Source organism: Antrihabitans cavernicola (assembly GCF_008297975.1).
Classification (GTDB): Bacteria; Actinomycetota; Actinomycetes; order Mycobacteriales; family Mycobacteriaceae; genus Antrihabitans; species Antrihabitans cavernicola.
This window is the reverse complement of record NZ_VLNY01000009.1, coordinates 1-57671: the sequence shown is the minus strand read 5'-3', so window position 1 is coordinate 57671 and position 57671 is coordinate 1. Positions and strand designations below refer to the sequence as shown.

The 57671-nt window shown below is 64.9% G+C and carries 50 protein-coding genes and 3 pseudogenes (1 of these 53 running past the window's edge); 31 read left to right on the top strand and 22 right to left on the bottom strand.

Features of this window, described 5'->3' with window-relative positions; genetic code table 11:
• The 7 genes in view from FOY51_RS18360 to FOY51_RS18330 are tightly spaced (at most 60 nt apart) and all read left to right on the top strand, a layout consistent with a single transcriptional unit that may run on beyond the window.
• Window positions 1-2178, top strand: partial view of a GcvT family protein gene (locus FOY51_RS18360; RefSeq protein ID WP_371830466.1) — the 3' portion only. Its footprint begins 276 nt before the window's first position; 2178 of the gene's 2454 nt are visible here — the last part of the coding sequence; its start codon lies off the left edge, out of view; it ends in the stop codon at window positions 2176-2178.
• A gap of 2 nt (window positions 2179-2180) precedes the next feature.
• Window positions 2181-3320 carry an aromatic ring-hydroxylating oxygenase subunit alpha gene (locus tag FOY51_RS18355; RefSeq protein ID WP_149431715.1) on the top strand — a complete coding sequence of 380 codons (1140 nt, stop codon included), beginning with the start codon at window positions 2181-2183 and terminating at the stop codon, window positions 3318-3320.
• Between the two features lie 5 nt (window positions 3321-3325).
• Entirely contained in the window at window positions 3326-4819 is a 1494-nt protein-coding gene (locus FOY51_RS18350; protein WP_149431714.1) for an aldehyde dehydrogenase family protein, read from the top strand.
• A 60-nt stretch (window positions 4820-4879) separates the two neighbouring features.
• The gene (locus FOY51_RS18345) at window positions 4880-6415 is read left to right on the top strand and encodes an APC family permease (protein WP_149431713.1); all 1536 of its coding nucleotides are present in this window, start codon (window positions 4880-4882) and stop codon (window positions 6413-6415) included.
• A 5-nt stretch (window positions 6416-6420) separates the two neighbouring features.
• Entirely contained in the window at window positions 6421-7974 is a 1554-nt protein-coding gene (locus tag FOY51_RS18340) for a GMC family oxidoreductase (protein WP_149431712.1), read from the top strand.
• Window positions 7971-9800, top strand: coding sequence for a putative nucleotidyltransferase substrate binding domain-containing protein (locus tag FOY51_RS18335; RefSeq protein WP_149431711.1), 1830 nt, complete (start codon window positions 7971-7973; stop codon window positions 9798-9800). Before FOY51_RS18340 ends, FOY51_RS18335 begins: the two co-directional genes overlap by 4 nt.
• A 34-nt stretch (window positions 9801-9834) precedes the next feature.
• Complete coding sequence (locus FOY51_RS18330) at window positions 9835-10626, top strand: IclR family transcriptional regulator (RefSeq protein WP_149431710.1); 792 nt, start codon at window positions 9835-9837, stop codon at window positions 10624-10626.
• 12 nt (window positions 10627-10638) lie between these two features.
• Here the strand turns inward: FOY51_RS18330 and FOY51_RS18325 are convergent, their stop codons facing one another.
• Genes FOY51_RS18325 through FOY51_RS18315 form a run of 3 tightly spaced genes read right to left on the bottom strand, consistent with a single transcriptional unit; the run spans window position 10639 to window position 13721 of the window.
• Window positions 10639-11667 carry a sensor histidine kinase gene (locus FOY51_RS18325; protein WP_149431709.1) on the bottom strand — a complete coding sequence of 343 codons (1029 nt, stop codon included), beginning with the start codon at window positions 11665-11667 and terminating at the stop codon, window positions 10639-10641.
• Window positions 11657-12361: a response regulator transcription factor gene (locus FOY51_RS18320; protein ID WP_149431708.1), complete on the bottom strand. Its 705-nt coding sequence runs from the start codon at window positions 12359-12361 to the stop codon at window positions 11657-11659. Before FOY51_RS18320 ends, FOY51_RS18325 begins: the two co-directional genes overlap by 11 nt.
• A 4-nt stretch (window positions 12362-12365) precedes the next feature.
• A complete protein-coding gene (locus FOY51_RS18315) occupies window positions 12366-13721 on the bottom strand; it encodes a hypothetical protein (RefSeq protein WP_371830465.1) in 1356 nt (451 codons plus the stop codon).
• Window positions 13722-13844: 123 nt separating this feature from the next.
• Here FOY51_RS18315 and FOY51_RS18310 point away from each other — a divergent pair, with 123 nt between their 5' ends.
• Genes FOY51_RS18310 through FOY51_RS18300 form a run of 3 tightly spaced genes read left to right on the top strand, consistent with a single transcriptional unit; the run spans window position 13845 to window position 15834 of the window.
• The gene (locus FOY51_RS18310) at window positions 13845-14498 is read left to right on the top strand and encodes a glycosyltransferase family 2 protein (protein WP_149431707.1); all 654 of its coding nucleotides are present in this window, start codon (window positions 13845-13847) and stop codon (window positions 14496-14498) included.
• A complete protein-coding gene (locus FOY51_RS18305; RefSeq protein WP_149431706.1) occupies window positions 14495-15184 on the top strand; it encodes a TIGR04282 family arsenosugar biosynthesis glycosyltransferase in 690 nt (229 codons plus the stop codon). The genes FOY51_RS18310 and FOY51_RS18305 overlap by 4 nt, the downstream gene beginning before the upstream one ends.
• Window positions 15181-15834: a class I SAM-dependent methyltransferase gene (locus FOY51_RS18300; RefSeq protein ID WP_149431705.1), complete on the top strand. Its 654-nt coding sequence runs from the start codon at window positions 15181-15183 to the stop codon at window positions 15832-15834. Before FOY51_RS18305 ends, FOY51_RS18300 begins: the two co-directional genes overlap by 4 nt.
• Window positions 15835-16078: 244 nt before the next feature.
• On the opposite strand, the gene FOY51_RS18295 is transcribed toward FOY51_RS18300, so the two are convergent.
• On the bottom strand, window positions 16079-17101 hold the full coding sequence (locus FOY51_RS18295; protein WP_149431704.1) for a GAF domain-containing protein: 1023 nt from the start codon (window positions 17099-17101) through the stop codon (window positions 16079-16081).
• A gap of 96 nt (window positions 17102-17197) precedes the next feature.
• Between FOY51_RS18295 and FOY51_RS18290 the strand changes: the two genes are divergently transcribed.
• Window positions 17198-17749 (top strand): NADPH-dependent FMN reductase, encoded by a 552-nt coding sequence (locus FOY51_RS18290; protein WP_214633117.1) that lies wholly within the window; start codon window positions 17198-17200, stop codon window positions 17747-17749.
• Window positions 17750-17784: 35 nt separating this feature from the next.
• Here the strand turns inward: FOY51_RS18290 and FOY51_RS18285 are convergent, their stop codons facing one another.
• The 3 genes from FOY51_RS18285 to FOY51_RS18275 all read right to left on the bottom strand — a co-directional run bounded on the left by FOY51_RS18285 (window position 17785) and on the right by FOY51_RS18275 (window position 20485).
• On the bottom strand, window positions 17785-18612 hold the full coding sequence (locus FOY51_RS18285; protein WP_149431703.1) for an ABC transporter permease: 828 nt from the start codon (window positions 18610-18612) through the stop codon (window positions 17785-17787).
• Window positions 18609-19631 carry an ABC transporter ATP-binding protein gene (locus tag FOY51_RS18280; RefSeq protein WP_149431702.1) on the bottom strand — a complete coding sequence of 341 codons (1023 nt, stop codon included), beginning with the start codon at window positions 19629-19631 and terminating at the stop codon, window positions 18609-18611. The genes FOY51_RS18285 and FOY51_RS18280 overlap by 4 nt, the downstream gene beginning before the upstream one ends.
• Before the next feature lie 161 nt (window positions 19632-19792).
• The gene (locus FOY51_RS18275) at window positions 19793-20485 is read right to left on the bottom strand and encodes a PadR family transcriptional regulator (RefSeq protein ID WP_149431701.1); all 693 of its coding nucleotides are present in this window, start codon (window positions 20483-20485) and stop codon (window positions 19793-19795) included.
• A gap of 90 nt (window positions 20486-20575) precedes the next feature.
• Here FOY51_RS18275 and FOY51_RS18270 point away from each other — a divergent pair, with 90 nt between their 5' ends.
• Window positions 20576-21130, top strand: coding sequence for an NADPH-dependent FMN reductase (locus tag FOY51_RS18270; protein WP_149431700.1), 555 nt, complete (start codon window positions 20576-20578; stop codon window positions 21128-21130).
• 6 nt (window positions 21131-21136) lie between these two features.
• Here FOY51_RS18270 and eccE read toward each other — a convergent pair whose 3' ends face one another.
• Window positions 21137-22777, bottom strand: coding sequence for a type VII secretion protein EccE (gene eccE / locus FOY51_RS18265; protein WP_149431699.1), 1641 nt, complete (start codon window positions 22775-22777; stop codon window positions 21137-21139).
• Between the two features lie 115 nt (window positions 22778-22892).
• Between eccE and eccB the strand changes: the two genes are divergently transcribed.
• Window positions 22893-24374: a type VII secretion protein EccB gene (gene eccB, locus FOY51_RS18260; protein WP_149431698.1), complete on the top strand. Its 1482-nt coding sequence runs from the start codon at window positions 22893-22895 to the stop codon at window positions 24372-24374.
• On the opposite strand, the gene mycP is transcribed toward eccB, so the two are convergent.
• Window positions 24308-25747: a type VII secretion-associated serine protease mycosin gene (gene mycP / locus FOY51_RS18255; RefSeq protein WP_235916475.1), complete on the bottom strand. Its 1440-nt coding sequence runs from the start codon at window positions 25745-25747 to the stop codon at window positions 24308-24310. The two genes, eccB and mycP, sit on opposite strands and share 67 nt — an antisense overlap.
• Entirely contained in the window at window positions 25744-27138 is a 1395-nt protein-coding gene (gene eccD, locus FOY51_RS18250) for a type VII secretion integral membrane protein EccD (RefSeq protein ID WP_353961377.1), read from the bottom strand. The genes mycP and eccD overlap by 4 nt, the downstream gene beginning before the upstream one ends.
• A 300-nt stretch (window positions 27139-27438) precedes the next feature.
• Between eccD and eccCa the strand changes: the two genes are divergently transcribed.
• The 4 genes from eccCa (at window position 27439) to FOY51_RS18230 (ending at window position 33647) form a co-directional block, all read left to right on the top strand.
• On the top strand, window positions 27439-31449 hold the full coding sequence (gene eccCa / locus FOY51_RS18245; RefSeq protein WP_149431695.1) for a type VII secretion protein EccCa: 4011 nt from the start codon (window positions 27439-27441) through the stop codon (window positions 31447-31449).
• A complete protein-coding gene (locus tag FOY51_RS18240) occupies window positions 31431-32858 on the top strand; it encodes a type VII secretion-associated protein (RefSeq protein WP_149431694.1) in 1428 nt (475 codons plus the stop codon). The genes eccCa and FOY51_RS18240 overlap by 19 nt, the downstream gene beginning before the upstream one ends.
• A gap of 141 nt (window positions 32859-32999) precedes the next feature.
• Complete coding sequence (locus FOY51_RS18235; protein ID WP_149431693.1) at window positions 33000-33332, top strand: WXG100 family type VII secretion target; 333 nt, start codon at window positions 33000-33002, stop codon at window positions 33330-33332.
• Window positions 33333-33365: 33 nt separating this feature from the next.
• Window positions 33366-33647: a WXG100 family type VII secretion target gene (locus FOY51_RS18230; RefSeq protein WP_149431692.1), complete on the top strand. Its 282-nt coding sequence runs from the start codon at window positions 33366-33368 to the stop codon at window positions 33645-33647.
• Between the two features lie 83 nt (window positions 33648-33730).
• On the opposite strand, the pseudogene FOY51_RS27655 reads toward FOY51_RS18230, so the two are convergent.
• Window positions 33731-34277: pseudogene (locus FOY51_RS27655) on the bottom strand (IS30 family transposase); the annotation flags it as partial.
• Window positions 34278-34708: 431 nt separating this feature from the next.
• Here FOY51_RS27655 and FOY51_RS18220 point away from each other — a divergent pair.
• Together FOY51_RS18220 and FOY51_RS18215 are read left to right on the top strand one after the other, a co-directional pair.
• Window positions 34709-35545 carry an alpha/beta fold hydrolase gene (locus FOY51_RS18220; protein WP_149431691.1) on the top strand — a complete coding sequence of 279 codons (837 nt, stop codon included), beginning with the start codon at window positions 34709-34711 and terminating at the stop codon, window positions 35543-35545.
• The gene (locus FOY51_RS18215) at window positions 35538-36131 is read left to right on the top strand and encodes a TetR/AcrR family transcriptional regulator (RefSeq protein ID WP_149431690.1); all 594 of its coding nucleotides are present in this window, start codon (window positions 35538-35540) and stop codon (window positions 36129-36131) included. The genes FOY51_RS18220 and FOY51_RS18215 overlap by 8 nt, the downstream gene beginning before the upstream one ends.
• On the opposite strand, the gene FOY51_RS18210 is transcribed toward FOY51_RS18215, so the two are convergent.
• From FOY51_RS18210 to FOY51_RS28190, 4 genes and pseudogenes are all read right to left on the bottom strand, one after another.
• Entirely contained in the window at window positions 36124-37668 is a 1545-nt protein-coding gene (locus FOY51_RS18210; protein ID WP_149431689.1) for a serine/threonine-protein kinase, read from the bottom strand. The two genes, FOY51_RS18215 and FOY51_RS18210, sit on opposite strands and share 8 nt — an antisense overlap.
• 54 nt (window positions 37669-37722) lie before the next feature.
• A complete protein-coding gene (locus tag FOY51_RS18205; RefSeq protein ID WP_149431688.1) occupies window positions 37723-38991 on the bottom strand; it encodes a DUF7373 family lipoprotein in 1269 nt (422 codons plus the stop codon).
• 28 nt (window positions 38992-39019) lie between these two features.
• The gene (locus tag FOY51_RS28195) at window positions 39020-39493 is read right to left on the bottom strand and encodes a DUF7373 family lipoprotein (protein ID WP_442862203.1); all 474 of its coding nucleotides are present in this window, start codon (window positions 39491-39493) and stop codon (window positions 39020-39022) included.
• Between the two features lie 48 nt (window positions 39494-39541).
• A pseudogene (locus tag FOY51_RS28190) lies at window positions 39542-40023 on the bottom strand (DUF7373 family lipoprotein); the annotation flags it as partial.
• 291 nt (window positions 40024-40314) lie between these two features.
• On the opposite strand from FOY51_RS28190, the gene FOY51_RS18190 reads away from it, so the two are divergent.
• Window positions 40315-41358, top strand: coding sequence for an FHA domain-containing protein (locus tag FOY51_RS18190; protein WP_149431685.1), 1044 nt, complete (start codon window positions 40315-40317; stop codon window positions 41356-41358).
• A 54-nt stretch (window positions 41359-41412) separates the two neighbouring features.
• The gene (locus FOY51_RS18185) at window positions 41413-43746 is read left to right on the top strand and encodes an FHA domain-containing protein (RefSeq protein WP_149431684.1); all 2334 of its coding nucleotides are present in this window, start codon (window positions 41413-41415) and stop codon (window positions 43744-43746) included.
• Window positions 43747-43749: 3 nt separating this feature from the next.
• Here the strand turns inward: FOY51_RS18185 and FOY51_RS18180 are convergent, their stop codons facing one another.
• Window positions 43750-44427 (bottom strand): hypothetical protein, encoded by a 678-nt coding sequence (locus FOY51_RS18180; protein WP_149431683.1) that lies wholly within the window; start codon window positions 44425-44427, stop codon window positions 43750-43752.
• A 117-nt stretch (window positions 44428-44544) separates the two neighbouring features.
• Here FOY51_RS18180 and FOY51_RS18175 point away from each other — a divergent pair, with 117 nt between their 5' ends.
• Window positions 44545-46518 carry a hypothetical protein gene (locus FOY51_RS18175; RefSeq protein WP_149431682.1) on the top strand — a complete coding sequence of 658 codons (1974 nt, stop codon included), beginning with the start codon at window positions 44545-44547 and terminating at the stop codon, window positions 46516-46518.
• A 3-nt stretch (window positions 46519-46521) separates the two neighbouring features.
• On the opposite strand, the gene FOY51_RS18170 is transcribed toward FOY51_RS18175, so the two are convergent.
• Window positions 46522-46971: an Lrp/AsnC family transcriptional regulator gene (locus FOY51_RS18170; protein WP_149431681.1), complete on the bottom strand. Its 450-nt coding sequence runs from the start codon at window positions 46969-46971 to the stop codon at window positions 46522-46524.
• Between the two features lie 78 nt (window positions 46972-47049).
• On the opposite strand from FOY51_RS18170, the gene ddaH reads away from it, so the two are divergent.
• The 8 genes from ddaH to FOY51_RS18130 all read left to right on the top strand — a co-directional run bounded on the left by ddaH (window position 47050) and on the right by FOY51_RS18130 (window position 53607).
• Entirely contained in the window at window positions 47050-47919 is an 870-nt protein-coding gene (ddaH, locus tag FOY51_RS18165; protein WP_371830464.1) for a dimethylargininase, read from the top strand.
• Window positions 47920-47921: 2 nt separating this feature from the next.
• Window positions 47922-49136, top strand: a complete 1215-nt coding sequence (rocD, locus tag FOY51_RS18160; protein WP_149431791.1) for an ornithine--oxo-acid transaminase — start codon at window positions 47922-47924, stop codon at window positions 49134-49136.
• Between the two features lie 111 nt (window positions 49137-49247).
• Complete coding sequence (locus tag FOY51_RS18155; protein ID WP_149431680.1) at window positions 49248-50276, top strand: type IV toxin-antitoxin system AbiEi family antitoxin domain-containing protein; 1029 nt, start codon at window positions 49248-49250, stop codon at window positions 50274-50276.
• Window positions 50277-50492: 216 nt separating this feature from the next.
• A complete protein-coding gene (rplM, locus tag FOY51_RS18150; protein ID WP_149431679.1) occupies window positions 50493-50936 on the top strand; it encodes a 50S ribosomal protein L13 in 444 nt (147 codons plus the stop codon).
• Window positions 50933-51475: a 30S ribosomal protein S9 gene (gene rpsI / locus FOY51_RS18145; RefSeq protein ID WP_149431678.1), complete on the top strand. Its 543-nt coding sequence runs from the start codon at window positions 50933-50935 to the stop codon at window positions 51473-51475. Before rplM ends, rpsI begins: the two co-directional genes overlap by 4 nt.
• A 128-nt stretch (window positions 51476-51603) precedes the next feature.
• The gene (gene glmM / locus FOY51_RS18140; RefSeq protein ID WP_149431677.1) at window positions 51604-52941 is read left to right on the top strand and encodes a phosphoglucosamine mutase; all 1338 of its coding nucleotides are present in this window, start codon (window positions 51604-51606) and stop codon (window positions 52939-52941) included.
• A gap of 40 nt (window positions 52942-52981) precedes the next feature.
• Window positions 52982-53230: a type II toxin-antitoxin system Phd/YefM family antitoxin gene (locus FOY51_RS18135; RefSeq protein WP_149431676.1), complete on the top strand. Its 249-nt coding sequence runs from the start codon at window positions 52982-52984 to the stop codon at window positions 53228-53230.
• Window positions 53215-53607, top strand: a complete 393-nt coding sequence (locus tag FOY51_RS18130) for a type II toxin-antitoxin system VapC family toxin (protein ID WP_235916472.1) — start codon at window positions 53215-53217, stop codon at window positions 53605-53607. Before FOY51_RS18135 ends, FOY51_RS18130 begins: the two co-directional genes overlap by 16 nt.
• Here the strand turns inward: FOY51_RS18130 and FOY51_RS18125 are convergent.
• From FOY51_RS18125 to FOY51_RS18115, 3 genes are read right to left on the bottom strand one after another with little or no spacing between them, the layout of a single operon-like run.
• On the bottom strand, window positions 53604-55235 hold the full coding sequence (locus tag FOY51_RS18125; protein WP_149431675.1) for an ABC-F family ATP-binding cassette domain-containing protein: 1632 nt from the start codon (window positions 55233-55235) through the stop codon (window positions 53604-53606). The two genes, FOY51_RS18130 and FOY51_RS18125, sit on opposite strands and share 4 nt — an antisense overlap.
• The gene (locus FOY51_RS18120) at window positions 55232-55657 is read right to left on the bottom strand and encodes a hypothetical protein (RefSeq protein WP_149431674.1); all 426 of its coding nucleotides are present in this window, start codon (window positions 55655-55657) and stop codon (window positions 55232-55234) included. The genes FOY51_RS18125 and FOY51_RS18120 overlap by 4 nt, the downstream gene beginning before the upstream one ends.
• A 9-nt stretch (window positions 55658-55666) precedes the next feature.
• Complete coding sequence (locus FOY51_RS18115; RefSeq protein ID WP_149431673.1) at window positions 55667-56680, bottom strand: LLM class flavin-dependent oxidoreductase; 1014 nt, start codon at window positions 56678-56680, stop codon at window positions 55667-55669.
• A gap of 252 nt (window positions 56681-56932) precedes the next feature.
• On the opposite strand from FOY51_RS18115, the gene FOY51_RS18110 reads away from it, so the two are divergent.
• Window positions 56933-57130: a PspC domain-containing protein gene (locus FOY51_RS18110; RefSeq protein WP_149431672.1), complete on the top strand. Its 198-nt coding sequence runs from the start codon at window positions 56933-56935 to the stop codon at window positions 57128-57130.
• Between the two features lie 2 nt (window positions 57131-57132).
• Here the strand turns inward: FOY51_RS18110 and FOY51_RS18105 are convergent, their stop codons facing one another.
• Window positions 57133-57567 carry a DUF6194 family protein gene (locus FOY51_RS18105; RefSeq protein WP_149431789.1) on the bottom strand — a complete coding sequence of 145 codons (435 nt, stop codon included), beginning with the start codon at window positions 57565-57567 and terminating at the stop codon, window positions 57133-57135.
• Window positions 57549-57671, bottom strand: a pseudogene (locus tag FOY51_RS18100) (IS5 family transposase); the annotation flags it as partial. The pseudogene FOY51_RS18100 and the gene FOY51_RS18105, both read right to left, overlap by 19 nt.

The window sequence follows — 57671 nt, the reverse complement described above, 5'->3', positions numbered from 1 at the left end:
ACGACACCGGAGCGGTGGACCGACCTGCATCGCAAGGCGGGGTGGGCGCAGTCGTGGGGGATCGGCGGGCGACTGCTCGATCCTGCCGAGTGTGCGCACCTGCATCCGCTGCTCGATTCGGATCGCATTCTCGGCGGCTTCCACACCCCGACCGACGGTTTGGCGAAGGCTGTGCGGGCAGCCGAAATCCAGGCGCAGCGCGCCAGCGCACGCGGCGCCACCTTTCGTCCGCACCAGGACGTGATCGAGATCGTGCACAGCGGCGGGAAGGTCACCGGAGTGCGCACCGCGACCGATGTGTTCGACGCCGACGTCGTTGTGTGTGCCGCCGGATTCTGGGGCGCTCAACTGGGAAAGCAAGTGGGGCTGACTATTCCGCTGGTCCCGATGGCCCATCAGTACGCAAAGACAGGGCAGGTGCACACGCTGGTCGGCCGCAATTCCGATCTTGCCGAGGTAGGCCTGCCGATCCTGCGGCACCAGGATCAGGATCTCTATTTCCGCGAACACGGCGACCGCATCGGCATCGGCTACTACGGGCACAAGCCGATGCCGGTGGACATGACGACGCTGCTGGCGGATACGGCCGACGAGGCGATGCCGTCGATGCTGCCGTTCACCGACGACGACTTCGCTCCGGCCTGGCGGGAAAGTCGAAAGCTGTTGCCGGTGCTCGGCGAATCGAAACTGGACGAAGGATTCAACGGGATCTTCTCGTTCACCCCCGACGGCATGTCGATCATGGGAGAGCATCGCGAGCTGTCCGGATTCTGGGTGGCGGAAGCAGTCTGGGTCACGCATTCGGCGGGTGTCGCGAAGGCGATGGCCGAGTGGATAGTCGAAGGCGCACCGCACACCGACGTTCACGAATGCGACCTGTACCGATTCGAAAAGCCCGCGCTGAGTGACGATTTCATTCTCGAGACCAGCTCGCAAGCTTTCGTCGAGGTCTACGACATCATCCATCCGCATCAGTTCCGTGAGAAGCTCCGTGGCTTGCGTACCAGCCCCTTCTATTCGCGGGAGCAGGAGCTGGGCGCCTTCTTCTTCGAGGGCGGCTGCTGGGAGCGGCCGGCGTGGTATGAGTCGAATGCGATACTGGTGCAACAACTCCGCGATCGAGACGTGCGGTTCCAACAGCGAGACGGCTGGTCGGCGCGGTTCTATTCGCCCATCTCGATCGCGGAGTCGGTGTGGACACGCGAGCACGTTGCGATGTTCGACATGACGCCGCTGACTCGATACGAGGTCGCCGGTCCGGGCGCGCTCGCATTTCTGCAGCACCTGACGACCAACAACCTCGACAAATCCGTCGGTTCCGTGACCTACACGCTGATGCTCGACGAAAGCGGTGGCATCCGAAGCGATCTGACGGTGGCGCGCCTGGACGAGACCACGTTCCAGGTCGGCGCCAACGGACCACTCGACTTCGACTGGTTCGCGCGACATCTGCCCGACGACGCCACTGTGACCTTGCGAGACATCACCGGTGGCACCTGCTGCATCGGATTGTGGGGACCCGCAGCGCGCGACGTCGTCGCACCGCTGTGCACGGGGGACATCTCGCACGAGTCGTTCAAATATTTCCGCGCGCTGCAGACGTACATCGGCGCCATTCCGGTCACGATGATGCGGGTGTCCTACGTCGGCGAACTCGGCTGGGAGATCTACACGACGTCGGAATACGGTGCCGCGCTGTGGGATCTACTCTGGGCGGCCGGCCGTGAGCGCAACATCATCGCCGCCGGACGCATCGCGTTCAACAGTCTTCGGATCGAAAAAGCTTACCGATCCTGGGGTGCGGACATGACAGTCGAGCACACGCCTGCCGCCGCCGGCGTCGATTTCGCCGTACGGATGAACAAGGCCGATTTCGTCGGCAAGGCAGCGCTGGAGAGTGCGGGCGAGCCCGCGAAGCGGCTGCGCAGCATAGTGTTCGACGATCCCGACGCCGTCGTGCTCGGAAAGGAGCCCGTTCGGATCGACGGATCGACGGCAGGCTATGTGACCAGCGCAGGCTACTCGGCGACCATCGGCCGCACCATCGCCTACGCGTGGTTGCCGGCGGACGTGGCCGTCGGTGCCGCGGTGTCGGTCGACTTCCTCGGCGAAGGCCACACCGCAACCGTGCACACCGAACCGGTTGTCGATCCGGAGATGTCGCGGATTCGGAGGTAGGCGTGACGACGAGCGAGACCGCGCTGGTCTCTACCCTCGCGGGCAGGTATTACTACGACGATACGGTGTTCGCAGCGGAGCAGGAACGCATCTTCGAGGCGATGTGGTTCTGCGCTGTCCGCAGCAGCGATCTGGCGAATGCGGGTGCCTTCAAGGCTGTGCAGGTCGGACGCGAGAGCGTGCTGGTGGTACGTGGCCGCGACGGCGCCGTTCGCGCGTTTCTCAACGTCTGCCGCCACCGCGGCGCTCGTATCTGCACCGATGAGTCTGGTCAGGTTCGACGAAACCTGCAGTGCCCCTATCACGCCTGGACGTACGGACTCGACGGCAAGCTGATCGCGGCACCCAACATGTCAGCGCTCACCGATGCCGACGGCGCCGAGATCGATCGCGTCGCATACGGCCTGATACCTGTCGCCTTGCGAGAGTGGTTGGGCTACGCCTGGGTGTGCTTGGCGGACGATCCGCCGTCGTTCGTGGACACCGTGATCGGTTCCGTCACCACACGTTTAGGCGATCCCGCGGCCGTCGACCGCTATGACATCGACAGTCTGCATGTGGGCAAACGCGTCGTCTACGACGTCGCCGCCAACTGGAAGTTGATAGTCGAGAACTTCATGGAGTGCTATCACTGCGCCACCATTCACCCCGAGCTCACCGAGGTGTTGCCCGAGTTCGCGGACGGCCTCGCCGCGCAGTACTTCGTCGGACACGGCGCCGAGTTCGGTTCCGACATAGCCGGTTTCACGATCGACGGCTCCGCCGGATTCGATGTACTACCGGGTATCTCGCTGGATCAGGACCGCCGCTACTACGCGATCACCGTGCGACCGACCGTGTTCGTCAACCTGGTACCCGATCACATCATCTTCCACCGAATGTTCCCCATGGCACCGGACCGCACGGTCGTCGAATGCGACTGGCTCTACGCCCCCGACATCGTTTCCGAAGGCCGAGACGTGTCCAAGTCCGCCGAGCTGTTCCATCGTGTCAACGAGCAGGACTTCGCTGCCTGTGAGCGCACCCAGCCTGCGATGTCGTCGCGGGCCTACCGCGACGGCGGCGTTCTGGTGCCTGCCGAGCACCACATCGCCGAGTTCCACAGTTGGCTGGTCGGGATGATCGAAACAGGCATAGCGTGAGCGGGGTGAGCAGCGACGAGAGCTCGACACCGGACCTGTACATCGGCGGCACGTGGGTACACGCGTCGGACGGCGGCACGCGCGAACTGATCAACCCGGCCGACGGCAGCGTGGTCGCTGTGGTGGACGAGGCAACACCCGACGACGCTGCCGCTGCTGTGGCAGCGGCCCGCGCCGCCTTCGACGACGGTGCTTGGCCCGCGACGCCGGTTGGGGAGCGCTCGGCGTTGCTGTCCCGTATCGCGGACCTGCTGGAACGCGACAAGGAGAAGCTGTCCCGCATCGAGACCGCCGACACCGGAAAGACTCTGGTGGAGAGCAGAATCGACATCGAGGACGTGGTCTCGGTGTTCCGGTTCTATGCGCAGCTGGTGCAGGTGGAATCGGATCGGCTGGTCGACGTCGGCAACCCTGCCGTGATCAGCCGAGTGGTGCGCGAGCCGATCGGTGTGTGCGTGCTGATCGCGCCGTGGAACTATCCGCTGCTGCAGATCTCCTGGAAGATCGCCCCCGCACTGGCGGCCGGCTGCACGATGGTGGCCAAGCCCAGCGAGGTGACTCCGTTGAGCACCATCGCCTTCGTACGCCTCGCCGAGGAGGCGGGTGTTCCGCCGGGGGTGCTGAACCTGGTGCAGGGGAGTGGCGCTGTGCTGGGCAACGCCTTGACCGACACCCCCGATGTCGACCTGATCTCGTTCACCGGCGGACTCGCCACCGGCACCACCATCAGTAAGGTTGCCGCCCAACATGTCACGAAGGTGGCCGTGGAACTCGGCGGCAAGAACCCGCACATCGTTTTCGCCGACGCCGACTGGGAAAGCTCCGTCGATCAAGTGCTCACCGGTGTATTCCTGCATTCCGGCCAGGTGTGCTCGGCCGGCACCAGGTTGATAGTCGAAGAATCGATCGCCGACCGCTTCGTCGCCGAGCTCGCCGAGCGCGCGAAGAAGATTCGGATGGGTGACGGTCTGGATCCGGCAAGCGAAACCGGGCCGCTGGTGTCGCAGCAGCAGCGCGACAAGATCGAAGCTTTTGTGGCGATGGGTATCTCGGAGGGTGCCGAGCTGGTGGTCGGTGGCGCGCGGCCGTCGGAGCCCGAGCTGCAGAAGGGCAGCTTCTACCTGCCCACCATCTTCGACAAGTGCGATCGGACCATGCGGATCGTGCAGGAAGAGACGTTCGGGCCGATCCTCACCGTCGAGCGATTCACCACCGAGGCCGACGCGATCCGGCTCGGCAACGACACCCAGTTCGGTCTCGCCGCTGGCGTTCGCACCGCTGATGCGGCGCGGGGCGAACGAGTGGTTCGTGCGTTGCGCCACGGCACCATCTGGCTCAACGACTTCGGCTATTACACGGCCGCCGCGGAATGGGGCGGCTTCAAGAAGTCCGGAAACGGCCGTGAGCTCGGTCCTGCCGGACTGGCGGAATATCAAGAGCTCAAACACATCTGGCACAACACGGCACCCGTGCCTGCCGGATGGTTCAAGGGAGAGTGATCCAACTGCGCGACCGGGACACCCAGTTCCGGCGGCAGCGCCAGAGAGGTACAAAAGATCATGGCAGTTCAAGCAGAGGACATGCCGAACGAAAGCGGGATGGAGGATTTCGGCTACAAGGAATCCCTTGACCGAAGCATCGGTAAGTTCGCCAGCTTCGCGGCGGGCGTCAGCTACATCTCCATTCTCACCGGAACTTTCCAACTCTTCTACTTCGGCTTCGGCACCGCGGGCCCGGCCTATCTGTGGTCGTGGCCGCTGGTTTTCGTCGGTCAGATGGCCGTCGCCCTCTGCTTCATGGAACTAGCGGCGAAGTATCCCGTCGCTGGCTCGGTCTACAACTGGTCCAAGACCCTCGGCAGCAAGGTTGTCGGCTGGAGTTCGGGCTGGCTGATGTTGACCGCATCGATCGTCACCCTCTCGGCCGTCGTCCTGGCGCTGCAGCTGAATCTGCCGCGACTCTGGAGCGGCTTCCAGATCATCGGTGACGGCACAGGCGCTCACGACTTCGCGGCCAATGCCGTTGTACTCGGCACGATCTGGATCGTCTTCACCACCGCGGTCAATGCGTGGAGCGTGAAGCTGATGGCACTGATCAACAGTTCGGGTGTGTTCGTCGAACTGATCGCTGCCGTGCTGATCGCAATCATTCTGGCCGCGAACATGACCCGTGGCCCCGGCGTCTTCTTCTCCACACACGGCTACGGCGCAGGCGAAACGGGCGGCTACCTCAGCGCATTCTTGATCGCGTCGTTGGCATCCGGGTACGTGATGTACGGCTTCGACACCGCCAGTTCGCTCGGCGAAGAAACGGTGGAGCCGCGGCGCACCGCACCGAAGGCAATCCTGCGAGCGATTCTGGCGTCGTTCGTGATCGGCGGTGCCATCCTGGTCTTCGCGATCATGGCCGCACCCGATCTGAACGACCCGAAGATCGGCAGTTCCGACGGCAGCCTGCAATACATCGTCGAGCAAGTGATGTGGGGCCCGCTCGGCACGATCTTCCTGGTCTGCATCGTGATCGCGGTGACCGTGTGCTCGCTTGCGGTGCACACAGCCGCGATCCGCCTGATGTTCGCCATGGCACGCGACAATGCGCTGCCCTTCGGCGAGCATCTCGCGAAGGTGCATCCCAAGCATCAGACACCGGTGGTGCCCGCAGTGGTGATCGGTGTGCTCGCCGCACTGATTCTGGTGGTGAACATCGGTCAGCCGCATATCTTTACGGTGCTGACGTCCATCGCGATCATCATGATCTACCTGGCCTACCTGATGGTGACGGGACCGCTGCTCAAGAAGCGGTTCCAAGGCAAATGGCCGCCGCCCGACCTGAAGGCAGGCGGCTACTTCACGATGGGTAAGTGGGGCATGTTGGTGAACATCGTCGCCGTTGGGTGGGGCATCGGCATGGCGATCAACCTGGCGTGGCCGCGTGAAGCCGTCTACGGAACGCCTTGGTACAACACGTGGGGCGCGTTCGTCTACATCGGCGCCATCCTCGGTCTCGGGCTGCTCTGGTACGGGCTCAAGGGCCGCCACCATCTCGGCACCCTGGCCTCGCACGCAGCTGTCGCCAAGTCCGACCTCCGGGAGTGATCGGTATGTCCGACAACACCTTCGACTATGTCATCGCAGGCGGCGGCACCGCAGGGTGCGTCCTCGCCGCGCGGCTGAGCGAAGATCCGTCCGTCACCGTGTGCCTGCTGGAGGCCGGGCCGTCCGACGTCGGCGACGCCAACATCCTGGTGCTGTCCGAATGGATGCATCTCCTCGATTCCGGCTACGACTGGGACTATCCGATCGAGCCGCAGGAGCGCGGCAACAGCTTCATGCGGCACGCGCGGGCAAAGGTGTTGGGCGGCTGCTCGTCGCACAACTCGTGCATCGCGTTCTGGCCACCGGCCGAAGGTCTGGACGAGTGGGAGGCGATGGGCGCGACTGGTTGGGGTGCGGACACGCTGAGATACACAGCGCGCGTGGAGAACAACGACGCGCCGGGCGAACAGCACGGTCACACGGGTCCGGTGCGGATTCGTGACGTTCCGCCCGACGACCCGTGCGGGCAGGCGGTGATCGACGCGGCGGCGAAGGTGGGCCTGCCGACCGTGCAGTTCAACCGTGGCGAGACGGTGCGCAACGGTGCAGGCTGGTTTCAGATCAACTGTGCCGAGGACGGATCGAGACAGTCGACGTCGCACGCTTACCTCCACCCGATCCTCGACACGCGTGCCAATCTCGAGGTGCGCACCGGCTGCTGGGTGAGCGAGATCCTGATCGACGACTCGCTGACCGCCACCGGCGTCCGGTACCAGCGCCCCGATCTCACCGGGTACGACGAGGTGACCGCGCGGCGCGAGGTGGTGGTGACCGCCGGTGCCATCGATACCCCGAAGTTGTTGATGCTCTCCGGAATCGGGCCCGCCGACCACCTGCGTGAGAACGGGATCAGCGTCCGAGTGGACGCGCCCGGTGTGGGCGAGAACCTCGACGACCATGTGGAAGGTTTGGTGTTCTTCGAAGCGTCGAAGCCGATGGTGACCACATCGACGCAATGGTGGGAGATCGGGCTGTTCGCCACCACGGAAGAGGGTCTGGCGCTGCCGGATCTGATGATGCACTACGGCAGCGTGCCGTTCGACATGAATACCTTGCGGTGGGGCTATCCGACCACCGACAACGGTTTCTGTCTGACACCGAACGTCACGCAGGGGCGTTCACGTGGCACCGTCCGGCTTCGCTCGCGGGACTTCCGGGATCGCGCCAAGGTGGATCCGCGGTACTTCACCGATGCCGAGGGCCATGACGAACGGGTGATGATCGCGGGAATTCGATTGGCCCGCAAGATCGCCGAGCAGGAGCCGCTCCGAAGTTGGATCGCGCGCGAGCTTGCGCCCGGTCCGGACGCCACCACCGACGAGCAATTGCTCGACTACATCCACAAGACACACAACACCGTGTACCACCCTGCCGGGACCGCGCGTATGGGTGCGGTGGACGATCCGATGGCGGTGCTCGATCCGGAACTCAGAGTCAAGGGAGTGACCAAACTGCGGGTCGTCGATGCGTCGGCCATGCCGAAGCTGCCTGCCATCAATCCCAACATCACCGTGATGACCATGGCGGAGAAGTGCGCGGATCTGATTCGCGGAGCATGATTCTCGAGTTCCTCGCCGCCCATCCACCGTTTCACTCGATCACGCCGGGTGAGTTGGCGGACCTGGCCGGATCGGCTACGACGCATACGTTCGCGGCAGGAGAGGTGATAGTCGACTACTCGTCGCACGTCCCCGACGAGGTCTGGATGGTGCGGGCTGGCCAGGTGAACCTGTTGCCCACCAACGACAACGGTGTCGGTGACATTCCCGTCGACACCGTGAACGTCGGAGGGATCTTCGGATTCTTCCCGCTCCTTGCGGCAGGTAGCGTGCAGTTCGTTGCCAGGGCTGTCGAGGCGACCATCCTCATCCGTCTCTCCGGCGACCTGATGCGACCGGTGTTCGCGAAACCCGCCGGCCTCGCCTACCTGGCGGCGCGGGCCTGGGATACGTTGTCGGACAGAACCACTGGACTCGATCGGTCGGCATCGCGCGGGCCGGTCGGTGATCTGGTGCGCGGCGATCCGGTCTTCACGGCGCGCGACACCACGGTGCGGGATGCGGTGTGCGTGATGACCGATCGGCGCACGTCGTACATCCTGATCCCGCTCGAGCACGGTGAATACGGCATCTTCACCGATCGCGATCTGCGCACGCGAGTGGTTGCCGCCGGTGTGAGCGTCGACGCGCCGATTCACACGGTGATGAGTGCGCCCGCCTATTGCGTCACCGCGGACCGGCTTGCAGCCACGGTGCTGATGGACATGTTGGAGCGCGGTAAACGTCATATTCCGGTACTCAGCCAGAACGGTGCGGTGATGGGCGTGCTCGAGGATGTCGATCTGATCGCCGCGTCGACTCGACAGAGCTTCGTCCTGCGTCGCTCGATAGGGCTCGCAGCAGATGTCGACGAATTGCAGTCGGTGGCAACCGGAATCACCGAGCTGGCGGTGGATCTCTTTCGCGGTGGCACCGACGCGTCCGCCACCAGCGGCATCGTGTCCGTCGTGATCGACAGCGTCGTCCGGCGCGCACTGGAACTCGCGCTCACCGATTCCGCCGTTCCTCGAGACGCGTTCGCGTGGATGACTCTGGGAAGCGTCGCCCGGCGAGAAGCGATGCCGAGCTCGGACGTGGACAGTGCCGTGTCCTGGTCCGACGATGCCGTCGATCGTGGTCCCGATTTTCGACGACTGGCGGGTCGGGTCCACACGATTTTGGATGGCTGCGGACTGCCCGCGGACACCAACGGTGCGATCGCCAGCCGCCCTGACTTCGCGCGATCGGCCCGCGACTGGACCATCGCGACATCCGGGTGGCTCGACGATCCCCTGGCAAATCGGGGAATCGTCATGTCGTCGCTGCTGGTCGACGGGCGCGTCGTGTGGGGTCGGCAGGCATTGCACACGGTGCCTGCCGTATACCGCAGCATGGCCCGGGATCATCCCAATGCCCTGCGATTGCAATTGCTCAATGCGTTGTCGGACAAGGTCCGGCTGCGGTCGATGCGCGATGTCCTGTCCCGTCGCGCAGGCACGTTCGATCTCAAAGCGCATGCGCTGACGCCGATCGTCAACCTCGCCCGGTGGAGTGGGCTGACCGTCGGTATCGGCTCGGCGTCCACGGTCGCGCGATTGCGTGCAGGCGCGGGCAACGGGCTGCTGTCAGCACGCGATGCCGACATTCTCGCCGAGGTCTTCGCCCATTTGCAGCAGCTGCGGATGTCACACCAGATCGATCAGATCGAGGCAGGCCACCGACCGGGTGACATCGTGTCGCTGGCCGAGCTCAGCCCGTTGGGGCGCAGCCTCCTGGGCGACGGAGTCCGGGAGATCGCGGCAGTGCAGCGGCGGGTCAGCCACCTGGCAGCTACTCTCGCCGGCTGAGGAGAAAGTCCTACTGCTTAGACTGGGTCGAACCATGAAACAGCCAGCAGAGGACGACAAAGGCGGCCGCGGCGCTGCGGCGGTGCAGTCTGTCGATCGTGCACTGCTGGTACTGGAGATTCTCGCCAAGCTGGGTACCGCAGGCGTCACCGAGTTGGCAGGCGAACTGGGTGTGCACAAGTCGACGGTCTCGCGGCTGGTCGCGGTCCTCGAAGCCCGCGGCTACGTGGAGCAACTCACCGATCGCGGAAAGTATCGGCTGGGCTTTTCCATCGTGCGACTCGCCGGCTCCACCACTGCGCAGATCGATCTGGCAAAGCAGGGACAAGCCACCTGCGATCGGCTCGCGAACTCGATCGGCGAGACCGTCAACCTGGCCATCCTCGACGGCGGTCGGGCTGTGAACATCGTCGAAGCGGCGGGCCCCGCAGGGGTTGCCCTGCGAACGTGGGTCGGGCAGAGCAGCCCGCTGCACGCGACGTCGAGCGGCAAGGTGTTGCTGTCGGAGTTGTCGCCCACCGAGTTGCGTCGGAATGCGGGCGAGCAGCTGGAATCGTTCACGCCCAACACCGTCGTCGACTTCGGAGTGCTGGAGTCTCAGCTGTCGGCCGTGCGCGCGGTCGGATGGGCAAGCGTCAGTGAGGAACTCGAGATCGGGCTGAACGCGGTTGCCGCGCCGGTGCGTGATCATTCGTCCAACGTCGTTGCTGCCCTGAGTGTTTCGGGGCCGACCTACCGACTGGAAGCCGGCCGGTTCGAGGACGTCGCGCAACGGGCGATCGACGCCGCGGGAGGCATCAGCAGGCGCCTCGGCTACGTGGGTTGACTGCGGTTCAGGTCACGCGTCGACGGCGAGCGGTAACCGGACTTCGAACCTGCAGCCCTGCTCCTTGTTGAGCGCGACGATGCCGCCGTGATGTGCCTCGACGAGCCCGGCCGCGATCGCCAAACCCAGCCCACTGCCGGACGGCAAGCCGTCGGACGCCACCGGCGAGCGCGCGGCGGTTCCGCGGTAGGCAACTTCGAAGATGCGCGGCAAGTCGTGTTCGGCGATGCCCGGCCCGGTGTCGTCGACTCGAGTCCAGGCATGCGTGCCGTCGGTTCCGGCCGATACCTCCACGGCGCCGCCGGGCGGGGTGTGCGCGATGGCGTTGGACACCAGGTTGGTGAGCACGCGTCCCAGTGCGCGGTCGCTTCCCGAGACCACCACTCGCGCCAGTGGTGGTTCGGCGTGCAGTCGCACCGATGCGCGTTCGGCGGCAAGCCGATTGGCTGCCAGCACTTCGTCGATGATTTCGTGGAGGTCGACGGGCTCCATGGTGAGTCGTAGCGCGCCTGCATTGATCTTCGACATCTCGAACAGGTCGTCGACCATCGAATTCAATCGTTCGGCGTCCCGCACGATCTGATCGGAGTAGCGCGCCACGTCGGCATGGTCGGTGACCACCCCGTCTTTCAGCGCCTCGGCCATCGCGCGGATCCCCGCGAGCGGGGTGCGCAGATCGTGGCTCACCCAGGCGACGAGTTCGCGACGTGATTGTTCGGCCGCGCGTTCCTGATCGCGGATCTGCTTCTCCCACACGGTGCGTCGAGCTTGATACCTGCCGAGGACCAGGGCGGCAGGAACGGTGACGGCGGCAACCACGACCAGGACGACGGCCGTTCGTTCGAGCTCGTCGGTGAACATCAGGCCACTGACGCCGATCACGCCCGCCAATGTGGACAGCGTGGGTATCAGTACCAGAACTGCCATGCTCGTGATCAGCGACAGGTGGCGAGTACCGCGAAGAATCACCGCTCCCAGAACCACGACGGGCAGCGAGAACAGCACTGCATACAAGACGATTCCGCCCAGATCAGTCGGCATGGGTACCTTCCTCTTCCGCGATATCCGCTCGCGCCCAGGCGTATCCACGGCCCCAGACGGTGTCGATGCGGTGCTGGGTTCCGAGTTTCGCTCGGAGTCGCTTGACGTGCACGGTCACTGTCGATTGGTCGCCGAACGACCAGCCCCACACCTGGGCGAGCAGTTCTTCCCTGCTGTACACCCGCTGCGGATTGGCGAGAAAGTGTGCGAGCAAGTCGAATTCGCGCGCGGTCAGGTCCAGGGGCACGTGATCGACGTACACGGCTCTGGAGTCCGGTCGAAGATCGATAGAGCCGTCGCGCAATGCCGCAGCACCCGTGGTTGCGGCGGGCGCGGTGCGGCGCAATACCGATCCGACGCGCAGGGCCAATTCGCGTGGGCTGAACGGTTTGGTGACGTAGTCGTCCGCGCCTGCCTCCAGTCCGAGCACGCGATCGTCCTCGTCGCCCAGCGCCGTCAGCAGGATGATCGGGATGTCGTGGTGGGGTCCACGGCGCAGGGCGCGGCAGATCGCGATGCCGTCCGGCGCGGGCATCATGACGTCGAGGACGGCCAGGTCGATTCCGCCGCGTGCGAGCACGTGCGTTGCCTCCGGACCGTCGCCGGCCTGGACGACGGTGAATCCGGCCAGATCGAGGTAGCGCGCCACTACTTCTCGCACCATCGGATCGTCATCTGCCACAAGAATGTTCATATCGTCACCAGTTGGTCAGGATGAGATGGACGAGGACCAGCGCACCGGTTGCCTGCACTGCCAGCCAGGCGCGCTTGTGGCGCTCGGGTAGGAGCGCGGTGGCCGAGATCAGCCAGATGGTGAAGGGCAGCCAAATGCGTTCGGTCTCGGCCTTGCTCAGCGCGCTCAGATCTGCCGCGATCATGGCGAGCCCGGCGGCTGTGACCAGGTATGTCAGGCCGTTGCGCGTACGCAACCCGCCCAGCGAGATGGGTCGATGCAACGCTGCGGGCACAGCAAGGCCGGTAGCGCAGGTCGCGGCGGCGAGATTTGCCCACACCCAGTAGTTGTACGGCCGTTCCGACGCTATGCCCTGGTAATACCGCTGCACCACAAGGTGATAGCCGTCCAACCACCAGAAGCCACTTGCTGTGAAAGCGGCCGCGACGATGAGGGCGCCGACGAGAGCGGGAAACAGCGGGCGCACAGTGCGAGCGGCCACCAGCACCGCGACCGCGGGAATGCCCATCAACACCAGGCCGTAGTTGACGTAGATGCCGAATCCGAACAGCACGCCGGCCCCGAGCGCAGCGACCACCGGTGCGCGGGTGGTTCGGGTGGCAGCGATGGCCAGCAGGGCCACCGCCCAGGCGGTGATGGCGGCGAAGATCGCGTCGGCCGATACCGCGATCCAGATCGCTGCGGGCGCCATCGCGAGAAACGGTGCCGCCGACCGTGCCAGGTCCTCCGATGCCAGCGCTCTCACGGCTATCAGCACGGCCAGCGCGGCGGTCAATCCGACCAGGACGCAGACGATTCCGGCCCAGGTGGGCCCTCGCAGCCCGATTCGGTCGAGCCAGACGAAGATCAGCAGGGCGCCCGGCGGGTGGCCGGACACATGCGTGGTCCACGAGTCGGGCTGAAAATCCAGGATTCGATCGGAGAATCCGCGCAGGGTCGCGGGAATGTCGGTCACGCCGCCGACCTCGTGCAGATATTCGTTGGGGTCCTGGAAGACATGGACGAATCCCCGTTGCCAGCCGTCCACCATGACCAGTGCGAACGACCACGCGAGCCCGGTCAGCCAGGTCACGACGAGCAGCGATCGCCAGCGGATGCGCCGCGCCAGTGCCGGGCCGTAAAGGACAACGGCGATCGCGACGAGAATGGCGGGCACCGTGCCCCACCCCATGTGCACGTTCCACTTGCCGAAAATCGGTGCGGCTTCGGCGTTCATCTTCTTGCGCCATTTTTCGTCCATCAGGCGCGGTACCAGGAAGGCGATACCGATCAGGACGGCGCCCACCGTCGCCCCGACGACATCCCAGCGCGTCGAGTTCGTCCGGGGTGCCGTCGCAGTTTCCGATGTCGGTGCCGTCACACCATCACGATAGGTTCCGCCGCACTCAACCCGGTCGGATCTTCGTCCGATCGGTCACGACGTCATTGTTTTGTCACCGCTATCTCGACCACGGCAAGCGGTGCGGGCGTTAGCGTCGGGTTCATGACACAACAGGTGACGGTGGTGATTCCGTGTCTGAACGAAGAGGGGGCAATACCTGGTGTGCTTGCGAAAATGCCGTTTGGGTACCAGGTGATCGTGGTGGACAACGGATCGGACGACGCAACGGCAGCTGTCGCCGCTGACGGTGGTGCTCGGGTGGTCCACGAGTCCGCCAAGGGCTACGGCGCTGCCGTGCAAGCCGGAATCGACGCGGCGGTCACCGAGGTGGTCGCGGTACTCGACGGTGACGGATCGATGGACCCGGGCGAATTGCCCGCTCTCGTCTTCGATGTCGTCGACGGCGGTGCCGATCTGGCAGTCGGTCGACGTAGGCCGGTTCGCTCACGGGACTGGCCGATTCATGCCCGTGCCGGAAATGGGTTGCTGGCCTACCGATTGCGGCATCACTACGGACTGCCGGTACACGACATCGGCGCAATGCGGGTTGCACGTAGGCAATCGCTGTTGGATCTGGGGCCCCTGCACCCACGCTTCGGGTATCCGCTCGAGTTGCTGGTGCGCGCCTCTCGGTCCGGTTGGTCCGTGTCCGAGCGCGATATCACATATTCACCGAGAACACATGGTGCATCGAAGGTTTCGGGGTCGCTGATCGGAACGCTGCGCGTCGTACGAGACTTCTGGGCGGTGCGATGAGAATCCAGGTTGCGATACTCGTCGTGGCGAAGGCCCCTGTTGCGGGGCAGGCGAAGACACGGCTGCAGGCTGCGATGTCCGGAGCCGATGCGGCTCGACTTGCGGCCGCCGCCCTGCTCGACACCCTCGACGCCGTTGCGCGTACACCGGTTGCCAAGCGGGTGGTGGCGCTCACCGGCGATCTCGGGCACGCCGAGTGCGGCGCCGAAATCCGAAGTGCGTTGGCCGAATTCGACGTGATTGCGCAGCGTGGATCCGATTTTGCTCACCGCCTTGCCAATGCGCACGCCGACTGCGGAGCACTGACCGGTCTTCCGACACTGCAGATCGGCATGGACACACCGCAGGTTGACGCCGAATTGCTCTCCGCCGGAGCGCAACTGCTGTGTGAGTCCGATGCGGTGCTCGGCATGGCAACCGACGGCGGCTGGTGGGCATTGGGCGTGCGGGATCCGCTATCGGCACAGGCACTGATCGGCGTGCCGATGTCGACGGACACAACGGGAGCGGAAACCCTTGCAGCGCTGCGATCGTCGGGTGCGCGAGTGGTTGCGCTGCCCGAGCTGGCCGACGTGGATGTTCCGGATGATGTAAGTCGCGTGTGCGCGGTTGCCCGGGCGGACGGACACTTTCGCCGCGTAGTCGCCGAGGTGGCGCCCACGCTGATCATGGAGGTCGGGAATTGACAACGGCGACTGTTCGAACGGATCTCTACGATTTGGCGCTGGCCGGCGAGAGGTGCTGGGTGCGCCGCAGCGACGGATCCAAGCGTGCGATGCCGACCAATCGGTGGCTGGGATTCGCCGGTCTGACCGACGCGGACCGAGCCCTCGATTTCGCGCTGATCGATCGCTGCGACGGGCCGACCGTCGATCTGGGCTGTGGGCCGGGTCGGCTGGTAGGGGAGTTGGTGCGCCGCGGGGTTGCGGCGCTCGGCGTCGACGTCTCGGCGATGGCGGTCGCGGTGACCCGGCAACGCGGCGCGCCCGCCTTGCAGCGCGACATCTTCGGGCGGCTGCCAGGAACCGGGCGGTGGAGTTTCGCGCTGCTGGCGGACGGAAACGTCGGAATCGGCGGAGATCCGGTACGCACCCTGCAGCGAGCCCGTCAACTGTTGTGTCGCGACGGCGTCGCTGTTGTGGAATTCGGGCGTCGTGGATCGGGCTTGGCGTCGTTTCCGGTGCGGCTCGAGACCGACGGCGACGTCGGCCCGTGGTTTCCCTGGGCGCACGTGGGTGTGGAGTTGGCGGACGAGCTCGCCACGGCAGCCGGACTCCGGGTGGTGGACGCGGTGGAGGTGTCGGGTCGCCATGTCGTGCGGATGGCGATCGGATAGGTCGGAATCGACGGCGCCGACGGGATTGCCTGCAACCCCTCGATGCAGACAACCCCGCGGAAACTCGTCCCGAACTCGGCGGACGCGGCAAATTGCGATGTTCGCGCAATTCGGCATGCCGAATTCAGATGAGATGATCGCTGCATCTGTATGCCGGGTGAACAGGCTCCAGGTAACTCCCGAGAACGAGAGCGCACTCACAGTGTAAATGGCATTTGCGCCAAGCCCGAAACGTGCAGGTGAGCTAGCTGTGCGGCGGCACAGGGTCCGGTTCGTCCGAAGAGCCGACCACCGTGTACTCGACCAACACCAGCATGGCCTTCCCCGTGTGAGGAAGCAGCGAACCCGTGGCGTCGACGACGGTCCAGCCGCCGCCTTTCCGGCGCAGCCGAAGGCCGGTCACCCGTGCGGTGGTGTTCCCGGAAGCCAAGGCATCCCGGGTGGTGGCTCGCACACGTGCGACATCGTCGGGGTGCGCCGATTCACGCTCGTCGGCGATTCCCTTCCACAAGATGCCGGGAACAGGATCGGTCACCCACCGGATCAACCGTGTGTGCGCGATGTCGACGAGCGCGATGTACGTCGACGGGTTCCGCGCGCTCAGCGCGGCAAGAGCAGCGGTCTCGACCGTCACCGAGTCGGGTGGCGTCGTTTCGGACACGTCGATCGCCAGGCAGCGCCACGCCACATCGTTCGGGGTGTCGCCGTTGCGAAAAGCCAACGTCAACCTGCGCGTACCGGTTTCTGCTCGCAGCGAGAGCTGGCCGAGCCAGCGATCGTTCGGCGTGGGATCGATGGTCATGCTGATCAATTCCAGCGCCGAGTCGAATCGCTCCACCCGCCGAAATGCTTCCGGACCGGTCCATCGGGAGCGATTCGCCACCTTAGGGAGGTCCAACTGTGCGTAGAGGTCGTCGCTGAGCTCCAGCGTCCGACTTGTGCTGGAGTAGGAGAATCCCGCAACGGCAGGTGGCGCCGCTGTTGGAAAGTCGTCACCGACCCAGATCAGTACCGCATGGACGACACCGTCGGGACCCGGGATGGGAATCGCGCGGACGCAATTGCCGTCTTTGAGTTGGCGTGATGGGGGTAATCGTCGTTCCACAGTTTCGCCGCGTTCGTGAACGACGGCCACAAGGGGGAGTGCGGACGTGGGTAGCGAGCGGGCGATCGACTTCCATTCGGTCGGCCTGCCGTCGATCGCCAGGACGGACCAGGTGTTCTGCGCGCCCAACGTCTCGACGACCGTCCACCGTCCCCCAGCCATTACCGATCCTCTCGCCCTCCGACCCGCATTATCGCAGTACCGACCAGTCGGGATAAGCGAACCGTCGAAATATGCGCATCCGGCACAATAGACGGCATGGTCGGAGGGGCGAAGGGGAGGCGCATGCGGATCGTGTTGATATCGGGTAGTACGCGATCGGGCTCGACCAACACCGCGACGCTACGGACGGTCGCCGCCTCGGTGCCTGATGGGGTGGTGACCGAACTCTACGACGGACTCGCCGACCTGCCTGCCTTCAACCCCGACGACGATCAGGAACCGCTCCCGGCGACCGTTGCGGCGCTGCGCAATTCGGTGGCAGCGGCGGATGCTGTGCTGTTCTGTACGCCGGAATACGCCGGCACGCTGCCCGGCAGCTTCAAGAACCTGCTCGACTGGCTGGTGGGCTCGATCGTGATGAGCGACAAGCCGACCGGCTGGATCAACGTGGCATCGGTGGCGGCGCCCAACGGCGGTTCGGGTGCGCACGACGCAATGCGAACCGTTCTCGGCTACATCCAAGCGAAGATCGTCGACGATGCGTGCATCCGGATGCCGCTGTCGCGCAACGATGTCGGCGCCGATGGGTTGCTGGTGGGGTACAGCGATCAGCTCGAAGCCGTAGTCGCTGCGCTCGGCCGTGCGTGAAGTCGGGTGCTGGGGCACCCGACTTCACGCACCGCTCACAACGAGCGCTGGTAGTTGCGGAAAGCCGCGATTGCCCACCAGAAGGTCACGGCGGTGAGTGCCGCGAGAAATCCGAAGTGCCACGCGATGAACGGCCAATCGGGTGTCCCGTTCAGACCCGACCTGCCGATATCGACGGCCCACGACACCGGGTTGTACTTCGAGATGCTCTGCACCCAACCCGGCATCAGATCGGACGCCATCATCGCCGACGACAGGAATGTCGCAGGTAGAACCACCATTTGCGACACCCCGATCAGTGCGATCTGACTACGCGCGGTCAGCGCGATCGCGTTGGAGCACGAGCAGAAGATAGCGGCAAGCATGGTTGCCGCCGCCAGCGCGAGGACGATTCCGAGCACGCCGCCGGGATAGCGGGCACCGCCCGCGAACCCGATCCCCAGCACGATCGCCGACTGCACCAGCCCCGTGATCAGCAGCTGCCCGAGATGACCCGCAACCAGTGCGCTCTTGTGCACCGGCGCCGTGAGGGTGTGATTCATGACGCCGTTGTCGATGTCCTCGATGTAGCCGGTGCCCGCCCACGCGCCGGAGAACAGCACCGTCATCATCAGCACACCGGGTACCAAGAAGGTGATGTAGTTGTCCGATCCGAAGCCGGGAATGTTGCCGATCGACTTGAATACTTGCCCGAACAACAGGATCCAGACGATCGGCTGCAGCAGGCTGATACCGACGCCCCAAGACTCGCGAAGGGTATTGAGGCCCCACCGATGAAAGACCTGACCCGCGGCCGTGAACCAGCCTGCTTGGTGGAGGGTGGATTCCATTGCGGTGCGCGGTGATACGAGCGTGGTAGTCATGCCGACACCTTGTCCGTGTTGTCTACTGTGCCCGCATCGATTTGATACGCGCGGCCTGCGTAGTGGAGATAGACGTCGTCCAGAGACGGTCGAGAAACCGAGACGGCGCCGAATTCGATACCGGCAGAATCGAATGCGGAGATGACCCGCCCGATGATCGCGGCCGGATCGTCGGCACGGGCGAACAGACGCCCGCTGGTGCCGCGAGCTTCGACGACCACATGGCGCAGTGCCGGAATGGATTCCGCGGCGCGGCGGACCGCGGCGACGTCCGGTTCCAGCAGTTCGACGCTGAGCGTGTCGCCGTCGAGGGTGGCCTTGAGTTCCGACGGCGTCCCTTCGATCACCGATCGGCCGTGGTCGATGATCACCAGCCGATCGGCCAGCTCGTCGGCTTCCTCCAGATAGTGCGTTGTCAGCACTACGGTGAGAGCCTTTTCTGCTGCGAGCCTGCGGATCTCCGCCCACATCTCCGCGCGAGCTTCCGGATCCAAACCTGTGGTCGGCTCGTCGAGAAACAACACGGAGGGTGAGTGGACCAGACCGAGCGCCACATCCAACTTGCGACGCATACCGCCCGACAACTTGCTGACTTTGCGGTCGGCGGCCTCGGACAGATCGAACTGTGCCAGTAGCGCTTTCGATCGATCGGTGGCATCGGGGCGCGAGATGCCGCGAAGTCTGGCCGACATCATCAGGTTCTCCATCGGAGTCTGTCGTGGATCGGCGGCGGTGCCCTGGGATACGTAGCCGATGTGCTGTCGCACTGCGTCGGCGTCACCTCGAACGTCGAACCCGGACACCCGCGCCGATCCCGACGTCGCCGCCGACAGCGTGGTGCAGATCTTGGTCGTGGTCGACTTCCCGGCACCGTTGGGCCCGAGGAGTCCGTAGACGGTGCCTGCCGGGATCGCGAAGCTGAGATCGTCGAGAGCCCTTACGTCAGGCTGCTTTCGGCCGCCGGAATAGGTTTTGACGAGGTGGTCCACCTCGACAGCGGGCATGGCTGAACTGGACATGTGAGTTCCTTCGGTTCGTGGATCGAACCGACCGGACACAGACGTATATGCTCGAGTTGCAGACGAAACGCATCGACGCTGTGCTTCTTCGGAAGCGGTATCGGTCGGTTCGGATCCGGTAGCGGCTCGGGTGTTGGCGCACTCGGGCCGTTGCTGTAGGTCTAGCCGTTGTTCCCTCGGGGGAGTGGCACCTCCATTTCTACGAATATCTTGTCGATCTCGGACGATGGTGGCCGAGTCACGCCGAGTGCCGCCATCCGGTCGTGCAGCTTCTGCCACAGGCCGGACCCACGCAAGGTGCCGGACTCGATCTTTCCGGCCAACGACTCCACGAAAGCCAATTCAGCTCGTGCAACGGCGATTTCGTATTGCGACTCGATGACGAACAGTTCCGGTAGCACGGCGTCCACCTCGTCGATCTCGTGTTGCATGTCGGCAATTCGGTCGCGCACGGCCTGTGCGCGTTCGTGCAGCAACGTGCCCGCCTCGGTAGGCGACAGGATCGGCAGGAACGACAGCGCAGCCATGAACTGCGGGTACTCCTTGACCGGTTCGCGAACCAGGTCGCGCATCCAGGCGAGCACTTCGTCGGTGCCCGCGTCGGTGAGGTCGTAGATGGTGCGTGCCGGGCGATTTCCGTCCTGTTCCGTTGCGACCGGTTTCACGAAACCTTGGCGCACCAGCGATTCCACCACCGAATACAACGAACCGAAGTTCAGCCGCACCGAATCTTGCTTGCCGCGATCCTTCAAGGTCTGCGACATCTGATACGGGTGCATCTGGCGTTCGTAGAGCAGTGAAAGCACTGCGAGCGCAAGCGGATTGGCTCGGCTGAACTTCTTGCGTGCGCCCATAGCCGGACCTCCTCTGCTATTACTCTGAATAGATTATCCGATTCAGAGTACGCAGACAATACCCCGGCGGTCGGGGATAGGGTTGCGGCCATGCAACTGCGCCTCGAGGTGATCGTCGGGAGTGTGCGGGAAGGGCGATTCGGGCCCACCGTCGCGGAGTGGTTCGTTCGCCGGGCGCAGGCCCACACCGAATTCGATGTCGGCGTCATCGACTTGGCCGACACGCCGCTCCCCGCCGACCTGACGGTGACGACGGGTGTGGAAGCCTTCCGTGCTCGACTCGCCACCGCCGATGCCTTCGTGGTGGTCACTCCCGAGTACAACCATGGCTACCCGGGCGCGCTGAAGACAGCCTTCGACAACGCCAAGTTCGAGTGGCGTGCCAAGCCGATCGGCTTCGTGTCGTACGGCGGACTGTCGGGCGGATTGCGGGCGACGGAGCAGTTACGCCAGGTGGTCGCGGAGATTCACATGGTGTCGATTCGCGAAACGGTCAGCTTTCACCAGGCGAAGAAGAAGTTCGACGCGAACGGTGAGACGCAGGACGGCGCGGCGATCGATGCCGCCGATCGGCTGCTCACCCAGCTTGCCTGGTGGGCGGATGCGCTACGGCAAGCGCGCGCGGAGATCCCGTACCCCGGTTAGCGAGCGTCACTGATGCTGGTACGCCCGTGCTCCCCGTGGCTGACCGATGAAGGCGGCTTCCCGGGGAATGCTCACCACAGTCAAATTGACCGTCGCGGTGCCGGTTTTCAATACGACGTGGTTGCCCATGCCGCCGGGCTGATGAATCGACACGTCGGGTTCGGCAGGCGGCCACGAACTCGGATCGCTGGTCAGATAGATCGTGGTGACGCCTGCGTGCGGCGGCGGTGCGATCACACCGTCGACGATGATCGCGTTGTACCCGGAATCCGAATGATGCTGCTCGCCGGCAAGAAACAGCCGCTCCGGCAGAGCGATCGAGGACACCAGGTTCTCCCAGGCATGCGGGCGATCGGTCCTGATCAGGACCTTCGCGCCGACAGCGAGCGCGCGGAAGACGATCTGCTGCGCCAGGTACAGCTCACCCGCCAGGTACACGCTGGAGATGCCCGACCCGACGATCCTGGTCGCGATGCCCTGATCCTGTTCGTCCGATCCGATCAGCTGGCCGCAGCCCGACGACGGTAGATGCAGCCGATCGACGTCGACGATCGGAAACTCTCGGATCGGGATGTCGTCTTCGAGGTCGCCGACGGCAATCGGGAGATGTGCGAGCACGCCGTTGCGCTGGCGGCCGTTCATCGACACCATGCCGCTCATTCGCGTCCGTTTCGGAACGGTGTGCGACGCCAAGCGCCACGCAGCACCGACCTTCACGGAATCGGGATTCGCTCCCGGACGCAACCGGACGGCGACGCTGGTGCCGCGCGACTGCGCGACCCACAGCTTCGCGAGCAGGGCCGAACCCAGGCTGTTGGGATCGATCGCGGAACCGATGCTGACGTTCTCGCCGACGTCGGCGTGCCGCCACCGTTGCGTCAGCGCGGTCGGATCGGCGCCACCGGTGACTTGCAGGACGGCCTCGCGGATCTCGGGGGCGGTGAGGATGCGGGAACGGCAGCCCGCGTCGTCGAGCGCACGCACGATTCGCTGAGTGGCGACGGTGACCGCACGCGATGCGCCCTCGGTCTCACCACCGCGTCGTGCGACCGCCTCTTCGCTGGTTGCGGCGTCGAGGCTGATCGCGATCCACACGGTGCGTACCGCGGTTGCGGGAAGGGGCCCGATCAGCTGCTCGTACACGCCGCCCGCAGGCGTGCCCGCTCTGGTGCGATAGCCGTGACTGATGATGTCGATGCCACTGAGTTTGATGTCGTGCTGGGTGAGGCATTGCGCCAGCTCCACCATCGGCAGCCGATGCGAGGAATCGAAGGCTTCGCGGGTGATTCGGGTGAGTCCGCCCCGCGGCGCCAGCACCTCGACGACGGCGACCACCCTGCTCTGCTCCCAGTACAGGCCGAGCGAGCGACCCGAAGGGGAGCGGTAGTCGACCGTCTGACCGAGGTCGTAGTCCTTCCTGGTCAGGTAGTGCCAGGCGGTGGTGATCCAGTCGAGCAGGGATCGCTTGGCGATTCGGATCAGCCCGATCAACGCTGCGACGACGGCAATCCCCAGCGCGGGGAGCACGTCGAGCCCGGAGATCAACGCGATCGCTCCGGCGATTCCGCCGATCAGCTGTGCCACCACCAGGTTGGCTATCGAGATTCGGCCGACCAACGGCCCAGGTCCCGCCCCAGATCGATCCACTGCTGCTCCCCCGAGTCACTTCACTTTCATCGCGGGCTCGCAACACCCGCCGAACCTGCGTTTCGGGGAACTGTACTGTGTCACGCGAATATGAGCATTGCTCGGGGGAGGAAAAATGCCGTCTCAGCCGACTACACGGTGGCAAGTCAGCGGATACAGATTTCTGGTTCGCAGGATGGAACATGCCCTGGTCCGCCGGGATGTCCGGATGTTGCACGATCCGATGCGGTCGCAGTCCAGGGCTCTCGCGGTGGGGGCGGTTCTGGCGTCGCTCGGGCTCGCAGCGTGTGCCGTGCTGGCGCTGATCAGGCCGCAGGACAAGATGGCGGACAACAAGATCGTGATCGGCAAGGATTCCGGTGCCATGTTCGTGGTGCTCGACAACGTGGTGCATCCGGTCATGAACCTGGCGTCGGCACGGTTGGCGGCAGGTAGCGCGGACAAGCCCGCCATCGTCAAAGAATCCGAACTCGACAAGAAGCCGCGCGGTGCCCTCGTCGGAATCCCCGGCGCGCCGTCGGCTCTGCCGTTCGATGCCAACGGCACCGGGCGTGCGTGGTCGGTGTGCGACGCCATCGGATCCGACGGCAGCAATTCGATCACCAATTCCGTGGTCGTCGGCAATCCTGAACTGGGCGAGGGTATTTCAGCGCTCGGCAAGGGAGAAGCGTTGTTGCTGAAGAGTAAGACCGACACCTACCTGGTCTACGACGGCAAGCGCGCCAAGATCGATCTGAACAACCGTGCGGTCACCAATGCTCTTGCACTGGAAGGCGCCGTGCCGCGACCGGTCAGCTCGGGATTGCTCAACGCGATTCCCGAGGTGCCCGCGATTGCGCCGCCGAAGATCGACGGTGCCGGGTCGCCGCCGCTGTATTCGATGCCGGGGGAGAAGGTCGGCGCCATCGTTCAGGTCCCGCGCGGTGATGTGAAACAGAACTACGTGGTGCTGCGCGACGGTATCCAGCCGATCAGTTCCGCCACGGCCGAGCTGATTCGATTCAGCGATTCCCAGGGCATGACGGACATTGCCAAGTTGACGCCGGATGCTCTCACGCAAGCGCCGACCGTCGATCAGCTCGACGTCTCGACGTTTCCGGATTCAGCTCCCTCCGTGGTGAATTCGAGTGACAAGCCGGTGAGCTGCCTCAGCTGGAAGCCGGTGTCGGGCGGTGCGGAACAGGGCGCGACCGGCGCCGAGATGACGCTCCTGACCGGCCGTTCGCTGCCGATCCCCGGCAACGCGAAGATGGTCACCCTTGCCCAAGCGGACGGCGCGGGCGACAAGACCGACACCGTGTACGTGCATCCTGGTGACGGCGCCTTCGTGCAGACCACCGGCATCGAGCCCGGCAGCCGGCGCAAGGACAGCTTGTTCTTCGTCTCGGACACCGGAGTTCGCTACGGCGTCACCGACGCCGAGGCGGCGAAAGACCTCGGCTTCACCGCGAATCCGGAGCCCGCTCCGTGGTCGATCGTGTCGCTGCTCGCGCCCGGTCCCGCGCTAGGCCGTGAGGAAGCGCTGGTCGCTCACGACGGCGTCGCGCCGGACGATTCGCCTGCAGCCCTGCCGTCGTCGGGCACGGCGGGGAACTGAAACCGACGTCGCAGCGGGAAGGACGCGAGCACGCCGAGCAGGAGCAGTACGCCGATGATGCTCGACCCGATCAGGGCTGCATTGCGCGGTCCGTGATTCGGCGGGGCGGGCACGGCCGGAGCTGCCAGTTGCTCGGAATGCGGTGCATCCGTGGGTGATCCGGTGAGCGGAACCTCGTCGGTGACCGCTGCGTACGGATCGATCACACCGTGCCCGACGGACGGATTCCATCCCTCGGCGGGCGCATGCGCGGTGGCCTCGATACGGCTGATCACCTGCTGCGCGGTCAGCTGTGGGAAGCGGGCGCGGACCAGTGCGACGGTGCCCGAGACGAACGGTGCGGCGAAGCTGGTGCCGGTGAAGGATGCGGGACCGCCCTGGTCGCCCACCTTCTGTGTCGCCAGCCCGGTTCCGCGTGCGTCGAGCGACGTCACGGACTCGCCCGGTGCTGCGACATCGACCCACGGGCCCGCGACGGTGAACTTGGACGGTGCGCCCTGGTTGTCGACCGAACCGACGGCCAGCACGTAGTCGTCGTACCACGCGGGCGTGACGATCGTGGCGACCCGATCCCACCGATCGCCGTTGGGGTGCAACGGATCCAGGCCCGGATTGGGTGTTTGGCAGTGATCGTTGTTGCCTGCGGCGGCCACCACGACGACGTTCTTGACCAGGCTGGCGTACTGGACCGCTGCGCCGAGAGCGCCGTCGTTCATCGTCGTCGTCGAGCAGGCGACCTCGGAGATGTTGATGACGGTGGCGCCCATGTTCGCGGCGTGCACCACCGCGGCCGCCATCGTGTTGACGTTGCCGTAGCCCTCCGCATTCTCGCCCTCCTTCGGGCGGTCGGCGGAGGTCGCCTCCTGCCACGCATCCGAGGATTGGCGAATGGTCATGATTCTGGCTTCGGGTGCGACGCCGGAGAACCCGTCGCCGTTCACCTGTGACGCCGCGATGAGGCCCGCAACCACGGTCCCGTGCACGTCGCAGTCGTCGGTGCCATCGCTGTCACCGACGTAGTCGCCGCCGGGGATCAGGCCGGGTAGGCGCGGATGCTTGGCGACGCCGGTGTCGATGACGGCGACCGTCTGGCCCGCGCCCTTGGTGAACTTCCAGGCGGCCTGAAAGTTCAGATCGCGTTGTGCGGTGGGGATTTCCGGACCGGGTGTCGATTTGACCGTGTTCAGGCACTTGTTGCGCAACTCGGTCTTCTCCGGCGGCGACGGCTGGCCGTCGGCGGGCAGCCGCCCCGGATCGATCGGCGGTGGTCGATCGGCGAACGACGTGCCCTGGCCCAACGATGCGCTCAGCGTGAGCACAGCGCCGACCGTGACGATGCGCGCCGCGCGGTGCAGTCGGCTGCGCGAGCTCACAGCCCGCGCATCAATCCGTAGAGGTCCGCGACCCAGCAGACCAGCGGGACCACCGCCGCGATGCATGCGTATTCGAGCAGTTCGACAGCACGACGCATCGGCGGTGAGAACGACCGGTTCGGCGCAAGAACTCCGAGCACCAACGCGGCCACGGCGAGGACCAGTGCGGCGCCGAACACGATCAGCGGCGCATCCGTGGCGATCGCTGCCCCGATCAACAGAGCGACGAGAACGACTGCGCCACCGGCGATCAGCGTGATCGCCTGCTCGGCACTCGAGTACGTACGACCGCGGAACATCAGCACAACGGCGCACACAATGGCGAAAGCGGTTCCGGGCCAATAGATGCCGCCGGAAGAGGCGGTCTCGGCGGCGGTAAGTGCACCACCGACCGTCACGGCGACGGTCGCCGCGATCAGGCCGGTCAGGTACTTCCGTGCGCGCTCGGACTTCGCGCTCAACTCGGCGAACGTCGGCATCGCGCGGTGATCGCTCGGGTCGTCGTCGAGTGGATCGATCGATGTGCCGGGAGCCGGCACCGCGGGCAGCGGCAGTTTCGCAAACAACATCGCGATGCGAGGTGCGAACACCAACGCGGCCAACGCAACTCCGGCGAGTACCGCGCCGATAGCCCGCAACGGATGTTCGGTCAGCAGTCCGACGAACGCGGCGGGTGCCACGAAGAACGCCACAGCGGCGACACCGGTGAACAGGGTCAGCCCGACACCGCTGATGCGCAGTGCCAACACGGCCGTTGCGCCGACGGTCACCGTCGCGAGCAACGTGTGCGCCCAGGAAAGGTCGCCCTGCACGAACAACAGGCCTGCGCTGAAGGCAGTAGGTAGAGCACAGCCACACAACACGAGTGCGCTGCGCTGGTCGTAGTAGACGCGGCTCGCGACCGTGCCTGCGATCAACAGCAGCAGCGTCACGAACAGCGCGCAGATGCCGCCGATCAGGTCGTCGGATCCGGCACCCGACCACAGCAGCGAGAAGCAGCCGGTCACGGTGGCCACCGCCGCCAGAATCGAGCCCAGCGTGCGCGCACTCGCGGGCGTCCACCGGCGATAGGTGTCCGCGTCGGCGCTCGCGACGTTGTACATGATGTCGTCGAAGAGCGGCGCAGGCGCGGTTGCCGATGCGCTCTCCAGCATCAGGAGCTCGCCGTCCTTGACGCCGTGCTCGCCGAGGCTGAGCGTCGACGACAGTGGTGGCTGGCCGACCCGGGCCAGCACCCACTGCTTGGGCTCGAAGTGCTCCACGTCGTCGTCGAACTCGTTGGTTCGACCGTGGCTGGTGATCATGTCGACGATGCCGGGGATCAACAGCGCGACGGGAACGTCGAGCGGAACCGCGAGATCGACCTGTGTGCGCTGAGCCAGAATCGTCAATCGACACAGGTCAGGGGCCCGTAATTGGCCCCTCGTTGCGTCGTCGAACCCCAGATCTGTGCGGGCGTGCGTCAAAATGTCCCCCCCAACTCGGGTTGGTGCGGGGCCGCACCCGCACCTGTGAATGCTCGACGACTGTACGACATGTCGGTGCGTACCCCTACTATGAGCCGGGTGCCGACGTGGGGAGCGGGCACTGCCGGTTCGCCACTCGTGGGTTAACCTGAGCACTCTTTACGCGATTGTTCGGGCGGCGATCGTTGCATTTTCAGGGGGAGTTCTTTTGATGGGCACGATGTCATGAGTACGGTTCGTTTCCAGCGGAAAGCTCGGCGTGAAGTGCCGAGATCGCCCGGGGGCGAGGTCACTCTGCAGCCGCCGCCCGAGATACCACGGACCACCCCCGGCAACCTGCTGATGAAGATGCTGCCGATCGTCATGGTTGTCGCCATGGTCGGCATGATGGCGCTGCTGTTCACCTCCGGCGGGTTCGGCGCCAACCCGATGAGCATGCTGTTTCCCGCGATGATGGTCTTCTCGATGGTGGGCATGTTCGCTGGTCAAGGCCGTGGCGGCGCGAAGCCCGCGGAGGCGAACGAGGACCGCAAAGACTATCTGCGCTACCTGGATCAGCTACGCAGCGACGTCTACGAAACCGGCGACCAGCAGCGCACCGCGCTGGCCTGGAGTCACCCGGATCCCCAGTTGGTGTGGACCCTGGCAGGCACCAGCCGGATGTGGGAACGCCGCATCACCGATCAGGACTACTGTCACGTGCGCGTCGGCAGGGGCAGCCAGCGCTTGGCGACCCGGCTGATCGCACCCGAAACGGGGCCTGTCGAAGAGCTGGAACCCGTTGCGGCGGTGTCGTTGCGGCGGTTCGTCCGCGCACATTCGGTGGTGCAGGATCTGCCGACCGCGGTGTCGCTGCGCGGGTTCGCTGCCATCTCCCTCGACGGCGATCGCGAAGCCACTCGGGCGCTTGTTCGCTCGATGCTGGTGCAGCTGTGCACGTTCCACGGTCCGGATCAGCTGCAACTTGCGATCGTGTGCGGACCGGACACCGCGCCCAAGTGGGAGTGGGCCAAGTGGCTTCCGCACGCACAGCATCCCGACGCGGTGGACGGAGTCGGCAGCCAGCGGATGGTCTACGGCTCGATCCTGGAACTGAACGCGGCGCTCGGAGCGCAGTTGCTCATGCGGAACAAGTACTCGCGCAGTGCGCCACCGCAGACAGGCGTCGCGCAGATCGTGGTTGTTGTCGACGGCGGTCTGCTCGATTCCGATCGGGAATCGGACATCATCACCGACGGCGGCGTCGATTCGGTGACGGTGCTGGACCTGAGCAACTATTGCGCTCGGCTCGCGGCGACTCGTGGCCTGCAGTTGGTGATCGAGAACGGTGAGATCGGCGCGCGTAGCGGCATCGGCATCGAGACCTTCGCGACCGCAGACCAGATGAGTGCGAATCAGGCGCAGATGGTGGCCCGCCGCCTCGCGCCGTATCGGGCGCCGTCGCACCGTGCCGACGACAAGACCGACGACGGCAAGACCATCTCCGGTTGGAGCCAGCTGCTTGGGCTCGGCGACGTGGGCGCATTCAACCCTGAGCACGCTTGGCGGCCGCGGTACGGCCGAGACCGCTTGCGGGTGCCGTTCGGGCTCGCAGCGGATGGCAGTCCGGTAGAACTCGACCTCAAGGAAGCCGCGGAGAACGGCATGGGCCCGCACGGCCTGTGCATCGGCGCGACGGGCTCGGGGAAGTCGGAGTTCCTTCGCACCCTGGTGCTGGGCCTGCTGGCCACGCACTCGCCGGAACAGCTCAACCTGGTACTGGTCGACTTCAAGGGCGGCGCGACGTTCCTCGGTCTGGACAGTGCACCGCACGTTGCCGCCGTCATCACCAACCTCGCCGAAGAGCTGGCGATGGTCGATCGTATGAAGGACGCGCTCGCGGGTGAGATGAACCGCAGGCAGGAGTTGCTCCGTGCGGCAGGCAACTTCGCCAACGTCGCCGACTACGAGAAGGCTCGTGCCGCCGGAGCCGATCTCGATCCGCTTCCCGCCCTGTTCATCGTGGTCGACGAGTTTTCTGAACTGCTCAGCCAGCAGCCGGAATTCGCGGACCTCTTCGTTGCCATCGGCCGACTCGGCCGCTCGTTGCACATGCACCTGTTGCTGGCATCGCAGCGCCTCGACGAGGGCAAGCTACGCGGGCTGGACAGCCACCTGTCCTACCGTATCGGCCTGAAGACGTTCTCCGCCAACGAGTCCCGCACCGTGCTCGGCGTTCCCGACGCGTATCACCTACCGGGCACTCCTGGTGCGGGCTACTTGAAATCGGATGCGTCGGAGATTCAACGGTTCCAGGGCGCCTACGTCTCCGGTCCGTACGTTGGCGGCGGTTCGCGCGACGTCACGGTGATCGACGACGACCGCGTCGACCTGCGATCGCGTGCGTTCACCGCGCGCCTCGTCGCCCTCGACCCGGTCAAGAGCACGCGCATGCCGGTACTGATGCCGGAACCCACCGACGACGGCGAGGGTCCGACGATTCTGCAGACGGTGGTCGAACGCATCCACGGACGCGGGCTGCCCGCGCACGAGGTGTGGCTGCCGCCGTTGGACGAGGCGTCGACGCTGGATCAACTGCTACCGAGGTCTGTGCTCACCGAGCCGACGGCACCGATGGCGACGCTGCGAGCGCCCATCGGCATCATCGACCGCCCCTACGACCAGCGGCGCGATCCGCTTGTCATCGATCTGTCGGGCGCAAAAGGCAACGCGGCGATCGTCGGCGGTCCGCAGTCGGGCAAGTCGACGGCGTTGCGCACGCTGATCATGTCGATGTCGATGACTCACTCGGCGCAGCAGGTGCAGTTCTACTGCATCGACTTCGGTGGCGGTACCCTCGCAGGACTCTCGGGCCTCCCGCATGTCGGTTCGGTGGCGAGTCGCCTTGATCCGGACGGGGTCCGCCGGACCGTTGCCGAGATGGTGTCGATCGTCCGCATGCGTGAGCAGCGGTTCCGTCAGCTCGGCGTCGAATCGATGGCCGAATTCCGCAGGCTCCGGGCCTCGGATCCGCGCAGCAGTCCGGGCGCTGCCGGCGTTGCCGACGATCCGTTCGGCGACGCGTTCCTGGTGATCGACGGGTTCGGCACCATTCGCCAGGAATTCGACGCGCTCGAGCAGGAGATCGCCAACCTCGCGACGCAGGGTCTTTCGTTCGGTGTGCACGTGATCATCGGCGCATCGCGCTGGGGCGAGATTCGGCCTGCGCTGAAAGATCAGCTCGGCACCCGACTGGAGTTGCGACTCGGCGATCCGGCCGATTCGGAGCTCGGCCGCCGTACCGCCGTTCTCGTCCCGGAAGGTCGGCCCGGTCGCGGTATGACCAAGGACGGTCTGCACCTGTTGATCGGGTTGCCGCGGGTGGACGGGGTCTCGGATCCCGCAGGCCTCGGCGTCGGTGTCGCCGAAGCGGTTGCTGCCGTTTCGGCGGCATCGCGTGGTCGCCCGGCGCCGCGAGTCCGCATGCTGCCCGAGCGCCTCGATCGCGACGAGTTGCTGCGCTCCGCAGGAAACTGGCCGTCCCGCCTCGATCCGTCGGTGAAGAATCGGATGATCCCGATCGGACTCGACGAGGCGGAGCTCGCTCCGACGTTCCTGAACTTCGCCGATCAGCCGCATTTCCTGATCTTCGGCGACACCGAGTGCGGCAAGTCGACGCTGCTGCGCGGGATCTGCGAGGGAATCGTTGCCTCGAATGCGCCTGAGCAGGCCAAGCTGATCATCGGCGACTACCGGCGCACCATGCTCGGCGTCGTCGAGTCGGATCACCTGGCGAGTTACGCACCTTCGGAGGCGGTGCTTTCCGCAAACATGGTCGAGCTGGCAAGCATCCTGCGCGGGCGTATGCCTGGACCGGCCATCACTCAGCAGGAGATTCGAGAGCAGTCGTGGTGGAACGGACCGGACATCTTTGTGGTCGTCGACGACTACGACCTGGTGGCCAGCAACATGGGCAATCCGCTGTCCGTGATCCTCGAGTTCATTCCGCATGCCAAGGACATCGGGCTCCACGTGATCATCGCGCGCCGATCCGGCGGTGCGTCGCGAGCTCTGTACGAACCAGTCATCTCGAGGATTCGCGATCTTGGCTCAGGTGGGTTGGTCATGAGCGGCAGTCGCGACGAAGGCAACCTGATCGGTGCCGTCAAGGGAAATCCGATGCCGCCGGGCCGCGGCACCTTGGTGACGCGGGCGCGCACCGGGTTGATCCAGACTGCGTGGATGCCACCGCTGTGACCTCGCCGGTCGTTGTGGCCCTGACGAATTCGGGCATCCTCGCCCGGTATCGGGGTGCGGAATGGCGTGCCGACGGCACCGAAGCCGGACCGCTCGCGCTCACCGCGTTCGATCTCATCGACGACGATCACGTCGCGATCGGCGGTGGCGCCGTCCCGGTGCCCGACGCGGTGGCCGACGTGCTGCGGTCGGCGATGGCGGGAGTCGGAGCACCCACGCCCGCCGACCTGCTGGTGCTGCCGTACCCGACGCGGTGGGGCACGGCTCGGCGAGAAGCGTTGGTAGCGGCCGTACATCGGGTTGCCCGTGAAGCGGTCGTCGTGCAGACCGCCGTCGCGATCGCCGATGCCGGTGACGTGCAGGCCGCCCGCGTCGTGGTCGTCGAGTGCACCTCGCTGTCGTTGACGGCCAGCTACGTCGTCGCCCAACCAGGCGGCTGTCGAGTGGTGGCGTGCGAATACGAGCCGAACGTCGGCGGCGGATACGACGGCAGCGCAGGCGCAATCGCGACTCTCGCCGTTGCGGTGGCTGACCACAGGACGGTCGATGCCGTTGTGGTGTGGGGGCCGTGCGATATCGAGGGTGTCGGTGCCGCCGTGACGGGACGGTTCGCGGGAACACCACCGACCGTCGCGGCCGTCGACGAACGCGTTGTCCTTCGGAACATGGAACGGCAATACACGCCGGTGGCCGTCCCGCCCGTGCTGCGGACGCCGACGGCGACGTGGCTGGAACCGACACTGCGCGAGCGCCGTTCGAAGCATTCACGCCCGCGGACGGCAGTGCTGGCGGGAGCGGGGGTGCTCGCGATCGCGCTGGTGGCAGGAGCGATCGGCTTGCTGCGCTCCGGCGATGGTGCGCCGCAGACAGTCGTCACAACAACGGCGCAGCCGATCATCGCGGCTTCCGCGCCTGCGGTGCCGACCTCGTCCACACCGACGACGACCACCGCTGCCCAGATCACGGAAATCGATGCGGGTCGTGTGCACCTGGAATTGCCTGCGCAGTGGCATGAACGCACCCGACCGGACGCGGCGGACACCACGCCGCCGCGCGATTCTCGACTCGAACTCGTGCCGAACGGTGGAGCGGACCGCCGCATCATTGTGATGCAGAACACACTCAGGGAAGGTGTCGGATACGACGCGGTTGCCGCAACATTGGCAAGGAAAATCGCCGATCCGGCGAAGCGTGGGGTGTTCGGCGACCTCCAACGGGGCGCGCTGTTCGGGGGCCGCGACGGCTTGGCCTACCAGGAATCTCCAGATGGAAGCTCGCAGGTGAAATGGCATGTCGTTGTCGAGAACGACATGCAGGTCAGCATCGGCTGCCAGTTCTTGACCGACGAGTGGGACGCGATTGCGGGGGATTGTGAGCGGGTTGTGCGCGGCATGACTGTCGACCCATGACCCACACCCGGCGACGATCTCGAGAAACTTCCATATTGATGGAACCGATTGGGCGCAATCATGCGTCCAATCAAATGAAGGGGTGAACAGCCGATTCCCGCGGGGGGGTCGTCTCCACCATTACGTAGCGAAGGAGAGGGAATGTCCAAAGTTGTCAGCGATGTTGCCGCAATGCAGGCATCGGCCACCCATGTGGACCTGATTCATGATGAGCTGAGCAAGGTGATGCAAGCGATCGATTCAGAGGTGCACGCGGCCGATTGGAAGGGCTCCGCTGCGATCGCGATGGTGGCACTCAACGCTCGCTACACGGATGCGATGGCGAAGCTCAATCAGTCGCTTTCGGAGATCGCCCAGAACATTCGCGCCAACGGCAAGGGCTACAGCGACGCCGAACAGTCGAACGAGGACCTGGTGAAACAACTCCAGGGCGCAATTCCATCGGGCGTTCCCAGCCTCGGCATCAACAGCTAGTCAGATCCCCAACAAACGAGAAAGGACGCCACCATGTCGATGACTTACAACTTCGCGTCGATTTCAGCGCTTGCTGATGCACTCAACGGTCAGTCTTCGCAGATCAGCGCCCGGCACGACGAACTGCAGAACTACGTCAACGGGCTGAAGGCCTCGTGGGATGGCAACGCGCAGAATGCATTCGCAGATGTGCAGCGCCGATGGGACGAGGCGCAGTTCGAAATGAACGATGTTCTGCGCCAGATTTCCGCGACCGCGCGTAACGCGGGCGAGGACATGCACAACACCGAAAACCGCGCTGCCAGCTCGTGGTGAGTCGGTAACAACCACAGAAATGCCCCGGTAGAAGTAGAGCTGGGCGGTTTCAAGGGGTCGAGGCAACACTGCTGTTGGTTGGCGGTGATTAGATCACGCATACGCTCGGCTGGGGTATCCCAGCCGAGTGTTTTGCGTGGCGGCCGTTGAGTTCCTGGGCGACATGTTCGAGCTCTTCTGGTCCGTAGATGCTGAGGTCGCTGCTCTTCGGGAAGTACTGCCGGAGCAGCCCCTTGGTGTTCTCGTTGCTCCCGCGCTGCCACGGGCTGCCCGGATCGCAGAATTAGACGGTTCATGTCGGTGGCCATGCTGACCTGCTTGTGGCGGGCCATCTCCGCGCCTTGATCCCAGGTCAACGACCCGCGAAGGTGTGCTGGGAGCTCGTTCACGGCCGCGATGAGCGCATCCCGTACCGATTCGGCATCGTGGCTGTTCGGGAGATGGAGCAGCATTGCGTTTGCGTCTCGTGCGTCCCGTTCGGAGTGCTTGTCGCACTTCACGTTTCAGCCCGCCGTGGGCTTGGAAGTAGAGGGCCTGGTAGACCGTTTCGGGGTGATCCCGTCGGAGGAGGTGCGAGATCTGCTCCGGTGAGAACTTTCGTGACAACCCTTCCTCGACCGCTGCCCGCAGGACCGCGTTCACCACCAGTTTGGACTGCTTCGGCCGTGCCCGAGCCGCAGCGGCCACCCGATCGGCCCGAAACGGCAGGTACCGCCCGCCGATGCTGCACTCGCGGATCTCTCGCGAGACGGTCGAGACGTTCTTCCCGATCCGATCCTCGATCGAAAGGTACCGAGCGCGGGTCGGGCGGCATCATCGCAGATCACACTGGTCACAGAAGCTTTGTAGACCGGTCCGGTGCTGTAGTCCACGACCCGCCGTCCGGGTGGATCCGCGTGTTGCGGGCTCAATCGAGAGTGTTGCGACGATCATGTGAACCCGCCAGCTTCCGGGGTATTTCTCTGTCTGGCGTCGAGCGCGTGATCGTGCCCCTTGACGGAGTTGGCTAATTGAATTAGCTTTAAGCTATCCAAATTAGCTATAATTCATCGGAGAGACTCATGACAGAGCAGCTGACCATCGACGGCAACACCATCGCGTACGACGTGAGCGGCGAGGGCCCCCTGGTCGTCCTCGCTCACGGTATCGGCGACAGCCGCCACTCGTATCGCTTCCTCGCCCCCGCTCTGGCCGCCAAGGGCTACCGGGTCGCGAACGTGGACATTCGCGGCTGCGGCGACTCCAGCCTGGGATGGGACGGATACAGCCGCACCGACATCGCAGGCGATCTGGTCGCCCTGATCCGCCACCTCGGTGGGCCTGCGGTGATCATCGGCCAGTCGATCAGTGGCGGTGCCGCGACCATCGCCGCCGCCACCGCGCCGGATCAGGTAACCGGTGTCATCGAGCTCGCCCCGTTCACCCGCGCACAATCGTTTTCCGTCGGTGCACTGCTGTCGGACAAGCGCTACCGAACCGGGAACATGCGCTTGATCGCAACCATGATCATGGGAAGCCTGTCGAGCTGGCAGAAGTATCTCGACCTGGCCTACCCGACCAAGCCCGCCGACTGGGCCGCGGAATCGGCTCGCATCGATGCGAAGCTCCGCGAGCCGGGCCGGATGAAGGCGCTGCAGGCGATGTGCAAGTCGCAGCCCACCGATGCAGGCGCGCAGCTGGGCAACGTCGAATGCCCGGTCCTGGTAGTCGAGGGCAGTGCCGACCCCGACTGGGCCGATCCTCGTGCCGAGGGCGAAAAGATCGTCGCCGACCTTCCAGCAGGTCTTGGTGAGTTGGTGGTTCTCGACGGGGTCGGCCACTATCCGCACGCGCAGGTCCCCGACGAGGTTGTTGCGCTGACCTTGCCTTTCCTCGCCAAGACTCTTACCGGTGCCTAGGGCAGGGCTGGTCGCAGCCTCGGTCACCGAGGCTGGTGCCGAGTTGGTCGACGAGGTCGGAGTCGCTGCCCTCAGCATGGGGATGCTGGCGCAGCGACTCGGGGTCAAGACTCCCTCGCTCTACAAACATGTCGATGGCCTGGACGATCTCAAGCACCGGATCGCCGTTCTAGCCGCGATCGAACTCGGCGATGCGGTGCGCGATGCCACGCAGGGTCGCGCAGGCAGAGACTCTCTCGTCGCCGCCGCACAAGCCATGCGTACCTACGTCCAGCAACACCCCGGTCGCTACGCTGCGGGAAACCTGGCCCGAGTGATCGGGGCCGACGACCCGCTCGCCCCGGCGATCGACCGCATGCTCGACTCGTTCTCGGCGGCACTGCACGGATACCAGCTCGATCCCAACGTCCAGATCCACGCATTGCGCATGCTGCGCAGCCTGCTGCACGGCTTCGCGACGCTCGAATCCATGGGTGGGTTCCAGCTCGATACCAACGTCGACGACAGCTTTTCCTGGATGGTCGACCTCGTCGACCACGGTCTGCAGGCTGCTGCACCGCTGACCGTCGAGCGCGCGGCTACTTGATCCGGTTCGACAACAGCGGCACCAACTTGTCGATCATCACGCCCTGCGATCGATCGCTCCAATTGCGAAAGGCGACAACGGTTGCCGGATCGTCGATGGCGATGACCTTCGCCCGCGTGCTGGAGATCTCGACGGGCAAGCCACGGAGGCCGCCGCCACCGGCCTGATCGTCGGAACGGAACACCAACACGATGTCGGACTTCAGATCGATGAGCGAGGTGGCGTCGAGATCGAGCGGACGCGGCGACGGCTCGCCGCTGGAGTTCGCATACTGCAGGTTGTAGGTGAATCCGATGTCCTGCAAGAAGTTTGCTTGCGAAGAGCCGCCGAGCTGTACGTCGACCTTCTCGGCCAGCGTGGTTCCGTCGAAGTCGAATGCGGTGAGGGTCTTGCCTTCGAACTGGGGGTTGTCCTTACGGATCTGGTCCACCGAGGACGCCGCCGATGTGGAGGTCTCTGCAGCGGCATTCGCGTCGGACGAGTTGTCGCCGTTGCGAGTGACGCCCCAGATCACCAGCCCGGCGATGAGGACCGTGACGCACGCGGTCGCCGTTGCCGCAATCCATTTCCCGCGACCCGAGCTCGGTGGGCGGCGCTTGACCGTCGTCGCGTTCTCGGAGTAATCGGGGCCGGCGGCTGCCGGAGGTGTGTAGGTCGGTGCGTAGTGCGCGACGGGCGGAAAGTCTGCGGCCTTGCTGCCCGGCCGCAGCGCGGCGGCCGCGGCGTCGGACAGTTCGCGACACGACCCGTAGCGGGCGGCAGGATCCTTTGCCATCGCCTTCGCGATCACGTTGTCGATGGCCGGTGGCAATCCGCGATGGGTGACGCTCGGACGCGGCGGCGGCTCGTGCAGATGGCCCATCATCACCACAGCAGGCAGCTGTGACGGGAACGGGTTCTGGCCGGTGAGCAGCTTGTAGAGCGAGCATCCGAGGCTGTAGATGTCGGCGCGGTGGTCCAACGGTGAGCCCGAAAGCTGTTCTGGCGGTGCGTAAGCCATGGTGGCGAGGATGCTGCCGGTCTGCGTCAGCTCCTGCTTGTCGTCGGTGGTCTTCGCAACGCCGAAGTCGGTCAGCAATACGCGTTCTTCGCCGTCGCTGTCGGAGAGCAGAAAGTTCGCGGGCTTGATATCGCGATGCAGCAACCCGCGCCGATGCGCGTAGTCGAGCCCCTTGCCTACTTCGGAGATGATGCGCAGACTGCGATCCGGCGGCATGACCGTCGGACCCTTCTTTACTTCGGCTCCGGCGTCGGTGCCCGGAATGTATTGCATCGCGATCCAGAGTTGGCCGTCCTCTTCGCCGCGGTTGTAGACCGAGACGATGTTCGGATGGTCCAGTCCGGCTGCGAGATTGGCCTCACGTTCGAAGCGCGCCCGGAACTCGTCGTCCGACGACAGGTCGCCGCTGAGAATCTTCAACGCATCGGTTCGGGGCAGGACCGGATGCTGGGCGAGGTAGACGGTGCCCATTCCGCCCGCACCGAGCACCCGCTGAATTCGGTACCCGCCGACCATCGATCCCGGTCTCAACGGCATCGGCCGGTACCTCCCTTTCACAACCTCACGCATGCGCTCGCCGAGCGCGACGATCTACTGCGAGTTGACCAGAAGTGCGTACTGAGCTGCAGCCTTCTGATACACGTCCTGCTGCTGGGCGCTCCGCACGAATGCGAAGTATCGGTCGTACGTTAGCGAACATACGAATCGCGATTCGGGATCGGGGGGTAGGGTGCCGGCCTGTAACTTGGCGAGTTTTCGTTCCTGGCATTGAGCATCGGCCATCTCCGGCGGCGACTGGATGGGCTTGTAGTCGTCACTGAAATCTCGCACCGTCATGGTTTGCAATGTCTGCGCACCATTCTTGTCACGGGTCCGATACACGGTGCCATTGGAGAGGGACACTTTGTCGGTTCCGGTTTTCTCGTACTCTTTTCGATCACGTTCTACGTCGGGCGAGAGGTGTAATACTCCGCGCGGCTCGTATACGGCATCGAGGTTGATGCTGAACTGTTCGTTCGCTGCGAACGGGAGCGTCCGGCCGCGCAACAGGTCCGGATCGAGCGGAATCGATGCGATCTTGTCGGCGGGTGTGGGTGTGCTCACGTCCAACAAAGGAAATTCGATATCGAAAGCTTTGGTGATGATGGACGAAACTGTCGGAATGTCATCGTTTTTCGCTTCCGCGCTCACGTACACGACGTAGGGACCGTGTGCCTGCCAGGAATCCATTGTGGGATGTTCACCCGGTGTCCAGTGCGACTTCGCTTCGGGGTACTTCTCTAGCTGAAGCGGCGTGAGATCGCCTTTCACCCACTCGAAATGGCTCTCGGTCACCCACTCAGTGTGCGCTTGCTCGAGTTCTGTGGAAGCAGAGCGCGCGGACACATCGTCAGGAAACCGCAGCACCGTGTTGCGGACCGTGAGGGAAGGATTTTTGGTCGTATCGCCGCGTACGACCGAGTACCCACCGATCAGGTTGTGGTCGCTAGCGGGCTTTGCCAGCTTATCGGTACCAGGGAGCGTGCCACCTGCGGTATAGAACGACACCGCTGAGGCGTCTCGGACGATCCCGCTGGGCTGGAACAAGGTTTTCAGGCGCGCATCGATGTCGAACGGGTCGGCAACGTAGTTTGCAATCCGCTTCGATTCGACCTGGGCGCCTTCCCGCTGGTCTCCTGCGTTGCCGAAACGGTGGATCAGCCGAGTCGGGTAGTTGCCGAAGTCGAGTTTGTTGAGATCGATATTTGCCGACTGTGGCACGGCAGAGCCGTCGATCCCGGCTGAACATGCGGTCACGGTTAGCAATGTTGAGGCAATCACGGCGATGGAAGCCGTTCGAATTTTGGTTCCTGCGTACATGATTTTACTGAAGCCTCGCGTTTGATGTCTATTGAGAGTTGGCCAGCAATGCGTATTGCGCAGCAGCCTTCTGCTGAACGTCCACTTCCTGTGCGCTGTTGACGACGACGACGAACCGTCGGTAGCGGACGATGCAGTTGTAAGGCTTCTCGTCGAGTGGGCTGGGGTTGGTCAGGCTGATGCATTTCACGTCGGGCACGCCGGATGGCGGCGTGGACTCGCTGTTCCGGTCTAAATTGGCCGCCACGATGTCATCGACGTAGGTTTTGGCGGCCTCGTCGTCACGGGTGCGGGCGAGGATCGAACCCTGGAGCATCGCAACCGCATCGACACCGGTCTTCTCGAAGCGCTGAGACGTCTCGCTCTTCGCGCCGGCAAGGAGTAAATATCCGCGGTCCGTATAAACAACGGCGTCGTTGACGTCCGGAGTGCCGATCGGTGCCGGGTACTGCATAACCACGCGGGTCAGCAGATCGTCGGGATCGGCCACGAGGTCGTTCATCTTGTCGACTGGCGTCGGACTGAACTCGTCCAGCCGCGGGATCTGCTTGTCGAGGACTTTCTCGATCGAATCACTCAACGAGTGCTGATCTGGGCTTCGTTGTTCGGTGTAAATATTGATCACAAACGGTCCGTGCGCCGACGTGGAAGCCATGGACGGCACGGTGGGTCGCCAGTGGCTGTGCGCGTCCGGGTGGTTGTCGATCTTCACAGAGACGTTCTCATTGTTGCGCGCGGCGTCGACTGCATCGATTTCTCGGGCAGCATCGCTCGCGGCGGTGTCGCTCGGAAACCGGAAAACCGAAACGGTAATCACACTTTGCTTGCCGGGCAGAGGCTTACTCGTCGAGGGCGGCGCAACGTCACCTACCGAGACGGCGAACCCCGCAATGAGGCCGTACTTTTCGACGGTTGGCTTGTTACATTCGCGAGAAGATCGATCGCGCTGTCCGAGTCGGTGATCATCTTCGCGCCCCAGCCGAACTTCAGTGCCGGATCAGCTTCGAAGGGATCCACCACTGCGTCGGCCATCCGGGCCGATTCGATGGCCGCAAAATGCGATGGAATGCTGTATTCCCCCATGATCGCGGGCTCGGTCACGTAGTTGCCCACGTCCAGCTTGCGAACGTCGATCTCGCTCGGCCCCGCCTTGCCGGTCACCGGCGACGAGCAGGCGGAACTCATGCTCAGAGCCGCTCCCAGCGCTATCACCAGCGTCATTCGCGCACGCGTCGACCGATGCTTGTTCTGCACCATAAATCCCCCTCGTCCCCTCAAACGTGCTCAGAATCTACCGCAGGACCCCGACGGTAGGCTTTGCCCGTGCACAACAGTGGCCCTCGCATCGAGGTGATTCCCGGTCGGCATCTGGTCGGATGCACCGCAAACTCCGTGGTCGTCGTCTCGAATCGGGGCGAGGATGAGTTGAATTCCGGGTCGTCGACCGCGGCGGATCTCGCTGCCCTGCTTGACCTGGTTCGCGACGCTGTCGCTCGTGACGGCGCACAGCCGGCAAAGCTGGTCGCCCGCGCTGCCACCGAGTGGGCGATTGCGCGCGGCGACGACGTCGATTTCGGCGTGCTGGTACCGGCAGGCGACGGCATTGGCGTGTTTCTGCGTGGTGCGGTCACCGCTGTGCTTCCCGAAGGCGAACCCCTGCGCGGGAGCGACGCCGGATTCACGGTGGATCGCGTTGTTCGCGGACCGCTTCGCGCGATCGGGTTGTTCGTCGACGACGCGAAGCCGGCGATACCCGCGGAGCAAGGCGTTTCGGCGGTGGCGGAGGGCGTACTGCCGGGATCCGGCGCCGTCCTATGGTTCACGCCGCCCATCGCAGCAGCGCCGCCCGTCGAAGCATCGGACACCAGGCTCGATCGGACCGAGTTGGCGGCGAGCGCCGGTGCCAGAGTCAGAGGATTCGTCTGTCCCGCAGGACATTTGAACGATCCGCGCTCCCCGATGTGCGCCGCCTGCGGTCAATCGGTGGATCGGACGTCGCAATCGCTGATCGAGGGGATTCGGCCACCGCTGGGAGCCTTGCTGCTCGACGACGGCACCTCCTACCCGCTCGGTGCGGACTGTGTGATCGGCCGTGACCCGGCACGATCGGAGCCTGCCCAGCGCGGCCTCGTCCCCATTCGGGTCGATGATTCGTCCGGCGGGATCTCCCGCGCGCACTCGGAAATTCACCTCGTGGACTGGGACGTCATCGTCGTCGACCGAGGATCGACCAACGGGACTCATGTTCGGATGCCCGGTCAGCAGGACTGGCATCCGGTGGGCGCACAACGCCGCGTCGCGATCGGTCGTGGGACCGAAATCATGATCGGAAGCCGGGTATTCCGGCTGGTCGGGGTCAACGGCTGAGATAGGCGGGCGTGCGACCGGAGCCGACACACCGGTCGAATAGGATCCGCTGCTATGACTGCACGGGGGAAGAACACGATCACGGTCCGCCATGCCGGCGTCGACCGGATTTTCGACGGTCGAGAGCCGATCGCCATCGGTCGCGCGCCGGGGGTCGCGTTGTTCGTCGACAGCGCGCTGGTGTCGCGCGTCCATGCCGAGGTGACGTGGCAAGACGGCTGGGTCCTCTCGGACAACGGGAGCACCAACGGCGTGTTTCTCGACGGACGTCGCCTTGCGCAGCCGATTCGGTTGGACCGCGCGACCCAGATCCGCCTCGGCGACCCGACAACCGGACCGATCGTCGCGCTGATTCCGCAGCAGGCGTCCGCCCCGCAGGCTCCGACACCGCAGGTGCCGCGGCCCGAGCTGACGATGAAGGCGAACACGTCGCAGCTGCCGCCGGTTCGCCAACGGGCGGCCAGTGCACCGATCAGCAGCGGCATGCGGATTCCGACCGGCGGATTGTCGATCGGGCGTACCAGCGAGAACTCGATCGTCGTCCCCGATGTGCTGGCGTCGAGGCGGCACGCGCGGCTGCTGCCGAACACCGACGGACTGGTTCTCGAAGACCTCGGCAGCGTCAACGGGACATTCGTCAACGGTGCTCGGATCGACAAGTCGCTGCTGCGTGAGGGTGACATCGTCACGATCGGCAACGTCGATTTCGTCGTCGCCGACGGCACCCTGCAGTTCCGGCAGCGCGCGACCGCGGCCTCGGGTTTGAGCCTGCACAACATCGACTTCGTCGTCGAGGGCAACAAGCAGCTGCTGGTCGACGTGTCGATGGCGGCGGGGCCCGGATCGCTGACCGCGATGATCGGCCCCTCCGGCGCCGGAAAGTCCACTCTCGCAAAGCTGGTCGCCGGCTCGACAACGCCGTCGGGTGGTGCCGTGACCTTCGAAGGCCGCAATCTGCATGCCGAGTATCAGGCGTTGCGGAGTCGAATCGGCATGGTTCCGCAGGACGATGTGCTGCATCGTCAGCTGACCGTCCGGCAGGCCCTGCGGTATGCCGCCGAACTGCGGTTGCCGCCGGACACCACCACCGCCGACCGCGATCAGGTGATCGCAGGCGTGCTGGGGGAGTTGTCGCTCACCGAGCACGCCGACACCCGCGTGGACCGGCTCTCCGGTGGCCAGCGCAAGCGCGCCTCGGTCGCGTTGGAACTGCTGACCGGCCCGTCGTTGCTGATCCTCGACGAGCCGACGTCGGGGCTCGATCCCGCGCTCGACCGCCAGGTCATGGTGATGCTGCGTCAGCTTGCCGACGCGGGCCGCGTCGTCATCGTCGTCACACACTCGTTGACCCACCTGGACATGTGCGATCAGGTCCTGTTGTTGGCGCCTGGCGGTAAGACCGCCTACTGCGGACATCCCGCCGGCGTCGGCGCGGCAATGGGGAGCACGGACTGGGCGGAGATCTTCACGCGCGTCGCCGCCGACCCCGACGGTGTGTTCGCCGCCTTCCGGGCGCGCAACACCCAGCGGCAGGTACCGCCACTTCCGGCGCCCGCCTACGGTCCACCCGGTGCGCCTGCGCACACCAGCACCGGCAAGCAGATCTCGACGGTCGCGCGCCGCCAGTTGCGGTTGATCATCGCCGATCGTGGCTATCTCACGTTCTTGGTTGCGCTGCCGTTCGTGCTCGGTGTGCTGTCGCTCGTGGTGCCGGGTAAAGCGGGTTTCGGGCTTGCCGGAGCCGATGCGCCGACCGAGGCGGGCCAGATCATGGTGCTGCTGATTCTCGGTGCGTGCTTCATGGGATCGTCGCTGTCGGTTCGCGACCTGGTCGGTGAGCGAACGATCTATCACCGCGAGCGCGCAGTCGGATTGTTGCCTACCGCATACCTTTTCGCGAAGGTGATCGTGTTCTGCCTGGCGGCGGTCGTGCAATCGGCGGTGCTGGTGGCGATCGTGCTCGTCGGCAAGAGCGCACCGGGTGCGGGCGCGGTGCTGCCGAGCGGGAGCGTCGAGCTGTTCGTCGACATCGCGTTGACGGCGTGCTGCTGTGTGATGGTGGGCCTGGCGCTGTCCGCCGTCGCGAAGTCCAGCGAACAGGTGATGCCCTTGCTGGTGGTGACGATCATGGCGCAGCTGGTGATGTGCGGCGGCCTGATCCCGGTCACCGGGCGTGCGGTCCTTGACCAACTCTCCTGGCTGTTCCCGGCCCGTTGGGGCTACGCCGCGGGTGCGTCGACCATCGACGTTCGCACCAACGTGCTTACCGCACAAGCAGATTCGCTCTGGCAGCACAGCGCAGGCATCTGGCTGCTGGATGTGGTGATGCTGATTGTGGTCGGTTCGGTTCTTGCCTTGGTGACCCTGCGCAAGCTCGCGTTGAAGTAGCAGCTATTCGGTGCGCCCGAACTTGTCGGTGGCGGTCTTCCACACGGCGTCGACGCGATCTCGGTCCAGCGGTCCGGGATTGGAGAACGACACCACCAGTGTCATCGAGTCGGAACGCCCGACGATAGTCGCCGTCGATGTGATTCCAGGCGGTTGCGGTTGCGGCTTAGCCGTCGAATAGCCGGTGACGTCGGTGAACTCGCCGCGGTCGCGCGGGGTGTACGGATTGATGTCCACGGTGCCGGGGCCCAAATCGGTCACGAACGACACGTGTCGACACGCATCGACGAACGTGACGATGTCGGAAACAGGCGCGTCGTTGCTCGCATAGAGGGACGCATCGAACCGTTCGCCGCCGGGACCTGTCCCGGTTGCACCGGTCCAGCGGGTGCCCCCGTAGACAACCGCATCGGACTTTTTCGTCAGCGCCGAATCGGGAGCACAGTCAGCGGGCACCACCGCGGACATGGTGCCGGTCTTAGCCCGCGGATCGGGCTGGCGGCTCGAGTCGACCACCTCCCAGCCGTCGAACCTGTCGACCGGAAGATCCAATTGGTCGATCAGGCGGTGCCGATACGGATCGCTGGTCGGATATGCCGCCCCGAGCACCGTCGACGACGAGCAGCCGGACGTGACGACCACGCACAGGGTCGCGGCGATGAGAAGGGCGGGCCGGAGCATTACGGTCCTCGATTTCGGCTGTGGAGTCAGGCGCAACTATATGTCCGGCGAAGCCGGTAGCGCCGCGAAGGACGGTGCCTACGCGCCGTTGTACGACCGTCAGGCAAGATAGCGCTCGTGTCGGTCGGAGTAGGTGCGGTTCACCTGAGCTGGGATGTGTTGGCCATCGCCGCCGGCGGTGGCCAGGTCCCTGTGCAGCCGCTGCCCATGGAAGGTGAGATCGCCCCGCCCGCCTATTTGCTAGCAGATCGCTCCGGTCAAATACACATGAGCCGCTCCGAACGGGATCGGCAAGACCTCGGCCTGGCAGTTCGGGACGTTCGCGACATTCTGGGCTACCCGGAAATTCTGATTTCCGGTGCGACCTGGCCGGTGGATCTGATCTATCGGGCACGCCTGCACAATCCGTTGAGCGTCATTCGGACCCACCTGCGCCGCGAGCCCTACGCGGTGGCAATCCCGTATCCCGACGACTGGGCGGACGAGCAAGTGCACGCGCTCTACGATCGCGTCGCCGGACTCGGAGTGCACGTGGAGACCGTCCCCGAGTCGGTGGCGCTTGCCGGGTACATGCGTGGTGCGGGTCTGGTGCACGCCGAAGCGCCGGGCGCCACCGTCGTCTACTCGGACAGTCGGTCGATTCTGGTGGTCGCAGCGCAGAGCGACGCCGATGTTCCCACCGAATCCGTCGACGTGCCGTTCTCGCCCGAGGCGTTGGAGAACGCCGAGGTCGCCGACAACGTCGTGTGGGCGACGCTCGCCGCCGCGCGCACGATCGGGTCGGACTCGCGGCTGGTCCTGCTGGCCGGAAACATCGTCTACAACGACTACCTGCGCATGGCGTTTCAGAATCAGCTGGGTCAGCGCATGCGAATCGCGGAGCATCCACTGCATGCCGTCGCGCTCGGTGCCGCCTACCTGATCTCCGAGGACGGTGACGACGAGGCCGCAGATGCGGAACCTGAGCCGCCTGGGCCCGTTGAATCTGAGCCTGAGCCTGTTGAATCTGAGCCTGAGCCTGCTGAGCCCGTCGTCGAGGAAGCTGTCGCCGAAGAGCCTGAGGTCGAAGAGCCTGTCGTCGAGGAGCCGACCGAGCGAATCGTCGAGGAGCCGACCGAGCGCGTGACAACGCCGGCGCCGACTGTGCTCGCACCGCCCGACGATCCGACCCAGCAGATGCGTCCGCGCCCCGCCGAGGCACCGCAGCGCTCGACGCTCGCGCCGACGACGCGGCACCTGACGACAGGCGTCGACTCCGATCGGGGCACCGCCGACGCCGCCGAGTCCGTCGCTGAGGAGGACGTCGAGCCGGAGCGCAACAAGTCGCCGTTCGCTGTGCTGCAGTGGGCATGGGTGGTGGCCTTCGTCGTTCCTGCGATCGCGTTGCTGGTGGCGGCGCTGTCGTTGGGGCGGTGGCTTGCCGGGCCGACGCCACTGTCGGAGGACGACGCGCGAAACATGGCGTTGCGTGCCATTCCCGCCACCGATGCATTTCCGGGCATGCTGACCAAGGTCGATTCCGACACCAACGAGGATGTTGCCGTCACGTCGCGCTCGGCCATGACATCGATGGCCTGTGGCTCTATTCCGTTGACTCCCAAGGAGTCCGAGGGTGCGCGGGCATCTGCGGCGGAGGTGTATTCCGCAGCGACCAGCGATACCACGAAGAGCCCGTACTCGCCGGGCGACGGGATCGCATTGCGCGCGATGTCGTTCGATCCGAAGACTGCCGATCAGGTGCTCGGCGCCGTGTTGCAGCGGGTGCAGGACTGCCCCAATCGTGAGCAGAACGACATTCGCTACGTGGTTCCGGTTCCGACCAGCGGTGACGATCCCGGGCCGCCGCTGCAGAGCGGCGAAGCCGCTCCCGCCGGCAAACCGAAACTGGACGTGCACGGATCGGATCGGATTGCCTGGCGCGGCTTGCTGCCGATCCGCGATTCGCCGGTGGCGAAGGTGGAGCAGGTGACGTGCCTGGTCGATCGTGTCGGCGATCTGTTGCTGCGATCCTGCGGCAGCAGTCTGGACTCACGGCGTGCCGACACTCTTGCCGAGTCCGGCATGGACGCCATGCACGACCGGTTGAGCTAGACACTAGGCCCCAGGCAGCAGCCTGCTGAGCACCACGCAACTTTTGGTCTGCAGCACCGCGGGGTCGGTGCGCAGTTCCTCCAGCGTTCGTTCCAGGTGCGCCGTGTCCGACGTGCGTACGCGAAGCAACGCGTTGGCGTCGCCGGTGACGGTGTAGGCGTCCTGCACTTCGGGGATGCGGGCGACGACGCGAGCGATCTCGATCGCCGATGTGCGGCCGCTGGTGTAGAGCTCGACGAACGCTTCGACACCGTGCCCGAGCGCGTTGGCGTCCACCGTTGCACGAAAGCCGGTGATGACGCCCGCGTCGAGCAGGCGATCCACCCGCCGCTTGACCGCTGGAGCGGACAACCCGACGTCGTTTCCGATCGCCGCGAAGCTGGCCCGAGCGTTTCGCTCCAACTGCGCAACGATCTGCCTGTCCACGCTGTCGATACGCAACGAATCGTCCATGCGGCGGAACGATATCGCATTGATCAGTATGTCGGGCCAGCGGATACTTGAGGGACCGACTGCCGAAAGGGGCCGACGTTGACGGTGACCGCGCAACCACGAGTGCGACACGACGATCAGGGCGAGCGACAAGCAACCGTCCGTACCTACCTGATGTGCCCGCCGACGTACTTCGACGTCGTCTACTCGATCAACGACTGGATGGATCCGACCGAGCCCGTCGATGTGCGGCTCGCCATGCTGCAGTGGTCGAATCTGGTCGAGACCTATCGGTCGCTGGGCCACGACGTGGTGTTCGTCGACCCGGTGCCGGGGCTGCCGGACATGGTGTTCGTGACCGACAGCGGGGTGGTCGTCGACGGCGTCGCGATGGGCGCGCGTTACCGGACGGAGCAACGGGCCGACGAGGCCGAACATGTGCTGCGCTGGTTCGAGGCGAACGGCCTGATCAGCCCGACGCGCCCGGAGTTCGTCAACGAGGGTGAAGGCGACTTCATGGTCGTCGGCCAGACGATTCTGGCGGGCACCGGTTTCCGCACCGATCCTCGTGCGCACGCCGAGTTGGCCGCACATCTGCGACGCGAGGTGGTGACGCTGAACCTGGTCGACCCGTCGTACTACCACCTCAACACGGCGTTGGGCGTGCTCGACGATCGCACCATCGCCTACCTGCCGAAGGCGTTCGCGCCGGAAAGTCTGGCGGTGCTGCAGCAGCGGTACCCGGACGCAATCATCGCCGACGAGGCGGACACCGCTTGGTTGGGACTGAATCTGGTCAGTGACGGCCGCAACGTCGTATTGGCCTCGCAGGCAACGGGATTGGCTGCGCAGTTGAGCGCGAGAGGCTTTGTGCCGGTGCCGGTGGACATGTCGGAGTTCCGCAAGTCTGGTGGCGGAATCAAGTGCTGCACACTCGAACTGCGGGGTGTGGAAAGGACGCGGTCGTGACGATGGCAACGGAGAATGCGACGGCGGCCGCGCTTGTCGCCGCTCAGCAGCACAGCGCCCACAACTACGACCCGCTGCCCGTCGTGATCGCGTCGGCCAAGGGGGCGTGGGCCACCGACATCGATGGCGTCGAGTACCTGGACATGCTTGCCGGCTACTCGGCGTTGAACTTCGGGCACGCCCATCCCGAGCTGGTCCAGGTCGCGCAGGAGCAGATCGCGAAGCTCACGCTGACAAGTCGGGCGTTCCAGCACGACCGGTTTGCGACGTTCTGTGCCGATCTGGCTCGGCTGTGTCGCAAGGATGCGGTGCTGCCGATGAACACCGGAGCCGAAGCCGTCGAGACGGCCCTGAAGGTGGCTCGCAAGTGGGGCTATGAGGTGAAGGGCGTCGCGGCCGACAAGGCCGAGATCATCACCTGCGGCGGCAACTTCCATGGCCGCACCATCACGATCGTCGGGTTCTCGTCGGATCCGGACGCACGTGGCAACTTCGGTCCCTATCCGCCGGGGTTCACCTCGGTGACGTACGGCGATGTGACGGCGATGGCCGCAGCGATCACCGAGAACACCGTCGCTGTGCTGGTCGAACCCATTCAGGGTGAGGCGGGCGTGCTGGTGCCGCCGCCCGGCTACCTCGCCGAGGTGCGTCGTATCTGTTCCGAGAACAACGTGCTGATGATCGCCGACGAGATCCAGAGCGGGCTCGGTCGCACCGGCGACACCTTCGCGTGCGATCACGAGAACGTGGTCCCCGACATGTACATCCTGGGCAAGGCGTTGGGCGGTGGGATCGTCCCGGTCTCCGCGGTGGTGGCGGATTGGTCGGTGCTCGGCGTGATCGGGCCCGGTCAGCACGGCAGTACGTTCGGCGGCAATCCGCTGGCCTGTGCCGTCGGCAGTGCCGTGGTGCGGTTGCTGGAGACGGGGGAGTACCAGCGGCGCAGCCGCGAACTCGGCGCTCACCTGCACGAGTTGCTGAACGCACTACCGGCCGATCAGGTCGCGGAGGTGCGTGGTCGTGGGTTGTGGGCGGGTGTGCAGCTGGCTGACGGCCAACCATCGGCAAGAGTGATCTGCGAGCGACTCTTGGCTCGTCGAGTGCTGGCCAAAGATGCCCACGAGGGCACCATCCGCATAGCTCCACCCCTGGTCATCGAGCAATCCGAGATCGATTGGGCGGTCGAGCAGTTGTCAAGTGCGCTATCGCGCAGGTGAGCGTTTTGTTGGTGTCTGGACCAACTAACCGCTCACCTAGGGACGAAAGTTATCCACAGGGCACCTGATTCCGGCCGTTTTCTGTCGGAGTCGCTGCTCAAGATTCTGTTCATGACTGTTGTCTCTTCAGCTGGTGGTTTCGCCCAGCTAATCGATGATCAAGAAGGCCTCGCGACCACTTCGCAACTTGCCCGGCTCGGATACGACCGCGACCAGCTCATGCACCGTGTAGAAACCGGCCAATGGGTACGGGTGCTGCACGGCGTGGTTGCCACATCGAATGGATGTCTGACGCGGTCGATGGTGCTCCGCGCGGCACTGCTGTATGGCGGACCGCGTGCTGTGCTGAGCCACAGATCGGCGGGCGAGGAGTGGCGGATGTTGCGTGTGAGGTCGGACGACGAACCAGTGCACATCACAGTTCCCTACGGCCAATCCGCGTTGTGTCAGCGGCCGACACTCAGGACGCCGACGGTTCGTACCGCTCCTGCGGCTCACACGCGAGTGCATCCGGGCGTCGTTGTACATAGATCGAAGGCTTTCGAGCACATCACCATCGACGGTGAGTTCCCACGGACGGCTGCGGCCGCGACCGTAATCGACCTCGCCGTCGCCGAGCCGGTTCCGCGACTCGCAATGATCACGCTGGTCGCAGCGGTCACGGAGGCACGGATTCCGATCTGGCGAATTCGCGAACACGTGGAGAAGCGCCGACCGCGTCGATATCGGCGGCCGATCGCCGATGCGCTCGCGATGCTGGACGACGGCGTGGCGTCGGTGCTGGAACACCGCTACGCCCTGGATGTCGAGCAGGCACACGGGCTTCCGCCTGGGCGGCGGCAGAGTCCGGTGATCGTCGATGGTCGCGCGCTGTACGAGGACGTCGACTATTCACCGCTGGGTGTTCCGCTGATCGTTCGACTGGACGGCGAGCGTTTCCACTTCCGCCGGGCGGTTCGGTTTCGCGATCGGCGACGTGACAATGCCGCTGAAATGGCTGGTAGGCCGCGTCTGGTCTACGGCTGGGACGAAACTGTCGAAGACCCGTGCGGCATATTCGACGAGGTCCGCGCGGTCTTGGTTCGTGAAGGCTGGCCGGATTCTTCAAGGCCGTGCGAGAGGTGCGCTACGCGCAGGTGAGCGGAAAAGTGGTCCAGACCCCAACTAAACGCTCACCTGCGCGGAGCGCATTTTGACCCCGACCTGGGCCAACCGGTATTGTTGCCCGTTGGCGTGCGGTACGGCGCGGCATTTGCGTGCCAGTCGTCGAACGAGTCCCGGGTCTCCACTGGCCGCCGGGGGATACCTCGACTGCATGCCTGGCCGGCACTACCTACGAACAGACAGGGAAGTTCTGTGTCTACGTACAGTCCCAAGGCCGGAGATGTGACCCGCACATGGCACATCATCGACGCCACTGACGTAGTGCTCGGACGTCTTGCCGTACAGGCAGCGAATTTGCTGCGCGGTAAGCACAAGCCGACCTACGCCCCGAACGTCGACGGCGGCGATTACGTCGTCATCATCAACGCCGACAAGATCGCGATCAGCAGCAACAAGCGCGATCGCGTGAAGTTCTACCACCACTCCGGCCACCCGGGCGGTCTGAAGACGAAGACCCTGGGTCAGGCGATGGATACCCGTCCCGACCGCGTCGTCGAGAAGGCCATCAAGGGCATGCTGCCCAAGAACAAGCTGAACAGCGCCATCAGCAGCAAGCTCAAGGTCTACGCAGGCCCGAACCATCCCCACACTGCGCAGCAGCCAGTGCCCTTCGAGATCAAGCAGGTGGCCCAGTGACTGCACCCGAAGATCAGACCAACGACGTCGACGTGAACGACGACGCAGCCGTCGAGGTTGCCGCCGACGAGTACGTGTCGGTGGAAGAGCCCGAGGTTGTCGAGGAGATCGAGGCCGCAGCAGCAGTTGCGCCGCACGCTCCCATCGTCATCGACCGTCCGGTGCAGACCGTCGGCCGTCGCAAGGAAGCGGTCGCTCGCGTCCGCCTCACCCCGGGCAGTGGCCAGTTCAAGCTGAACGGGCGCACCATCGAGGATTACTTCCCGAACAAGGTGCACCAGCAGCTGATCAAGGCTCCGCTGGTGCTCGTCGAGCGTGGCGAGTCCTTCGACATCGTCGCCCTCCTGCACGGTGGCGGCCCGTCCGGCCAGGCAGGCGCCCTGCGTCTCGCCATTGCCCGCGCGTTGATCGAGGTCGCCCAGGAAGATCGTCCGGCGCTCAAGCGTGCCGGCTTCCTGACCCGCGACGATCGCGCAGTCGAGCGTAAGAAGTACGGCCTGAAGAAGGCCCGCAAGGCACCTCAGTACTCCAAGCGCTGATGTGTGCCGGAGCATTCTGCTCCGGAAACCTGTTCGTCCACGAGAGCAGGCGTCCAATCGTCATCGGACGCCTGCTCTCGTGTTGTAACAACACACAGTGTTGTAGAAAACACAGAGGGATCCTGCATATGACTCGGTTGTTCGGTACTGACGGTGTGCGCGGTTTGGCGAACGAGGCGCTCAGCGTCGAACTCGCCGTCAAGATCGCCAGTGCGGCGGCCCAGGTGCTTTCGCGCGACAGCCACAACGCTGATCGTTCCGTCGCAGTCGTCGGCCGCGACCCACGTGCCAGCGGCGAGATGCTCGAAGCCGCGGTGACCGCCGGTCTGACGGCGGCAGGTGTCGACGTGATCTCCGTCGGCGTGCTCCCGACCCCCGCCGTCGCATATCTGACCGGCGAATACGACGCGTGCCTCGGCGTGATGATCTCCGCCTCGCACAACCCGATGCCCGACAACGGGATCAAGATCTTTGCCGCCGGTGGCCACAAGCTCGACGACGCATCCGAGGACGCCATCGAAGCCGCCATCGCCGCGGGCACCGCGCCGCGACCGACCGGTGCCGAGATCGGCCGAGTCCGCACCGTCGACGACGCCGCCGACCGCTACCTCGCCCATCTGGCAGGCGCGATCGATCAGCGCCTCGATGGGCTGACTCTGGTGGTCGACTGCGCGCACGGCGCCGCGTCCGTAGTCGGTCCGGCCGCATATCGGGCTGCCGGTGCCACCGTGATCGCGATCAACGCCGATCCGACCGGCCTCAACATCAACGACAACTGCGGTTCCACGCACCTCGAAGACCTGCAGAAGGCCGTCGTCGAACACGACGCCGATCTGGGCATCGGTCACGACGGCGACGCCGACCGCTGCCTGGCAGTCGATTCGACAGGAGCGATCGTCGACGGTGACGAGATAATGTCGATCCTCGCGATCGCCATGTCCGAGGCAGGCGAGCTGGCGCAGAACACGTTGGTCACCACGGTGATGAGCAATCTCGGTCTGCACATCGCCATGCGCGAAGCGGGTATTGCCGTGCGCACCACCGGCGTCGGCGACCGCTACGTGCTCGAAGAGCTGCGCGTCGGCGGGTTCTCGCTCGGCGGCGAACAGTCCGGCCACGTGGTGCTGCCCGATTTCGGCACCACCGGCGACGGCATTCTCACCGCGCTGCGGTTGCAGGCGCGGATGGCGCAGACGGGCAAGTCGTTGGCGGAGTTGGCCGGTGTGATGACGACGCTGCCGCAGGTGCTGATCAACGTGAAGGTGTCCGACAAGGCCACCGTCGCGGCGGCGCCCAAGGTTGCCGACGCCGTCACGGAAGCGGAACGCGAGCTAGGCGACAACGGTCGAGTCTTGTTGCGGCCCAGCGGAACCGAGCAGCTGGTACGCGTAATGGTCGAGGCTGCTGAGCCCGCCGTTGCGCAGCGGTTGGCTGACGATCTGGCTGTTGTCGTCGCGTCGGTCTGACGCTCGAATGGAACAGGTAGCACATGTGCTACCTTGGGTTATGAAGACAGTCGGTCTGCGTGAACTACGTCAAAACGCCTCCGAACTCTTGCGTGACGTCGAAGAAGGCGAAGAAGTGACTATTACGGTTGCCGGTCGCCCGAGTGCACGTCTCGTGACCGCGTCGTCTCGTTCTTGGCGCCGATGGAACGATGTGTCCGAACTGTTCGTCGGTCCAGCTGATTCTGCGTGGGACGACGATCGTGATCTGGTCGATCAGGAACTACGTGATCCGTGGACGACCGAGTGAGGGCGCTGCTCGACACGAGTGTCGTGATTGCCACCGATATAGCCCCGATCGACGGCGATCTGGCGATCAGCGCAATCACGCTGGCCGAATTGCATTTCGGTGTTCTCGTTGCCAAGAAGTCGGCAACACGTGCCGAGCGATTGCGCCGACTCGTGTTGCTCGAGCGGACCTTCGATGCGCTGCCGGTGGACGAGGTAGTGGCAAGCAGTTACGGTCGCCTGGCGAATGCAGTGGTCGAGGCGGGGCGAAAGCCGCGCGCCCGGTCGATGGACCTGCTGATAGCAGCAACGGCGCATGCGCACTCGGCACGTTTGTACACCCGAAACGCTGCCGACTTCGTCGGACTCGAGGATCTCGTCGAAGTCATCGCGGTCTAACTCTCGCTCAGCTGGCCCGCTTCGATATGCCACTTCCGCGTACTGCGCACAGTGTCGAGCATTCGCCGGTCATGGGTCACCAGAAGCATTGTGCCGCTGAATGATTCGATCGCCTGCTCCAGCTGTTCGATGGCAGGCAGGTCGAGGTGATTGGTCGGCTCGTCGAGCACCAGCAGGTTCACGCCTCGCGCCTGCAGCAGCGCCAGGGCAGCTCTGGTCCGCTCGCCGGGGGACAACGTCGCGGCAGGGCGGATGGCGTGCGGGCCGCGCAGACCGAACTTCGCCAGCAAGGTGCGCACCTCGGCGTCGGGCCAATCCGGCACTGCCGCACCGAAAGTCGCAACCACGTTGTCGTCGCCGATGAACGATCGTCGCGCCTGATCCACTTCGCCGATCGCGACGCCGGAGCCCAGACTCGCTGTGCCGGAATCGGGTCGGAGCTGGCCGAGCAGCAGCTTCAGCAGCGTCGACTTGCCTGCACCGTTGGCGCCGGTGACCACGATGCGATCGCCCCAATCGACCTGCGTGTTCACCGGTCCCAGGGTGAAATCGCCGCGGACCACCGTCGCGTCCGACAGCGTCGAGACCACCGAACCACTGCGGGGAGCGGCTGCGATCTCCATCCGCAGTTCCCACTCCTTGCGTGGCTCTTCGACTACGTCGAGTCGTTCGATACGACGCTGCGTCTGCCGGGCTTTGGCGGCCTGTTTCTCCGTGGATTCAGCGCGCAGCTTGCGGCCAATCTTGTCGTTGTCCGGTGCCTTGCGTCGAGCATTGCGGACGCCGTGCTCCATCCAATTGCGTTGCATCCGAGCACGATCCTCGAGTGCGGACTTCGTGTCGGCGAACGCGTCGTACGCTTCGCGGGCATGGCGTCGAGCGATCTCGCGCTCCGCGAGGTACGACTCGTAACTGCCGTCGTACACCCCGACCTGCCGCTGCGCGATATCCAATTCGACGATCCGATTCACCGTGCGCGCCAAGAACTCACGATCGTGGCTGACCACCATCAGGGGTGAGCGGTTCTCGTCGACGAAGCGCTCCAGGCGAGCCAGACCGTCGAGATCTAGATCGTTGGTCGGCTCGTCGAGCAGCAGAATGTCGTAGCGGGACAACAACACCGACGCCAATCCGACGCGTGCCGCCTGGCCGCCGGACAGCGCCGTCATCTCGCTGGCGAGTCCGGTGGACAGGCCTATATCTGCGGCGACCTGCTCGGCTCGCTCCGTCAGATCGGCACCGCCGAGAGCAAGCCAGCGTTCCAAGGCGGGGGAGTACAGATCGTCGCCGCCGTCGCCGAGACTTTCTGCGGCCGTATCCATCTGCCGTTGCGCCTCGGTGACGCCGGTGCGGCGTCCGAGGAAATCGAGCACCGTCTCACCGGCAATACGCTCCGGTTCCTGCGCGAGGTAGCCGACCGTCGCATCCGGTGGGCTCAGGGTGATGCTGCCTTCGGAATCGGAGTTCGTCCCGTTCGCAAGGATTTTCAACAGCGTCGACTTGCCAGCGCCGTTCGCGCCGACCAGCCCGATCACATCTCCGGGCGCGAAGATCAGGTCGAGGTCGGTGAAGAGTGTGCGTTCGCCGTGTCCGGCGGCTAGGCCGTCGGCGTGCAGGGTGGCGCTCACAGCAATTGTTCCTTCACGAAGCCGGCGAGCAACACTGCGGTGCCGCCGATTTCGCCCACGATCAAGGCCAGCATCGCCGGCCGCAGCAGGGCGATCGGGTGGTGGAACTGGTTTTCGGTGTCGCGCCGGAAACCGTGATACACGTAGCTCGCGATGGCACCGACGAAGAAGGCGACCACGATCGTGACAGCCACCAGATTCACGGCAGTCGGCCATCCGCTCAACTCGACGAATACCGAAAGCAGCAGCGTTGCAAAGGAATACAACAGCGCTGCCCGGTGCGCAATGTCGACGTACGGGTGGGCGAGGCCGTTGGCGCTGTTCGACATCTGCGCAAACTTCCACACGCCGAGCACCAAGGCCCACAGGAAGATCAGTCCTGCTGCCAGCAAAGTCAGGCGGGTGTCGATTCCGAGTTCCACCCGCACATCCTAGTGAACCGGCGCGGGCGCGACCTCTGCCACCAGTTCGTACGAGCGCAGCCTGTCGTCGATGGAGTGCGCCATGGTCGAGACCATGATCTCGTCGGCATCGGTGAGGCGAAGCAGATCGTCGAGGCCTTCGCGCAACGTGTCCTGCGAGCCGACGATGTAGCCGGCCGACGACGCACTCACCATCTGTTCCTGCTGCGGCGTCAACGGGTTCGCGGCCGCTTCTTCCGGTGTGGGGAACCGTCCGGGGTTTCCGCCCCGCAGGCGAGCCATCGTCAGCTTCAGCGGCGCGGCGAGGTAGCGCGCCTTCTCGTCGGTGTCGGCAGCCAGCACGGCCACGGTCACCATCGCGTACGGCTCGTCAAGCACCTCCGACGGCCGGAACGACGACCGGTACGTCTCCAACGCGGGCATCGTCTGAGCTGGCGAGAAATGCCGGGCGAAGGCGAACGGCAGCCCGAGCAGCCCGGCGACCTGAGCGCTGTAGGTGCTCGAGCCCAACAGCCACATCGCGAATCGAGCACCCAGACCCGGTGTCGCGGTGATCGCGGCATAGGGATGGTCGGCGGGGAAGCCGTCGTCGACGAAGGCGCGGAGTTGCGCCAACTGCTGGGGGAACTCGTCTGCGGAGAGCGCATCCGCGCTGCGCCGCAACGCGTGGGCCGTCACTTGATCGGTGCCGGGCGCGCGGCCGATGCCGAGGTCGATGCGATCGGGGAAGAGTGCGTCGAGGGTGCCGAACTGTTCGGCGACCACCAGCGGCGCGTGATTGGGCAGCATGATTCCGCCGGAACCGACGCGAATCCGCTCGGTTGCCGCGGCGACCTGGCCGATCATGATCGACGGCGCCGCGCTCGCAATGCCGGGCATCGAGTGGTGTTCGGCCAGCCAGAACCGCTGATACCCCAGGTCTTCGACATGTTTGGCCAAAGTCAGGGTGTTGCGAAGGGCCTCACCGACCGACGATCCGGCGCCGATGGGGGACAGGTCGAGGACAGACAGGGGAATGCGCACTTCATTGCCAACACTCGACGCAAGCGCACTGTTCCGCTGCCCGGCAGAAATTGCCCACTCTTCGACATGATCGGCGGGATCCCGCCGAATTCCCCGAAGAATGGGCAAATTCTGCCGCCATGTCTACAGACAAACCCTGAGATCGCTCGGGGTGAATATCACCCTGCAGTCCGATGCCGCGCGGCGCGAATTCGCGGACAGTGGTGATCACTGCGGCCGACCGACCGCCGTATCGACGAAAGTGAGAATGCGATGACCGCACCAGCCCGACGCCTCACCCGCCCGCGCCGCGGCAAGATCCTCGGCGGCGTGTGCGCAGGCATTGCGGAGTACTTCGGCTGGAGCCCGTTCGTGGTCCGGCTGCTGTTCGTCTTGTCCTGCATTCTGCCGGGGCCGCAGTTTCTGATCTACATCGTGCTGTGGCTGATCATCCCGAAGAGCGAGTACTGAGTTCACCCCTTCCGGTCGTATCGCGAGCGGGCGCGGTCGTGGGCGGCCGTCAGCAACTCCTGCACGGCCGCCCCGGTTCGCGGGCCGGGATCGACGACAGCCAGCCACGCCATTCGTCCGTAGACCGGGTGTGCGATGACCGTGTCGGAAACGCTGGGATCACCAGCGGCGGGAAGACTCGGCGCGTGACCCGTATGTCGCTGAAAGGTCGCCTTTGTTGTGGCGATATTCAGTCGGAACACGCCAGGACGGTTCAGCTGTGATCCTTCATCGTCGGGATAGTCCTTCGTGACGATGGTGGCGAAGGGCTGCGTCGTCGTCGGCACCACGCCATCGGGCGCGTAGTAGAAGAAGCTGTCGCCCCAGCTGATCTCGGGCGTACCGTCGCCCGGAACGGGCCGCAGCGTCAGGACGCCGCCTAGGGCGTGTCTCTCAATTGGTTGGCTCCGACGCGGGCGTGGATGACGGCGCAGGCCAGCAGGACACCACCGAGGTAGGTCAGGGCGTATTTGTCGTAGCGGGTCGCGATACCGCGCCACTG

Excerpts from the sequence above, each read along its gene's own strand:
- FOY51_RS18210 (WP_149431689.1), bottom strand. The coding sequence starts at position 37,668 with ATGCCGTTGAGACCGGGATCGATGGTCGGCGGGTACCGAATTCAGCGG.
- FOY51_RS18230 (WP_149431692.1), top strand. The coding sequence starts at position 33,366 with ATGTCGATGACTTACAACTTCGCGTCGATTTCAGCGCTTGCTGATGCA.
- FOY51_RS18275 (WP_149431701.1), bottom strand. The coding sequence starts at position 20,485 with ATGGGCGCACGCAAGAAGTTCAGCCGAGCCAATCCGCTTGCGCTCGCA.
- FOY51_RS18320 (WP_149431708.1), bottom strand. The coding sequence starts at position 12,361 with ATGAACATTCTTGTGGCAGATGACGATCCGATGGTGCGAGAAGTAGTG.
- FOY51_RS18295 (WP_149431704.1), bottom strand. The coding sequence starts at position 17,101 with ATGGCTGGGGGACGGTGGACGGTCGTCGAGACGTTGGGCGCGCAGAAC.
- eccCa (WP_149431695.1), top strand. The coding sequence starts at position 27,439 with ATGAGTACGGTTCGTTTCCAGCGGAAAGCTCGGCGTGAAGTGCCGAGA.
- FOY51_RS18285 (WP_149431703.1), bottom strand. The coding sequence starts at position 18,612 with ATGACTACCACGCTCGTATCACCGCGCACCGCAATGGAATCCACCCTC.
- FOY51_RS18340 (WP_149431712.1), top strand. The coding sequence starts at position 6,421 with ATGTCCGACAACACCTTCGACTATGTCATCGCAGGCGGCGGCACCGCA.
- FOY51_RS18235 (WP_149431693.1), top strand. The coding sequence starts at position 33,000 with ATGTCCAAAGTTGTCAGCGATGTTGCCGCAATGCAGGCATCGGCCACC.
- FOY51_RS18270 (WP_149431700.1), top strand. The coding sequence starts at position 20,576 with ATGCAACTGCGCCTCGAGGTGATCGTCGGGAGTGTGCGGGAAGGGCGA.
- FOY51_RS18325 (WP_149431709.1), bottom strand. The coding sequence starts at position 11,667 with ATGCCGACTGATCTGGGCGGAATCGTCTTGTATGCAGTGCTGTTCTCG.
- FOY51_RS18180 (WP_149431683.1), bottom strand. The coding sequence starts at position 44,427 with ATGCTCCGGCCCGCCCTTCTCATCGCCGCGACCCTGTGCGTGGTCGTC.
- FOY51_RS18170 (WP_149431681.1), bottom strand. The coding sequence starts at position 46,971 with ATGGACGATTCGTTGCGTATCGACAGCGTGGACAGGCAGATCGTTGCG.
- FOY51_RS18110 (WP_149431672.1), top strand. The coding sequence starts at position 56,933 with ATGACCGCACCAGCCCGACGCCTCACCCGCCCGCGCCGCGGCAAGATC.
- FOY51_RS18280 (WP_149431702.1), bottom strand. The coding sequence starts at position 19,631 with ATGTCCAGTTCAGCCATGCCCGCTGTCGAGGTGGACCACCTCGTCAAA.
- glmM (WP_149431677.1), top strand. The coding sequence starts at position 51,604 with ATGACTCGGTTGTTCGGTACTGACGGTGTGCGCGGTTTGGCGAACGAG.
- FOY51_RS18335 (WP_149431711.1), top strand. The coding sequence starts at position 7,971 with ATGATTCTCGAGTTCCTCGCCGCCCATCCACCGTTTCACTCGATCACG.
- FOY51_RS18345 (WP_149431713.1), top strand. The coding sequence starts at position 4,880 with ATGGCAGTTCAAGCAGAGGACATGCCGAACGAAAGCGGGATGGAGGAT.
- FOY51_RS18220 (WP_149431691.1), top strand. The coding sequence starts at position 34,709 with ATGACAGAGCAGCTGACCATCGACGGCAACACCATCGCGTACGACGTG.
- eccB (WP_149431698.1), top strand. The coding sequence starts at position 22,893 with ATGCCGTCTCAGCCGACTACACGGTGGCAAGTCAGCGGATACAGATTT.
- FOY51_RS18185 (WP_149431684.1), top strand. The coding sequence starts at position 41,413 with ATGACTGCACGGGGGAAGAACACGATCACGGTCCGCCATGCCGGCGTC.
- FOY51_RS18135 (WP_149431676.1), top strand. The coding sequence starts at position 52,982 with ATGAAGACAGTCGGTCTGCGTGAACTACGTCAAAACGCCTCCGAACTC.
- FOY51_RS28195 (WP_442862203.1), bottom strand. The coding sequence starts at position 39,493 with ATGAACGACCTCGTGGCCGATCCCGACGATCTGCTGACCCGCGTGGTT.
- FOY51_RS18330 (WP_149431710.1), top strand. The coding sequence starts at position 9,835 with ATGAAACAGCCAGCAGAGGACGACAAAGGCGGCCGCGGCGCTGCGGCG.
- FOY51_RS18205 (WP_149431688.1), bottom strand. The coding sequence starts at position 38,991 with ATGTACGCAGGAACCAAAATTCGAACGGCTTCCATCGCCGTGATTGCC.
- FOY51_RS18305 (WP_149431706.1), top strand. The coding sequence starts at position 14,495 with ATGAGAATCCAGGTTGCGATACTCGTCGTGGCGAAGGCCCCTGTTGCG.
- FOY51_RS18155 (WP_149431680.1), top strand. The coding sequence starts at position 49,248 with ATGACTGTTGTCTCTTCAGCTGGTGGTTTCGCCCAGCTAATCGATGAT.
- FOY51_RS18310 (WP_149431707.1), top strand. The coding sequence starts at position 13,845 with ATGACACAACAGGTGACGGTGGTGATTCCGTGTCTGAACGAAGAGGGG.
- rocD (WP_149431791.1), top strand. The coding sequence starts at position 47,922 with ATGGCAACGGAGAATGCGACGGCGGCCGCGCTTGTCGCCGCTCAGCAG.
- FOY51_RS18290 (WP_214633117.1), top strand. The coding sequence starts at position 17,198 with ATGGTCGGAGGGGCGAAGGGGAGGCGCATGCGGATCGTGTTGATATCG.